Raw genomic sequence first — 57,671 nt, forward strand, 5'->3', positions numbered from 1 at the left:
AACTCAACGCCCGCCCCCGCGAACGCTACAAATGGCGCACCCCGGCCGAAGAACTCGACCGACTACTCTCAAACCCGTCCGCATACGTTGCAGCCACCGCTTGAGTTCAAGGCGAGTGCACTACGCCCTGAGCGCTATGTCAATGAACTAGACGGCGAGCTCGCGGCGCTTTTCGCGGCGCCGGGCACGCACTGCAGCGACGGCCGACTTGAGCCCTCGCCGCTCACTGGCTGGGAGCTCGTCGAACATGCGCTCGCTGCGGGTCTCCGGCGCATCGTCGCGGGTGCCGCTGAGGTACTTGTCCGGCAGCGACAGCTTGGCGATGGTGCGCCACGTCTTTCCGTACTGGATCAGGAAAGAGCCAGTGGTGTAAGGCAAGTCGTACTTGTCGCACACCTCGCGCACCCGCTTGGAGATCTCGTGCAACCGGTTGCTCGGCAGATCCGGGTACAGATGATGCTCGATCTGGTGGCACAGGTTGCCACTCATGAAGCGCAGCCCTGGGCCCGCTTCGAAGTTGGCACTGCCGAGCATCTGGCGCAGATACCACTGGCCCTTGCTCTCGCCGACCATGTCCGTCTTGGTGAACTTGTCTGCGCCATCGGGGAAGTGGCCGCAGAAGATCACGGCGTTCGCCCAGACGTTGCGGATCACGTTGGCGACCGCGTTGGCCTTCAACGTCGACTTGTACGTCGCGCCAGGAGACAGAGCCGTCAGCGCGGGCCACACGACGTAGTCCTTGGCCACCTGGTGGCCGGCCTTGACCCCGAACTCGCGCACGCGGATCAGCGTGGCCTTGCGGTCGTCGCGGCCCTTGGAGATCTTGCCAAGTTCCAAGTGCTGCAAGCCGACTCCCCATTCGAAGCCGATCGCAAGCAGCGTGTTGAACAGCAGGTTGCCGTAGAGATTGAACGGCTTCCAGCGCTGATCGCGGGTGACCCGGATGACGCCGTAGCCCACGTCGTCGTCCATGCCGAGGATGTTGGTGTACTTGTGGTGCATGAAGTTGTGCGTGAACCGCCAGTGCTTGGAGGCGCCGCTCATGTCCCACTCCCACGTCGAGGAGTGAATCTCGGGATCGTTCATCCAATCCCATTGGCCGTGCATGACGTTGTGGCCGATCTCCATGTTCTCGACGATCTTGGAGATGCCCAGCGTCACGGTGCCTGCCCACCACGCCGATCGGCGCGAGCCAGCGGCCAGCATCAGCCGGCCAGCCACCTCGAGCGCTCGTTGAGCGGCGATGGTGCGGTGGATGTAGCGCGCATCGCGCTCACCACGGGAGTCTTCGATGTCCAGTCGGATCGCATCGAGCTCGTTTCCCAGATTCTCGATGTCCGCATCAGTCAGATGCGTGAATTCCGGTACGTCAGTGATTGCCATCGGTCAGCCTCCTTTCCTTACCTACGCTACCGTAACCTACGTTGCCGTAGGTTACCTGGCAGTAAACCCTAGACGTCGAGCACACAATCGCCAGAAGCTGCGGAAATACACGTTTGTACGCGACTGCCTGGTTCGTGTTCGACACCGGTGCGTAGGTCGCGGACGTGGCCGTCGAGCAGTCCGACGACGCACGACTGGCAGATGCCCATGCGGCACCCGAACGGCATCTGCACGCCTACCTGCTCCCCCGCGTCCATCAGCGACGTCGCGGCGTCGGCGTTCGCGGTCTTGCCGCTGCGCTCGAACGTGACGGTGCCGCCGGTGCCCCGCACCTTCCCGCGTGAGGCCGCGAAACGTTCGAGGTGGAGTAGCTCGTCCACACCCGCGGCCGACCACAGTCGATGAGCGTCGTCCAGCATGGCCGCAGGCCCGCACGCCCACGTCTGGCGCGTCTGCCAGTCCGGCACCTCGTCAGCGAGGCGTGACAAGTCGAGCCGACCCTGGGTTTTGGTCGCCCGCACCTGGAGCCGATAGCTGGCGTGCGTCTGCGCCAACTCCGTCAGCTCCTTTGCGAAGATGACGTCGGATTCCGTTGGCGCCGAATGCAAGTGGACGATGTCGCCTACCTGATCACGCTTGGCCAGCGTGCGCAGCATCGACATCACCGGGGTGACTCCCGATCCCGCCGTGAGGAACAACACCGACGCAGGAGCTGGGTTCGGCATGACGAAGTTGCCCTGCGGAGCGGCCAACCGCACGATGGTGCCCGGTGCGACGCCGCCGACCAGGTGCGTGGAAAGAAAGCCCTCCGGCATGGCCTTGACCGTGATGGTGATGGTTCGCGAACCCCGTATCGGGCTGGAGGTCAGCGAATACGACCGCCACCGCCAGCGTCCGTCGACGAGTACGCCGATACCGACGTACTGGCCGGGGTCGTAGTCGAAGGCGAATCCCCAGCCCGGCTTGATGACCAGCGTCGCGGAGTCGACGGTCTCGCGGCGCACCTCAACCACCCGGCCACGCAGTTCGCGGGCCGACCACAGCGGATTGGCGAGCTTGAGGTAGTCGTCGGGCAGCAGCGGCGTGGTCACCCGCTCGGCGATCGAGCGCATTGTCTTCCACACCGGGTGCTGCTTGGCGCCGACCGCAACGGACGGACGGACGGTGTCGACGACCTTTGCCGAAACCTTGATTTCGTTCTTTGCCATGACAGCTTCCTGCTCGCGACTGCGATGTAGTGGAGTTTCGGGGCCGAAGTCTGGGGCCCCAACGCGCTAACCTACGGTACCGTAACTTGCGGCTCCTGGCCCAACGGTCAGAGCAGTTCCAGCAAGAACGGGAGTTCTTGCGTGGCGTACCAAGCCAGGTCGTGGTCCTGGGCGTCACCGACGGTGAGCTCGGCGTCCTCGTCGCCCAGATCCGCCGAGTCGACCACCTCAAGCGCCGCCACCACCGCCGCTTCGGCTGCCGCGTTGTCCACGTAGGCGGCGACGACGTCGGCGAGGCCGATCGGTCCCGCGAGCCGCACGACGGCGTCGTCGAGGTCGGGTCGCGCCGTCGCACCCGACACCTCGGCCTCGAGCACCACCCGGCGCGGAGGCAAGTCGCCTGCCGGCTCGCCCGCCATCAGCCGCAGCGACGCCAGCGCCGCCTCGCGCAACGCCACCTCGGCGAGCTCGTCGTCGGCGCCCTCGGCGTATGACTCGCGCAGCGTCGGCGTCACCGCGAAGGCGGTACCGCTGCGCGCGTGCATCGAGCCGTCGGCGACGAGCCGCTGCAACATGGCCAGCGTGGCCGGAACGTAGACGCGCACCAGCCGAGGGTAGCTGGCCTACTCGGGATCACCCGTCAGCGTCGACACATGGTCGTCGACGTAGGTAGAAAGCGAACGCGGCGGCCGCTCGTAGCTCTTGCTGAGGATCGGCCGCTCCGGCAGCTCCACCTTCGGAAGCTCGACCTCTTGGTAGTCGATCGTGGACAACAGGTGCGACATCATGTTCAGCCGGGCGTGCTTCTTGATGTCAGACTCCACGACGTACCACGGACTCTGGGGGATGTCGGTATGCACCATCATCTGGTCCTTGGCCCGCGAATAGTCCTCCCAGCGATAGACCGACTCCAGGTCCATCGGGCTGAGCTTCCACTGCCGGACCGGGTCGTTCATCCTGGACTTGAACCGGCGCAATTGCTCGTCGTCTGACACCGAGAACCAGTACTTGCGCAACAGGATCCCGTCTTCGAGAAGCATCTGCTCGAACACCGGGGTCTGGCGCAGGAACAACGTATGTTCCTGCGGCGTACAGAATCCCATGACCTGCTCGACGCCGGCCCGGTTGTACCAGGACCGGTCGAAGAGCACGATCTCGCCCTTCGAGGGCAGTTGCGCGATGTAGCGCTGGTAGTACCACTGACCGCGCTCGCGGTCAGTGGGCGCCGGCAGCGCGGCGATTCTGGCTACCCGGGGGCTGAGGTACTCGGTGATGCGCTTGATGGTGCCGCCCTTGCCCGCGGCGTCGCGCCCCTCGAAGATGACCGCGATGCGTGCGCCCGTATGCCGCGCCCACTCCTGCAACTTCACGAATTCCGTTTGGAGACGGAATAACTCGGCCTCGTAGACGTCGTTGGGGAGTTTCGACTTGACCTTCTTGCGCTTCGACTTGGGCTCGCGCTCCGACTTCGTGCTGCTCATCGCACGAATCGTAGTGCCGCGGGCTCGACTTCACCCGTCGAGCGTCGCGGCGCCGACGGCTATCTGGCGGCCTCGAGCAGCTCGTCGAGCGATTCGGCGAGCAGCGTGGGGAACACGTCGACGTCGCTCATCGCGTCACGGTCGGCGTTGATGCCGAAATACAGCATGCCGTTGTAGGACGTCACGCCGATCGCCAGCACCTGGTTGTTCAGCAGCGGTGGCACGGCGTATGTCTCGAGCAGCTTCGTGCCCGCGAGGTACATCTGCTTCTGCGCACCGGGCACGTTGGTGATCAACACGTTGAACTGTCGGGCCGAAAAGCTCGTCGCGACGCGAGTTCCCATGGCGTGCAACGTCGGTGGCGCGAACCCCGATAGCGTGACGATGGTACGCGCGTCGACGAGGCTGGCCGCGGTCGACACCGACTCGGTGGCATGCGCGATCTGCGAGAGCCGCACTACCGCATTGCCCTCCCCGACGGGCAGGTCGACGAGGAACGGGGACACCTCGCTGATCGCCTGCCCCGGCCCGGTCGCGTCGAGCTCGCCGTCGGGATAGACCGACATCGGCGCCATCGCCCGCACCGTCGACGTCGACGTGACCGGCTCGCCGCGCGACATCAGCCAATTGCGCAGCGCCCCAGCCACCACCGCGAGCACGACGTCGTTGACGTCGCAGTCGTAGCGCGCCCGAAGCCCGCGGTAGTCCTCGAGCCGGTGGCATGCGACGGCGAACCGGCGATTGCGCGACACCGTGGTGTTGAGCGGGCTGTTCGGTGCGGTGCCCCGCGCGACCGTCTTGGCGACGTCGGCCAGTCGCCGTCCGACGTCGACCAGCTGACTCGTGTTGGACACCGCAGAGCGGACCGCGGCCAGCTGCACGCCGGGACGCGCGATCCACTCGCCGACGGCGCCCACCACCAGTCGGGTGTCACTGGGTTCCCGCGCCGGGATCCAGATGTCCTCGCCGAACACCGGCGCCTTCTGCGTCCGGTCGGCGATGACGTGTCCAACCTCCAACGCCGTCATGCCGTTGACCAATGCTTGATGCGTCTTCGTGTAGACGGCGATCCGGTTCTTCGCCAGGCCCTCGACGAGGTACATCTCCCACAGTGGCCGGGACTTGTCGAGCTGACGCGATCCGAGCCGTGCCACCAGGTCGTGCAGTTGTGCGTCGCTGCCCGGCGACGGCAGCGCCGACCGCCGGATGTGGTAGGTGATGTCGAAGTCGCGGTCGTCGATCCACACGGGTCGCGCGAGGCCGAACGCGACCTCCCGCACCTTCTGGCGGTAACGCGGAATCTGGGGCAGCCGGCGCTCGACGGTGGCGAGCAGCGTCTCGTAGCTCAGCCCGTTGCGCGGCTTGCGGAGGATCGACAGCGACCCGACGTACATGGGGGTCGCCGTGTTCTCCAGGTGATAGAACGCCGCGTCCGACGCCGACAACCTGGTCACCATGACGCCGCCGCCCCTCCCCTGTGTGCGATGCCGCTCTTACGACCCCGTCACGGTAACGGTCGAATCCTGGCGCCCGCATCACGGGTGCGTCGGAGTGTCCTTCGGGCGTGCGATCATGAAGGAAGTCTGTCCCTCTCCAGCAGATTCGTTCCGTTCGTCCGACCCGCTGGAGCAGCCGTGACCGCATCCCGTTTCGTCTCGCCGATCGTCGACTACGAGCCACCACCGCTTGGCGGTCCCCCGCCTCCGTGCCCTCCCCCGACGCCCGCCGCGCTGCATCGCCGCACGCCGCGCCCGCTGCGTCCGGTGCTCTACGGTCACGCCGTTCGCGAACTGCCGCCACCGAGAGCCGCCGCCGTCTTCGCCGACGCGGCACTACGCCGCGTCCTCGAGGTGTCGGACAGGCGCAGGCCGATCGCCGCGCTGCGCCCGTTGCTGACGGCACCACTCGTCGACGCCGTCGTCGCACTGAGCCGCACGCCGTCCAAGGAGGGTGCAGCCGTCCTGCGCCGGGTGCGGGTACGCACCGCAGAGGTGGTCGACGGGGAGGCGACGGCGGCCGAACTGTTCGGCTCGTTCACCAGGGGCGCACGCGTGCACGCGCTGGCCGGGCGCATCGAGGTGGTCGCAGGCCGCTGGCGCGTGGTGGCGCTGCAGCTCGGATGACGGCGGCGCAGTGACTAACCCCGGCGGGCCCGCGGACCGCCGGTGCGGCTCTGCTTGCGGGCCGCTTCGCGACGCTCCCGACGGCTGGCGGGCGGCACCGTGTGCTTCGCCGCGCCCTCCCGCTGCACCTGCGCCGACCCGTCCTCCGACGGTCCGCTGTAGGTGAGCGGCGGCGCCTGCTCGTCGTCGATTCCCTTGACCCGCAACGCCGCTGGGGCCGCGGCGGCAGCAGGCTCGGGGGCACGCTCATCGGTGACCACCGCGCCACCGCGGCTGGCCTCCTGCGCCTTGGCGGCGGCCTCGGCCGCGAACTGGGCGAGGTTGGGCGGGGCGGCCATGGGTGCCACCGCCGGTGCGGCGGCCTGGACCTGTGCATTGAACAGGAGCCCGACCGACTCCTCCTTCAGTGCGTCGAGCATTCCCATGAACATGTCGTACCCCTCGCGCTGGTACTCGACCAGCGGGTCGCGCTGCGCCATCGCACGCAGCCCGATGCCCTCCTTCAGGTAGTCCATCTCGTAGAGGTGCTCGCGCCACTTGCGGTCGACGGTGGTGAGCAGCACGCTGCGCTCCAACTGGCGCATGGCGTCCTCGCCGCCGATCTCCGCAAGCTGGGCCTCCCGCACCTTGTAGGCCGCCTCGGCGTCCTCGACCAACGCGGTAAGCAACTCGTCGCGCGTCAGCTCACCGGGCTCGCCGACGGCGTCGTTGTCGATGAGGTCGTGGTGGTCGATGCCGACGGGGTAGAGCATCTTGAGCGCGGACCACAGCGCCTCGAGATCCCAGTCCTCGGAGTAGCCCTCCGAGGTGGCACCGTCGACGTACGCCGTGACCACGTCGACGAGCATCTTGTGGGCCTGGTCGGCGACGTCCTCGCCCTCGAGGATCAGACGGCGCTCGTTGTAGATGACCTTGCGCTGCTGGTTCATCACCTCGTCGTACTTGAGCACGTTCTTGCGCACTTCGAAGTTCTGTTGCTCGACCTGCGTCTGTGCGCTCTTGATGGCCCGGGTGACCATGTTGGCCTCGATGGGCACGTCCTCGGGCAGGTTGAGTCGGGTCAGCAGGGACTCGAGGGTGGCGCCGTTGAACCGGCGCATCAGCTCGTCGCCCAGCGACAGGTAGAACCGGGACTCACCCGGGTCGCCCTGGCGGCCGGAGCGGCCGCGCAGCTGGTTGTCGATGCGGCGCGACTCGTGCCGTTCGGTGCCGAGCACGTAGAGCCCACCGACCTCGCGGACCTCCTTGGCCTCTTCCTCGACCTCGGCCTTGATCTGATGGAGCACCTCGTCCCAGGCGGCCTCGTAGTCCTCGGGCGTCTCCACCGGATCGAGCCCTCGATCGCGCAGCCGCACATCGGCGAGGAAGTCCGCGTTGCCGCCCAGCACGATGTCAGTACCGCGGCCCGCCATGTTGGTGGCGACCGTGATCGCACTTCGGCGGCCGGCCTCGGCGATGATGTTCGCTTCCTGCTCGTGGAACTTCGCGTTCAGCACGTTGTGCGGGATGCGCCGCTTGGTGAACTGCTTCGACAGATACTCCGAGCGCTCGACGCTGGTGGTGCCGATCAGGACGGGCTGGCCCTTCTCGTAGCGCTCGCTCACGTCGTCGACGACGGCGATGTACTTGGCTTCCTCGGTCTTGTAGATCAGGTCCGACTGGTCGGTGCGGACCATCTCCCGGTTGGTCGGAATGGAGACCACGCCGAGCTTGTAGATCTCGTGAAGCTCGGCGGCCTCGGTCTGCGCGGTACCCGTCATGCCCGAGAGCTTCTTGTACAAGCGGAAGTAGTTCTGCAGCGTGATCGTGGCGAGCGTCTGGTTCTCGTTCTTGATCTCGACGTGCTCCTTGGCCTCGATGGCCTGGTGCATGCCCTCGTTGTAGCGGCGGCCGATCAGCACTCGGCCGGTGAACTCGTCGACGATCAGCACCTCGCCGTCGCGGACGATGTAGTCCTTGTCGCGGAGGAACAGTTCCTTCACCTTGATGGCGTTGTTGAGGTAGCTGACAAGCGGCGAGTTGGCGGCCTCGTAGAGGTTCTCGATGCCAAGTTGATCTTCGACGAATTCGACGCCGACCTCATGCACGCCGATGGTGCGCTTGCGGATGTCGACCTCGTAGTGGACGTCCTTCTCCATGAGCGGAGCGAGCCGGGCGAACTCGACGTACCAGTTCGACGCGCCGTCGGTGGGGCCGGAGATGATCAGCGGGGTCCGGGCCTCGTCGATCAGGATGGAGTCGACCTCGTCGACGACGGCGAAGGGGTGCCCGCGCTGCACCATGTCGTCCACCGTGTGCGCCATGTTGTCGCGCAGGTAGTCGAAGCCGAACTCGTTGTTGGTGCCATAGGTGATGTCGGCGGCGTAGGCGACGCGACGCTCGTCGGGCGTCATCTGGGCGAGGATCACCCCGACGTCGAGACCGAGGAAGCGGTGCACCCGGCCCATCCACTCACTGTCGCGTTTGGCGAGGTAGTCGTTGACGGTGACGACGTGCACGCCCTTGCCGTTGAGCGCGTTGAGGTAGGCGGGCAGCACGCAGGTCAGGGTCTTGCCCTCACCGGTCTTCATCTCCGCGACGTTGCCGAAGTGCAGCGCCGCGCCACCCATCACCTGGACGTCGAACGGCCGCTGGTCGAGCACCCGCCACGCCGCCTCACGGGCCACCGCGAACGCCTCTGGCAGCAGGTCGTCGAGCTCGGCGCCGTCGGCGACGCGCTTCTTGAACTCGTCGGTCTTGGCGCGGAGCTCGGCGTCGGACAGCTTCTCGATGTCGTCGGCCAAGCTGTTCACATAGTCCGCGACCTTCTTGAGGCGCTTGACCATGCGGCCTTCACCAAGACGGAGCAACTTCGACAGCACGTTGATTTCCCCTGTGTAGTGGAGTGTTCTTCGCGATCCATCGTAGGTGACTAACCGTAGAGCCCGATTTCACCGCACGACCAAACGCAAAAGCCCCTCGTTCTCGCGATAGGAGGGGCTTTGCGTCTGCTCGCACAGATTTAGGCCAAGCGAATCAGGCCGTAGTCGTAGGCGTGCCTTCGGTAGACGACGCAGGGCTTGTCGGACTCCTTGTCGTGGAACAGGAAGAAGTCGTGGCCGACGAGTTCCATCTCGTAGAGCGCGTCGTCGACCGTCATCGGGTTGGCGGGGTGTTCCTTGGTCCGCACGATGTGGCCCGGTTCGTGTTCGCCGGCCAGGCCGTTGGTGCTTGCGGAGAGTTCGTCGGTCGTAGCCGGGGGCAGGAAGGCTTCGGGCGCGATCACCTTGGTGGCCTCGGCGACCGAGACCGGCGTCTTGTCGCCATAGTGGATCTTGCGGCGATCCTTGCTGCGACGCAGCCGGCTCTCGAGTTTGCAGACCGCCCCTTCCAGGGCCGCGTAGAAACTGTCCGCACAGGCCTCCCCGCGCACCACCGGGCCCCGACCTCGCGCCGTGATCTCCACGTGTTGGCAGTTCTTCCGCTGGCGTCTGTTGCGTTCGTGGTCGAGTTCGACGTCGAACAGGTAGATGGTGCGGTCGAAGCGCTCGAGGCGCGTCAGCTTCTCGGAGACGTAGATGCGGAAGTGGTCGGGAATCTCGACGTTGCGGCCCTTGACGACGACCTCGGCGCGTGGCGCGGCTACGGGTGCTTCGTCCTCGACGACCATGGTCGATTGGCTTGTTTGCACGGAATTACTTGACATACTTGGCAACTCGTTTCTCTTCGCGGCGCACGCCTAGAGGCATGCCGACTGGTCGGGAAACGCGCCGACGGGATTTCTGCAATTCGCCGCCCACCGGCGCAAGGTGTCGAGAACTCACCTCCTACCGCGGTCAGGCGATGTGGCTCCGAGTTGACTCAGTGCCGCCGTGAGGCACTCACGGGTGGTTGGCACCGACGGTAGTCCGTGTTCACCCGCCTGTGCCACCAATTTCGCAGACCAGTCGCGAGTTCTTCATTTCAGTTTGATCTCGCGGTGACATGTTTTGTGCGCTGCAGCCGGGTCAAGCGTGTGCGATCGCAAGGACCGCGACCACCCGCGCCCCGGATGTTTGCAGGACACGGACAGATTCGTCGGCGGTAGCCCCCGTCGTGACGACGTCGTCGACGAGCACGACCTCGCCCGAGACGGGTCTTCGCACGCGCACCCGCCCGGCGATATTGGCCTGCCGCTGCCCGGCCGTCAGCCCGACGGAGTCGCGCGTGAAGGCCCGCAACGCGAGGGCCTGCACGACGGCGGTGCCGGGCACCTGCGCGGCGCGCGCCAACCTCGTCACCGGATCTCCGCCACGACGGCGAGCCGCGGAACGCCTGGTGGGTCCGGGGACGACGGTGACCGGGGTGACGACGATGCCCCACGCGACGAGCTGGCGCAGTCCCCCGCCGAGCGCCAGCCCGAGCGGGTGGGCGAGCTCGCTGCGCCCCCGCTCCTTGACCGCGATGATCGCCGCCCGTCGCACGCCGACGTGACGTCCTAGGGAGAAGACGGGCACGCCGGGATCGATGCGCGGCGTGATGAGCATGGGTTGGTCCGAGTGGACGGTCAGCGTGCGGGCGCACGCATCGCACCACCGGACCGACGGTGCCCCGCAGCCGCCACACTCCAGGGGCAGGACAAGGTCGAGCAGCACGGGCTCAGTGTGTTCGCGCGCACCGACACCGCGCCGTGCCGAATCCCTTACAGTTGGCATGTCAGTTGACGGCGGACTCATCGTGGAGGCTCTAGTGGTGGACAACGGAGGCGGGGCAACGGCGCTCGTCATCGGCGGCGCATCGGGAATCGGTTGGGCGACGGCCAAGGCGCTCGCCGGCGACGGCAACCGCGTCATCGTGGCCGACCTGAATGCCGACGGCGCGGCGGCGCGGGCGGCGGAGCTCGGCACCCCACACGTCGGCGATGAGGTGAACGTCACCGACGAGGAGTCCGTGGCCGCACTGTTCGAGCGGACCGGACCGCTGGACGTCGTGGTCTGCACCGCAGGGTTTTCCAACATCAGCCTCATCGTCGACATGCCGGTCGACCAGTTCCGGTCCGTCGTCGACGTGTGCCTGACCGGGTCGCTGATCGTCGCCAAGTACGCGGGCAGGGCGTTGCGCGACAACGGCTCGCTGGTGTGGATCTCGTCGCTCAACGCCCGCCAGCCCGCGGCGGGCATGAGCGCCTACTGTGCCGCGAAGGCCGGGCTGTCGATGTTGACTCAGGTGGCGGCCATGGAGTTCGCCACGCGCGGCATCCGGGTCAACGCCGTCGCACCGGGCTTCGTGCTGACCCCGCTCACGGAGGGCGCCGCGATGGTGCCCGGCACGATCGAGGGGTACACCGAGAACACCGTGTTGGGTCGCACCGGGACGCCCGAGGACATCGCTGAGGCGATCCTCTACATCACGAAGGCGCCGTGGCTCACCGGCGAGGTACTCGACATCAACGGTGGCGCCCACATGTTGCGCTACCCCGACGTGATGGGTGCGCTGCAGAAGCTGATGGGTACGGCGTGACGACGTTCATCGGCAAGCAGGCCATCGTCACGGGCGCGGGGTCGGGCATCGGCGCGGCACTGTGCCGCACACTGGCCGCAGCCGGGGCCGACGTGGTGTGCACCGACGTCGACGGCGACGCCGCGGCCCGTACGGCTGAGCCGCTCGGTGCCCGGTCGGCGCGCCTGGACGTCACCGATGCGGCCGCCGTGCAGGCGTGCGTCGACGAGGTGGCGGACCGAAGCGGGCGCCTGGACCTGATGTTCAACAACGCGGGCATCACCTGGGGCGGGGACACCGAACTGCTGACGCTCGACCAGTGGAACGCGATCATCGACGTCAACATCCGCGGTGTCGTGCACGGGGTGGCCGCGGCCTACCCCCTAATGGTGAAACAGGGCCACGGCCACATCGTCAACACCGCGTCGATGGCCGGGCTCGCCGCCGCGGGTCAGATCACCAGCTACGTGATGAGCAAGCACGCCGTCGTCGGGCTCTCCCTGGCGTTGCGCTCGGAGGCCGCCGGGCGCGGCGTCGGCGTGCTGGCCATCTGCCCGACCGCCGTCGAGACGCCGATCCTCGACAAGGGTGAGCTCGGCGGGTTCGTCGGCCGCGACTACTACAAGATGGGTCAACGCAGCGAGACGTTCTCGTCCGCCGACGACCTGGCGCGCGACACCTTGACCGCCATCGAACGGAACAAGGCCCTGCTGGTGTGGCCGCGTCAGGCCCGGACCGCGTGGCGGTTCGCCCGGTTCGCACCCGGTCTGCTGCAACGCATGTCGATCAAGTTCATCGATCGGCAGCGGGCCGCGCAAGCCACCCATTCCTGACCGCCGAACGACGATTAGCCCGACAGCACCGGCATCGCACCGGCCACCATCAGCGGCCGGACCTCCACCCACATCAGGTCGTCCTCGGCGGCCGACCCCGAAAGCTGAAGCACCCCACGCTGATCGCCGACGTAGACCGTCGACGGGTTCGCCGCCACCGTCGCCACCGGGGCTAGCAGGTTGCGGCTGGGACCGTCGGAGTTCACCCCGTCGAGGTTGACGTACGACACCGGGTGCTGGGCGTCGGTGCGCGTGACGACGATGTCGTCGCCGGTACGCCACGACAGCGACACCGCGGTGTTCCCGAGCCCGAAGCCGAGCCGGCGCGGGTAGGTCAGCGCGTACTGGCCACCCGCCGTCTGCTCGACGCTGGCGATGATGACCTGACCCTCGATGACCATCGCGGCGCGCGTCCCGTCCCGCGACAGCGCCAATTCGTTGATGGCTCCTGGGAATCGGGTCTGCACGGCGATGGAGTCGATGGGGATGCGCGCCGGCTGACCGGAGGCGGCCTCCTGGATGACGCGCACCACGTTGTTGCCGTCGACGACGATCCAGATCGCGTCGTCGACCGACCAACTCGGCCGCGACAGCGTGCGCCCATCGAGCGCCTGGGCCGCGTCACCTCCGATCGGGCCGACCCACAGCGACGCCGCCATGTCGGGCGCGCCGGGACGCAGCGTCACCACCGACGCCACCTCCTGCCCGCTGCGCGACAGGGTGGCCGACGTCTGATCGGGCAGCTGACCGAACGCCCCCGCCACGCGCGGCGCCTTCTGCCCGTCCAACGACACGAGCGACCCGCCGATCAACGCGTGCAGTCCCGCGGCAGCACCGGGGTCCGCGCCCGGATCGGTGGCGGCCACGTCGGAGGAATTCCAGCCCTCGGCGAACCGGTCGTCGAGCGCGGCGCCGTCGGCGTTGATGACGTAGGGGCCGTTGACGCCCGCCCGGTTCAGCGTCCAAATGAGCTGGGCCGCAAGCAGTTGCCGGCTGTGCGGGTCCGTGGTCGACAGGCCCTCGAGGTCGATGCGCGCCCCGCCGTACCCGCGGCCAACGCCGGTCTTGCCGCCGTCGCCGCGCGTCACCGGCCCGCGCAGCCGCAACGGCGGGCCGAGCAGGTTCCGCACGGTGTTGTCCATCTCGGGCCGCGGGCCGGAGACGAGCTTGGTCACCAGTTCGGTGGCCAATTGGTCCGGGTCCGACACCGCCACGTAGCGCGGGTCGGGCACGACGGTCTTGCCCGTGGGGTCGACGAAGTACAGCGTGTAGCGCTTGTAGGTGGACTGGAACTGCTGCCAGTCCAGGAACACGCCGTTGGGGAGGCGGTCGATGCGCCACCCGCCCGGCGTCTTGACGAGCTCGATGGGCCCGGGGTCGGGCAGCGCACCCTCCCCCGTCTCGAACACCCCCATGTCGGACAGCGAGCCGAGGATGTCGGCCTTCATGGTGACCGAAACGCGATCGGGCCCACGGGTTTCGACGAACACGACGCGGTCGATCAGCAGAGCGCTACCCGCGTCGTCCCACGACCGCGACGCCGACTCGGTGAGGAACTGCCGGGCGGCGAGGTGGCGGTTGGCGGGGTCTGCGGTCGCCTTGAGGAACTCGCGCAGCAGCACGTCGGGGTCCATGCCAGGGGTTGGCGTCGGCAGGCTCGGCGGCGCGGGCCGGTCGACGGTGCCGATCGCTTGGGGCGCAGACGAACTGGGCACGCCGGCGCATCCGACGAGTGCGACCACGAGCGCCAGCAGCCACGCCAGCGCAAGCGCGCGTGTCACGCGCGGTCTCCCGCGGGTTCGCGCTCGCGGGCCGGCCGGTGCGGCGGCCGGTCGGGCCCAATCGGTTTCAGCGGCAGCGGGCTGGTGGTCACCTTGTGTCCGCGAATCAGCGGGAGGGTGAGGCGGAACGCTGCCCCTTTGCCGGGTTCACCCCACGCCTCGAGGCGGCCCTGGTGCAGCCGGGCGTCCTCGATGCTGATGGCCAGCCCGAGCCCCGTCCCGCCCGACCGCCGCACCCGCGACGGATCGGAGCGCCAGAACCGGCTGAAGACGAGCTTCTCCTCGCCAGGCCGCAACCCAACGCCGTAGTCGCGCACCGTCACTGCGACGGTGTCTTCGTCGGCGGCCATACGGATACGCACCGGCTTGTGCTCGGCATGGTCGATGGCGTTGGCGATGAGGTTGCGCAGGATGCGCTCGACGCGGCGCGCGTCCACCTCGGCGATGACGGCGTCCTCGGGCATCTCGACGATCATCTCGACACCGGCGTCCTTGGCCAGATGGCCGACGTTGTCGAGCGCACTCTCCACCGTCAAGCGCAGATCCTCCGGTTCGACGGACAACTCCGCGACGCCCGCATCGTGGCGGGAGATCTCCAACAGATCGGCAAGCAGCGTCTCGAACCGGTCCAACTCGTTGATCATCAACTCGGTCGACCTGCGCAGCGCAGGATCGAGTTCCTCGCTGTGGTCGTAGATGAGGTCGGCGGCCATGCGCACGGTGGTCAGCGGGGTGCGCAACTCGTGGCTGACGTCAGAGGTGAAGCGCCGCTGCAGGTTTCCGAACTCCTCGAGCTGGGTGATCTGGCGCGACAGGCTCTCCGCCATGTCGTTGAACGACACGGCCAGCCGGGCCATGTCGTCCTCGCCGCGCACCGGCATGCGCTCGGTGAGGTGTCCCTCGGCGAACCGTTCGGCGATCCGCGACGCCGACCGCACCGGCAGCACGATTTGCCGGGCCACCAGCAGTGCGATGGCCGCCAGCAGACCGAGCAGCACGACGCCGGCGGTGAACATGGTGCCGCGGACCAACGAGATGGTGCTCTCCTCGTTGTTCAGCGGGAAGATGAGGTAGAGCTCGAGATTGGTCACGGGCGAGGACGTCGGGCTGCCGACGATCAGCGCCGGCCCGGAGAAGGCGTCGGTGCGCACGGTCGCGTACTGGTAACTGACCTGGCCGGCCTTCACGAAGTCGCGCAGCGTGTTGGGCACCTGATCCGACGGGCCTGCGGCGGTCGCGGCGCGCGGCCCGTCGCCGGGCACGATGAGCACGGCGTCGAAGGCACCGGCCAGGCCGGCACCCGAGTCGGCCTTGCGATCGATGAGTGTGTTGCGCGCCAACTGCAGGCTGCTGTCGAGTGAGCGCGTCTCCTCACCGCCGACGATGCCGCTGACGGTGTTGCGCGCCCTGTCGATCTCCTCGGTGGCCGCGCGCACCTTGACCTCGAGGATGCGGTCGGTGATCTGACTGGTCAGGACGAAGCCGAGCACCATGATGACCGCGAGCGACAACCCGAGCGTGAGGGTCACCACCCGAAGCTGCAGGGAGCGGCGCCACGCGAAACCGAGTGCTCGACCCAAGGCGCCGAGGCCTCGCAGCATCGGCGCCGAGCGACTTCGGATGCGTCGCCGTGAGCCGAAGATCACAGCCACCGCCGAGCGGCGAAGATCACGGCGGTCCGGCCTTGTACCCCACTCCTCGAACGGTCAAGACCACCTGCGGGTTCTCCGGATCCTTCTCGACCTTGGCCCGCAGGCGTTGGACGTGCACGTTCACCAACCGAGTGTCGGCGGGATGCCGGTAGCCCCAGACCTGTTCGAGCAGCACATCCCGAGTAAACACCTGCCGCGGTTTGCGCGCCAACGCCACCAACAGGTCGAACTCCAGCGGTGTCAGCGAAATCTGTTCGCCCATCCGGGTGACCTTGTGAGCAGGCACGTCGATCTCGATGTCGTGAATCGAGATCAGCTCGGCGGGACCGTCGTCGTTGCGACGCAGCCGGGCCCGGACCCGGGCGACGAGCTCCTTCTGCTTGAAGGGCTTCATCACGTAGTCGTCGGCGCCGGATTCCAGCCCGAGCACCACGTCGACGGTGTCGGTCTTGGCCGTCAGCATGACGATGGGCACCCCCGAGTCGGCGCGCAGCACGCGGCACACGTCGATGCCGTTCATGCCGGGCAGCATGAGATCGAGCAGCACGAGATCGGGCCGCAGCTCGCGGACCGCCGTCAGTGCCTGGCTCCCGTCACCGATGACCGCGGTGTCGAATCCCTCGCCCCGCAGCACGATGGTGAGCATCTCGGCCAACGATGGATCGTCGTCGACAACCAGAATTCTTTGCCTCATGGTGTCCATGGTGTCACCAGAACGCGATAAAGCTCGGTTACCACACCGGGCGTTTTCCAGGTAGAACGGCCAATCAGGGCATCAAGGTGCGGGCCAGCTCGGCGGCGGCGACGTCTGGGCCCACGCTGATCCACCGCCCGCACCAGTCACGGGCGGCCAGCGCCGCGTAGGCGGCGCCGGTCCGCCGTTGCAGTCCATCGTCGCGTTCGTAGGCGTCGCGGGCGCGGTCGGCTTCGGTCGCGGCGCGGTGTTGGGCACGTTCGGCGGCCAACTCGGTCGGCACCGCCAGGAGCACCTGCCAGTCCGGCGCGGGCATCGCGAACCTGTCGAACTCGAGGGCGCGCACCCATTGGACGACGTCGCCGTCGACGTCCTGGTGCAGTCGCGCCGCGCTGTAGGCGGCGTTGGACGCGACGTAGCGGTCGAGGATGACGACGTCGTGGGCGCCCCTCAGCCGCGCGAGCTCGTCCTTGGCTCCGGCGCGGTCGAGGGCGAACAGCATGGCCATCGCGTAGACCGACTGGGCGAGATCTCCATGCTCGCCGTGCAGTGCCTCGGCGGCGAGGTCGGCGTGCACCGACTGCTTGTAGCGCGGGAAGGCCAACTGCGCGACGGAGCGGCCGGACGCTTCGAACGATGCGCGTAGCCCTTCGGTCAGCGTGCGCTTGCCCGCGCCGTCGACGCCCTCGATCGCGATGAGCACCCGCCGAGCGTAGCGAGGAAGCGCGGGTCGGCTCAGAACGTCCCGCAGTTGGGCGCGGTCGGTAGCCCGTTGAACCGGTCCGCGATCCACTGCATCGCGGGTTCACCGTCGACCAGCATCGGCAACGCGTGGTTCACCACCAACTTGTTGAGGAACGGCGGCTGCTCGTTGGTGCGGAACTCGACGTCGGCGCCCTGCGCACACCAGTCCCGGCCCAACTGATTCGCGCCGGTCCACGGGACCAGCGGGTCGTACCGGTTGCTGTTGATCAGCACCGGCGAATCCGGTTTGAGCTTGCCGATGCGCTGCATGTCGAACAGCGTCTTGAACGGCTCCCGCTCGACCAGCGCGAAGACGTCCTCGTTGAAGTAGGGCTGCAGGTGACGGAACATGAACTTGGCGATCGTCTCGGCGATGCACTGATCTTGAACCTTGTCGAGCATGTCGGCACCGCGTGGCGTGAGCGTCGCGCGAATGGCGTCCGCAAACTCCGGATACGTGGTGATGACGGAATTGAGTGCGTACCCCACGACCCCCACCAGCGCGCTGCCGTCCGCGTACGGGAAGAGCTCCTTCAGGTCGGCGGGCGGCGCCCCGGCGTACGTGCCGACGACGTGCAGCTCCGGGGCGTACGACGGCGCAAGTTCGGCCGCGCTGGCGGCCGCCCCGCCGCCCTGCGAGTAGCCCCAGAAGGCAAGCGGGCCATGCGGATCCAGCGATGTATCGGGCAGGAGCATCGCCGCTCGGCCCGCGTCGAGCATGGCATTGCCCTCGGCGACTCGGTTGACGTACGTGTGCAGCCCCGGCGTGCCAAGCCCCTGGTAGTCGGTCATGACGATGGCGAAGCCGCGGGCGACCATCGTCGCGACGAACAGTTCCTCGTAGTTGAAGGCGAAGTCCAGGTAGGGCGAGAAGTGGATGCCCTGGTTGAACTGCCGCGACGGGGCACACTGGTCACCCTGGCCCTGCGTGCCGGGACCGTAGACGATGAGCGGGCGCGGCCCCTGACCCGGCCAGTCGTTGTACGGCTCGAAGTAGGTGCCGGTGACCGCCATGGGGTTGCCGCGAGCATCGATGCTGCGGTACATGATTCGCGTTCCGGTGGCCATGATCGCGCCCAACTGGCCGGACGGTTCGAGCACCAGTCGCGACGGCTCGGTGCGGATCAGCTCGCCGGGCTTACCGGGCGGCAGCGGCTCGGGCGGGGTGTAGAACTCGGCGTACTCGTCCTCGTTGTACTTCGGGTCGCGGACGTCGTGGGTGGGGTCAGCGGACGCGCGCGGCGCGATTCCGACTGTCAAAGCAAGGATCACGACGAAAACAAGCCCCACCACTCCCCGAGTCACGCGGGGACCGTAACAGATCCGGTATGACCAACGGGAGCGGTTCCCTACTTTTAGGTAAGTTTACTTTGGGGTAAGTTTGGTGAGGCGGCGTCCGTCGATCACGTCGGGCACACGGCCGACGCGAGCAGTACGAGCGGCCACAGCAGCGTATGGACTCCGAACGCCGCCAACTCCGCGCCCGCGGGCAGGAGGGTCTGCAATTGCGTGCCCAACCGCGTCACCGAGTCGTAGTGCAGAAACGTCAAGACCAATCCGATGACCACGTGCAGCAGTCCGCACCACAACCCGAACTCCAACATGGCGCCGATACTCACCTTGCGGCTCAACAACCTTCGCACCGCGGTCATCAGATCAGCCGCTGATTCGTGCGAACGCGTCGCCGCACGTCGGCCAGGAGCACGTAGCTGCCACCCTGTCTGATGAAGATCGGCAGGAAGCGGTTGACGAAGGCGACGACGAGGAAGAGCGACTCGAACAACCACTGCCGCTTCGGACCCCACCCGACTTCGAGCGCATCCCGAAACACGGGCGCGAGGAAGCCGGTCGTCAGAAACTTCAGCAACGGCCGAAACGGCAGCCCCAGAACGGGATTGATCATCTTCAGGTCGACGAGGTCGCGCAGGTAGGCGTGCACGGTGTCGTCGATGGCGACGAGCCGACAGGCCTCGGTCCAGTAGTCGTCGAACTCGGTGCGGGTGGCCGGCCATTGATCCTCGGTGACCTGCAAGGTCGTGCCGAGCGGCCAGGCCGACCGGTAGAACTGCTCCGCCTGCGCGGCGGTCAGCTCGCCGCGTAGGAGTTGGTAGGTGTCCTCGAGTCCGACGAACAGACAGGCTGCGACCCACATCTGCAGCTCTTGGTCGAATGCGTTGTAGCGCACCGGACTACCGACGGGCGACTTCACGTGCCGATGCGCGCCGTCGACCGCCTCCCGGAACGCCGTGCGGTCCTCGGGCGAGCCGATGATCGCCACCGCGAGGTATTGGAACGTCGTGCGGGCCCGCTTCCACGGATGCTTCAGCAGGTTGCCCGAGTCGACCTTGCTCTCGACTACGCCGTAGCCGACCTGCGGCCGCGACAGTTGCATGATGACGTTGGCGGCCCCGGCCGCGAATGCCCAGAAGTCCATCGCATCGGCTGCGGTCACGTCGTCGTCGCTCCAGCGCGCCGTTCGTCTGCGCACCGAGATTCGGCAGTCGTGCAACGACATTGGTGCGACGGCCGATTCGTCGCCGGACGGGTTCACGCCGCGCACACCGACGGCAACAACAGCACGGGCCAGGACAGCACCGCCCCCACCAGTGTCAGGATCAACTCCAGCCCGTGCACGCCGTCGAACCGTTCGGCGTTGGCGGCCGCCCAGGCGACGCCCAACGCCAGGTAGGGGATGGCCAGGATAAACCCGGTTCCCAGCCACTCCGCGATCGTCATCTCGACGTCCAGCAGCTTCTGCAGCGTGGCGAGCATGTGCGGTCGCGCTCCTCCCCCTCCGCGTGCCGCGGCACGCCGGTGACCCAGAGCGATATGTTAATGGCCATTCCGGACCGTGCGACGCGTTTGGCCCAATCGGACCAGACCATCGACAGCCGCCACGGCGACAGCAAACGGCCCCCGACACTCGCGTGTCGGGGGCCGTCCGTCGTGAAAACTCAGTAGCGGTAGTGCTCGGGCTTGTACGGGCCGTCGACGTCGACGCCGATGTACTCGGCCTGCTCCTTGGTGAGCCTGGTCAGCGTGCCACCGAGCGCCTCGACGTGGATCTTGGCGACCTTCTCGTCGAGGTGCTTGGCCAGCCGGTAGACCTCGTTGTCGTACTCGTCGTTCTTGGTCCACAGCTCGATCTGCGCGATGACCTGGTTGGAGAAGCTGTTGCTCATCACGAACGACGGGTGGCCCGTCGCGTTGCCCAGGTTCAGCAGCCGGCCCTCGGACAGCACGATGATCGAGTGGCCGTCCTCGAACACGAACTCGTCGACCTGCGGCTTGATGTTGATCCGGCGGATCTTCGGATCGCGCTCCAGGCGCGCCATCTCGATCTCGTCATCGAAGTGCCCGATGTTGCCCAGGATCGCCTGGTGCTTCATCGCCTTCATGTGCTCGAGGGTGATGATGCCCTGGTTGCCGGTGGCGGTGATGACGATGTCCGCCCAGCCGATGGCCTCTTCGACCGACTTGACCTCGAAGCCGTCCATGAGCGCCTGCAGCGCGTTGATCGGGTCGATCTCGGTGACCGCGACGCGGGCGCCTTGGGCCTTGAGCGCCTCGGCGCAGCCCTTGCCGACGTCGCCGTAGCCGCAGACCAGCGCGGCCTTGCCGCCGATCAGTACGTCGGTGCCGCGGTTGATGCCGTCGATGAGCGAGTGCCGGGTGCCGTACTTGTTGTCGAACTTGCTCTTGGTCACCGAGTCGTTGACGTTGATGGCCGGGAACGCCAATTCGCCTGCGGCGGCGAACTGGTAGAGCCGCAGCACACCGGTGGTGGTCTCCTCGGTGACGCCCTTGACGGCCTCCGCGATCTTGGTCCACTTGGTCTTGTCGGTCTCGAAGCGCGCCCGCACCAGCGCCAGGAACACCTTCCACTCGTCGGAGTCGTCGTCCTCGCCGGGAGGCACGACGCCGGCCTTCTCGTACTGCGCGCCGCGCAGCACCAGCATGGTGGCGTCACCGCCGTCGTCGAGGATCATGTTGGCCGGCTCGCCCTCCCAGGTGAGCATCTGCTCGGCGGCCCACCAGTACTCCTCAAGCGTCTCGCCCTTCCACGCGAACACCGGGGTGCCCTTGGGCTCCTCGACGGTGCCGTGCGGGCCGACGACGACGGCCGCGGCAGCGTGGTCCTGGGTGGAGAAGATGTTGCAGGACGCCCATCGAACTTCGGCGCCGAGCGCGACAAGCGTCTCGATGAGCACCGCGGTCTGGATCGTCATGTGCAGCGAACCGGAGATGCGCGCACCCTTGAGCGGCAGCACCTCGGCGTACTCGCGGCGCAGCGTCATCAGGCCCGGCATCTCGTGCTCGGCCAGCCGGATCTCCTTGCGGCCGAACTCGGCCAGGTCCAGATCGGCGACCTTGTAATCGATACCGTTGCGGACGTCAGCGGTCAGCGTCGGTGCAGTCATGTAGAGCCCCTTTTTCGTTCGGCATTGCCTGTGAGCGCACAGACGTGCGCTGGCGACACCCATAGCCTGCGGGCTCGCGGGACAGGCGGTTGAAGCGCTCTGCCGGCTACGGAGTATCTATGACACCGTAGCGTTCGGCGAACGGCGTCATCAAACGGGCCAGGTCACGGGCCACATCGTGATCCGCCTCCGGAGGCATCGACACGTAGCTCATCGCAAGGCGGACGATGGCTCTGGCCAGCACACCCGCGTCCTCTTCGCTGGCCCGCACCCAGCTCTCCATGAAGGTCGTCGTCAGCCGCTGCGAGGCACGGGTGATGATCGGCCCACTGTCGGTCGTGATGATCTGCAGCAGGTCCGGCTTCGCCGCGCCGGTGAGCAACGAAATGACTAGCGGATCCGAGGCCGACTCGGCGAAGAAGTCGCGGAACCCCTGCAGGAACGCGGCATAAACATCGCCGACGTTGCCGACGATCGCGTCCTCGATCTGGTCCACCAGCCGATCGGCGAGCCGCAACGCATAGCCCTGCGCCAGGCCCTGGCGCGACCCGAATTCGTTGTAGATGGTCTGGCGGCTGATACCTGCGGCGCGGGCGACGTCCGACAGGGTGATCGACGACCAGTCGCGGGCGAGCAGCATGTCCCGCATGCCGTCGAGGATCGAGTCGCGCAGCAGCACCCGCGACGCCTCGGCGTACGACACGCGTGGAGTGCTCACATGCGCGAGGGTAACGCTCACGACCGGGCGACTTCGACCATCTCGAAGTCCGACTTGGCCGCGCCGCAGTCGGGGCAACTCCAGTCCTCGGGGATGTCGTCCCACCGGGTGCCCGGGGCGATGCCGTCCTCCGGCCAGCCCTTGGCCTCGTCGTACTCGAATCCGCACTGCACGCAGAGAAACAACTTGTAGGCATTCATGAACTCACTCCAATCGCTTCGAAATCGACCTTCTCGCGCACCGCGCAGTCCGGGCAGCACCAGTCATCGGGGACGTCGTCCCACGACGTGCCTGCCGGAAACCCTTCCCGCGGAGCACCTTTGGCTTCGTCGTAGACGTAGTCACAGCCGGGGCAACGGTAGGCGCTCATCGGGTTACCCCGGTTCCGTACTTGGCGAGCACCTTGTCGCGCATCCGCGGATGGATGTTCACCCTTGCGAGGTCGCCGTCGTAGTGCTCAATGACGCGGTGGTCCATCACCTTGCGCCACAGCGGCGGGAAGTAGGTGAGCCCGATCATCGACGCGTACCCACTGGGCAGGCACGGCGCGGTTTCCATGCTCCGCAGCGTCTGGTAGCGACGCGTCGGGTTGGCGTGGTGATCGCTGTGGCGCTGCAGGTGGTAGAGGAACAGGTTGGTCACGATGTGATCGGAGTTCCAGCTGTGTTCGGGCGCGCACCGCTCGTAGCGTCCGCTGGCGGTCTTCTGCCGCAGGAGTCCGTAGTGCTCGAGGTAGTTGACGGTCTCCAGCAGCGTGAAGCCGAAGACGGCCGAAATCACCACGTACGGGATCAGAGCGACGCCGAAGATCGCGATGAGCGCGCCGTAGAACACCACCGACATCGCCCACGCGTTGAGCACGTCGTTGGACCAGTGCCACGGACTCTTGTCGAGCCTGCGCAGCCGCTGCGCCTCGAGCTCCCACGACGACTTCAGGCTGCCCCAGACGCTGCGGGGCAGGAATTCCCAGAACGTCTCGCCGAAGCGGGCCGACGCGGGATCCTCCGGGGTGGCAACCCGGACGTGGTGGCCGCGGTTGTGCTCGATGTAGAAGTGGCCATACAGGGTCTGGGCCAGGGTGATCTTGGCCAGCCAGCGTTCCAGCTCGTCCTTCTTGTGGCCCATCTCGTGCGCGGTGTTGATGCCGACCCCGCCGAGCATGCCGACCGACAGCGCCAGCCCGATCTTGGCCACCCAGCTCAGGCCCCCGTCGAAGCCCAGCCAACTCAGCTCCGACGCCGTGAACAGGTAGGCGCCGAAGATCACGCTCGCGTACTGGAACGGGATGTAGATGTAGGTGCAGTAGCGGTAGTACTTGTCGTTCTCCAGCCGCTCCATCACCTCATCGGGCGGGTTCTGGCCGTCGGGACCGAAGCGCAGGTCCAGGGCGGGCAGCAGGATGTAGAGCAGGATCGGGCCGATCCAGAACGGCACCTGCGCCGCGGCGTGCCAGCCCCACTGGTTGAGCGCCCACACCAGCGGCAGCACCACGAACAGTGCCGTCGGCGCGATGAGGCCCATCAGCCACAGGTAGCGCTTCCTGTCGCGCCACTGTTCGACCGGGGTCGTGGAATCCGTTTGAGTCGCCACCGCGAGTTCACCTCCATGTGAGAGCCATCACCTTCTGGAGTTGACTATAGAGCCACTTTTGTCCGGTGTCTAGACAAATCACTATGTTTTGTAAACCGCGCAGGTCCGACGTTACCGCCGAGACTGCTCAGAGATCGCGAATCTGGCCGGAATGACGATCTGGCCGCAGTTTCGGCGAGTGACCCGACCTGCCGAGTACCGTCCGGCCATGGGGAATCACGCGATCGTCATCGGAGCGAGCCTCGCGGGGCTGTGCGCCGCTCGGGTGTTGTCCGACCACTACGACCGGGTGACCATCTATGAGCGCGACGAGCTTCCCGACGGCCCGGCGAACCGCGACGCCGTCCCACAGGGTCGCCACGTGCACCTGCTGATGGCGCGCGGCGCCGCCGAGTTCGAGGGACTGTTCCCCGGACTGCTCGACGACATGGTCGCCGCCGGCGTGCCGATGTTGGAGAACCGCCCCGACTGCATCCACTTCGGCGCCGCGGGCCACGTCCTCGGAACGGCGACCACGTTGCACGACGAGTTCACCGCGTACGTGCCGAGCCGACCGCACCTCGAGTGGCAAATCCGCAAGCGCGCGCTCGCCATCGGCAACGTCGAACTCGTCAGGCAGGCCGTCGCCGAACCCTGGTTCGACGCGACACACGAACGCGTCACGGGCGTGCTGCTCGAAGCGGGCGACGAATCCAGCGCGGTGCCTGCGGACCTCGTCGTCGACGCGGCGGGTCGCGGCACCCGGCTTCCCGTGTGGCTTGAGCAGTGGGGCTACGGCCGACCCCGAGAGGACACCGTCGACGTCGGGATCGCGTACGCCACGCATCAGGTGCACATCCCCGAAGGGCTGCTCAAGGAGAAGGTCGTCGTCGCGGGCGCAACGCGCGCCGAACCCGTTGGGCTGGGCATGCTCTTCTACGAGGACGGCAACTGGGGGCTGACCACGTTCGGTACCGGGAAGGTGGAGCCGCCGCAGAACTTCGCCGAGATGTGCGACCTGGCGGACCGGATTCTGCCGGAGCACTTCGCGAGCGCCATCCGGGCGGGCACGCCCATCGGAGACGTGGCGTTCCACAAGTACCCGCAGAGCCGCTGGCGTCGCTACGACGCGATGAGCCGCTTCCCCGTCGGCATCATCCCGTTCGGCGACGCGGTGGTCAGCTTCAACCCGACGTTCGGCCAGGGCATGACGATGACGGCGATCCAGGCGGGCAACTTGCGCACCGTACTCTCCTCGGGTGCGACCGACCTCGCCGGTCGGCTCGCCAAGGCGACGGCCAAGACGACCTATCCGGTGTGGCTGATGACCGTCATCGGCGACCTGGCGTTGCACAACGCCACCGGCGACGCGAAGTGGTGGTACAAGCCCGTCGGAAGCCTCTTCGACCAGTTCCTCGGCGCGGCCGAGACGGATACCGTTCTCGCAGAATGGTTCCTACGCCGCTTCAGCCTGCTGGACAGCCTCTACATGGTGCCGTCGGCGCGTCTGGTGGGCCGCACCATCCGGCACAACATGCGGCTGCTCCTTGCGGAGAAGCGCAACGCTAGTCGGCGCGGCCGCGATCGAGATCGGGTTCCAAGTAGATGACCGTGGCCGCGGGCACCGCGGCCCTAATGGCGACCTCGGCGGCGTCGATGGTCGCAGCCACCGTCGCCAGGTCGGTCGTCGACGCCAGCGCAATCTTGGCGCCCACCAGAAGCTCGTCGGGGCTCAGGTACTGCGTGCGGATGTGAATGAGCCGCTCCACGTTGGCGGTCTCCTCGAGCGCGGCACGGATCGCGACGTCTTCGTCCTTGGTGGCGCTCTCGCCGATCAGCAGGCTTTTCATCTCGACCATCAGGATGACGGCGATGGCGCCGAGCAGGACGCCGATCGCGACGGTGCCGACGCCGTCCCAGACCGGGTTTCCGGTGAACATCGTCAACCCGACGCCGGATAGGGCGAGTACCAGCCCCACCAGAGCTCCGGAGTCCTCCAGCAGCACCACCGGAAGCTCCGGATTGCGCGAGGTCCGGATGAACCGCCACCAGCTTCCCGACCCCTTCAGCGGCCGCGACTCCACGGCGGCGGTGCGAAAGCTGTAGCCCTCCAACGCTACTGCGACGCCCAGGATGGCAATCGCCACCAGCGGTGACTCAAGGGGCTCGGGGTGGGTGATCTTGTGATAGCCCTCGTAGAGCGCGAAGACGGCGCCAAGGCTGAACAACACCAGGGCGACCACGAAGGAGTAGAAGTATCGGCTGCGGCCGTAGCCGAACTGGTGCAGCGCGTCGGCCTCCTTGCGCGCGGCCCGTTGCCCCCAGAGCAGCAGCCCCTGGTTGGAGGTGTCGGCGACGGAGTGCACCGACTCGGCCAGCATCGAGGAACTGCCAGTGATGAGGTACCCGACGAACTTGGCCACCGCGATGCCCGCGTTGGCGACCAGTGCCGCGAGAATGGCCCTGGTACTGCCGCCACTCGACACGAGGTGCCCTCCCGCTAGCTGCCGACGGTGGCGCGGAACAACTTGCTGGGTTGCTCGGACACCAGCCGGATCGGTCCGTCGTCGGCGGCCACCCAGGCCGCCGAGCCGCGCTCAAGCGTCAGCACGCTCGTCTTGGCATGCACCTGCGTCGAACCCTGTGTGCACAGCAGGACTTGCGGACCGTCGTGGCGGGCGGGCGCGTCGACCTCGTGACCCAGCAGCTCGCCGTCGAGATTCAGCATCGACACCGCGAATTCGGGTGCTGGCGTGGCGTAGACAAGTTCGAAGCCGTCGGCGCCGACCTCGGGCCGAATCACCAGGTCGTCGGTGGGGGTGAAGTCGAGCACCCGCAGCAGTTCGGGCACGTCGACGTGCTTGGGGGTCAGCCCGCCGCGCAACACGTTGTCGGAGTTCGCCATTACCTCGAACCCCACGCCGTGCAGGTACGCGTGCAGGTTTCCGGCGGGTAGGTAGATGCCCTCGCCGGGCGCCAGGCTGATCCGGTTGAGCAACATCGCAGCCAGCACCCCCGCGTCATTGGGATAGCGTTCACCCAACTCCAGCGCCGACTTGGCCTCCGCTGCGAATTCCGTTGCACCCGAACGGAGGTACGCGACCGCGCCGTCGAGCACCGCGGGGACCAGCACGTCGAGGTCGGATTGCGGTGCGGTGATCCAGGTGGTGAACAGAGCGCGCAGCCCGTCGGCGTCGGCCTGCCCAGACAGCAAGTTGATGAACGAGTCGAGGTCGGAGACGGTGAGCGCCTGCAGGTAGCCGATGGTGCGGTCGACGGGCCGGAATCCCGCTAGCGCCTCGAACGGCGCTATCGCGACGATCAGCTCCGGCTTGTGGCTGCGGTCGCGGTAGTTGCGGTTCGGCGCCGACACCGGCAGGCCCATGCGCTCCTCGCGAGCGAAACCCTCGGCGGCCTGCTCGGCACTCGGATGCGCCTGCAGCGACAGCGGCTCGTCGGCGGCGAGGACCTTCGCAAGAAACGGCAGTGCATCGCCGAACCGCTCCCGCGTGGCGGTGCCGAGCTGGCCCTCCGGATCGGCCTTGATGGCGTCGAGCAGTGACCGCTCCCCGTCCTCCGACTCGAGGAACGCAGGATCGCCCGGGTGCGCACCCAGCCATAGCTCAGCCTCGGGATGCGCTGTAGGACTTGGCCTTCCAGTGAAGTCCGCGATGGCAGTGTGCGAACCCCAGGCATACGTCCGCACCGCGCCGCGTAGCAGATCCACTCGTCTAACCCCGTACCAGTCTCAGATACACCGCAGTCATCTCCAACCGCACCCCCAGCAATGCCAGCTGTTGTTCCGGACGGCCACCGGGCGTTGGCGTCGCGACGTCGGGGACGTCCTCCGCACTAATCACGTCGATGTCGTCGAAACCGCTCAGCCTCGCCGCCAGCGCAGGACGCTCGTCGCCGATGGTCAACACGATAGTACGCACGCGACTGGGCAACGGGCCGTCGAGCTCCTCGTCGTGAAACAGAGATGTCTCGTAATCGGTTGTCCTGCGCGCCATTCCACCTTGAATCGCGACGAGCGCATCGGACAGTCCCGCCGCCGCCGTCGGCACGAGGCCGACACGCAGCAAGACCGCCGCGCAGTGGCGGGCCAGCGTCAGCGTCGCCGTATTGTCGCCGGCCAACACCACCTGACGTCCCGTCATGCGGTCGGCGAGCGTCTTGGCGGGGTTGGTGAACGACTCGCGGCCCGCGCTGTTGCGCAGTGCCTCGGCGTCGAGGTCGTCGGCGAGTGCGGCGAGGTCGACCTGCATTCCGGGGTCGACGACGCGCAACGTGGCCAGCCCGGCCGCGAGGTATCGCGTCAGTCCGAAGTCGGCGGGCACCGCCACCCGGGGGCTCAGCACGACCGCCCTGGCTGCGGCGACCTCCCGCAGCGGACCCTCCTCAGGAGCGACGACCACGACACGCGCACCGCGCCGAGTGCCCGAAGCGGCGGCCGCCACCAACGCGGGGTCGGCGGGATCGTCGCCCGCCACGATGAGCACGTCCAACGCGCCGATCCAGGGCGGCACCTCGGAGGCGACGACGAACGGCGCCGCCATCGACCCCCCGAGCGCCGCCGCAAGCAGCGACCCGGCCACCTCGGCCGTGCCCCGGTTGGCCACCCAAATCACCGTGCGCGGCGGGTAGTCCGACTTCAGCGAGTCGAGCACACCCTCGTCGAGCGCCGTCGCGGTGGCCCGCATCTGCGCGCCCGCCATCGACGCCGCCCGCAGCAGCCCGTCGCGGTCGGCGTCGAGCAAACCGTCGACGTCATCGAGGTCGATGGCACCGACTTGGGAGCGTGAATCGGCACTCACGTCGCGGACCCGCTGCGCGAGGCAATCTGAGCGGCGACGTGCCCGACGATCTCGTCGACCTCGTCGGTGCTGCGCGCCTCGACGTTCAGCCGTAGCAAAGGCTCGGTGTTGGACGTGCGGAGGTTGAACCAGCTACCGTCGCCCAGGTCGACGGTGACTCCGTCGAGGTGGTCGATGGAGTGGATGCGGCCGCCGTACGACTTCAGCACGGCGTCCACGCACGCGGCCGCGTCCGACACGGTGAAGTTCAGCTCGCCCGACGCTTCGTAGCGCTGGTAGTCGGCCATCATCGCCGACAGCGGCCGGTCTTGTTCGCCGAGTGCGGCCAGCACGTGCAACGCCGCGAGCATGCCGGAGTCGGCACCCCAGAAGTCGCGGAAGTAGTAGTGCGCCGAGTGCTCGCCGCCGAAGATCGCGCCGGTGTCGGCCATCAGCCCCTTGATGTAGGAGTGCCCGACGCGGGACCGCACCGCCGTTCCGCCGCGCTCGACGATCAGTTCGGGTACCGCGCGCGACGTGATGAGGTTGTGGATGACGGTGGCGCCGATCTCGCGGCCGAGTTCGCGCCCGGCGACCAGGGCCGTCACCGCCGACGGAGACACCGGACGACCGAGTTCGTCGACGACGAAGCAGCGGTCGGCGTCGCCATCGAACGCGAGGCCGATGTCGGCTCCGGTCGCGAGGACGTGGGCTTGCAGATCGACCAGATTGGCCGGGTCGAGCGGATTGGCCTCGTGGTTGGGGAACGTGCCGTCGAGCTCGAAGAAGAGCGGCAACAACGTGATCGACGGGATGCCGCCCAGCACGGCGGGCGACGTGTGGCCGCCCATCCCGTTGCCCGCGTCCACCGCCACGCGCAGCGGCCGGATCTCGGAGATGTCGACCAACGACCGCAAGAACTCGCCGTAGTCGGCGAGCACGTCGCGGTCGGTGATCGACCCCGGCGTCCCGTCGAAGGCGGGCACGCCCGCGATGACCTCGTCGCTGATGGTCACCAGCCCGGTGTCCTTGCCAACGGGCTTGGCACCCGCGCGACACAGCTTGATGCCGTTGTATGCGGCCGGGTTGTGGCTCGCGGTGAACATGGCGCCCGGGCAGTCGAGCAGGCCCGAGGCGAAGTACAGCTGGTCCGTGGACGCGAGCCCGATCCTGGTCACGTCGAGGCCCTGCGCGGTCACACCGTCGGCGAACGCCGCGGCCAACGACGGCGAGCTGGCACGCATGTCGTAGCCGATCACGGCACGCGCGGCGCCCTCGGCGCGCGACAACCGCGCGAAGGCACCGCCGACGTCGAAGACGAACTGCTCGTCGATCTCCTCGCCGACCAAACCCCGGACGTCATACGCCTTGATGACGCGGTTGACAGCCGCAGCGGGCCGAGACATAAATTCTTCTCCTGGGGGTCACCTCGATGGGCGGACTCTTGGCGCCAGCCTATCGGCTCGCGAATCGCCACGCCGACGGTCACACCGGCTTGGCGTGAATCGGTGTCGGCGGCTAGTCGATTGGGTCGGGCAAAACGCGCAGATGCCCACGCCGCCGCCCGTTGTGCTCGGAACGCGTGGCAGGCGGGGCCGTCAACACGCCGCCCGCGGGGTCCGAGAACCCTGCGATCACGCCGCCCATCGGGACGACGCCGTCGCGTCCTTCGCGCACCGCATCGGCGAGCGCCACGAGGTCGTCGTCGTCACTGTGCGACGGCAGCGGTCCGGCATGACGGACGAGCTCCCACCCGCGGGGCGCAGTGATGCGGCCGGCGTGAAGCACGCACAAGTCCCACGAGTGGGGATCCGACACGGTGGCCAGCGGGCCGACGACGGCCGTCGAGTCGGTATAGACGAAGGTCAGCGTCGCCACGGCATAATGCGGGCACCCGGGCCGGCAGCAGCGACGGGGAACGTTCACGGACCCGAGGCTATCGCGCCGATACCCCTCGAGCGGCCGGACACGCGCAGCCATGGGGGCGCCGATCTCCAACCGTTACGATCGCTCGCCTCGGCGGGCCGATACGATCACCCGCATGTCCGATCCGCGCTCTCGCCGCGGCCGGGAGATGCGAGGCCCGCTGCTCCCCCCAACCGTGCCGGGCTGGCGAAGCAGGGCCGAGCAGTTCGACATGGCGGTGCTCGAGGCCTACGAACCGATCGAACGCCGGTGGGCCGAACGCGTCTCCACCCTCGACGTGGCCGTCGACGAGATTCCCCGGATCGCTCCGAAGGACCCCGACAACGTGCAATGGCCCCCGGAGGTGATCGCCGACGGGCCGATCGCTTTGGCACGGCTGATACCTGCAGGTGTGGACGTGCGGGGAAATGCCACTCGAGCGCGAATAGTCTTGTTCCGCAAGCCAATCGAGCGGCGAGCCAAGGACACCACCGATTTGGGCGACCTGCTGCACGAGATTCTGGTGGCCCAGGTGGCCACCTACTTGGGCGTGGAGCCCTCAGTCATCGACCCGACGATCGACGACGAATGACCTTCTTGGTCAGATGATGCCGCGCTTGAGCCGGCGACGCTCCCGTTCGGAGAGTCCACCCCAGATCCCGAACCGCTCGTCGTTGGCCAGGGCGTACTCGAGGCACTTGTCGCGCACCTCGCACCCCAAGCAGATTCGCTTGGCCTCGCGAGTGGAGCCGCCCTTCTCAGGGAAGAACGCCTCGGGATCGGTTTGTGCGCACAACCCCCTTTCCTGCCACTGATCGTCCTCGTCCGTAGCCGGGGCTGCGTCGAGGGGATCCGGCACCAGACTCAGCTGGGGCCGGGCGGCCGGAGCGAACTGCGCCGGTCCGGTATTGGTGTGCGGGGTACTGCCTACGGAGCCGAGCATCCGACTATCGAATCGGACGACACTGTCGAAATCGACACGCTCATAAGACATCTTCCGCCTCCTCACCTGTTTTCGTTGTTCCCTATGTCGAGCCACACCAGCCACAGTGCGCTACTACCATTCGAACAAGTGATCGAATCTCGGTCTGCGACACCGGAACCGGCAGGCCAACCGGGAAATGACACTGATGTGATTAGACACGGGTTAGCTGCAGCGGTCAAGCGCTAGAAGGGATTTTCATATCATCTCGTGACCAAATCACGGCGCGTCGGTTACCTGGCGTGTCGCTCACAGACCCCCCACGGTGGGCTCATACGCAGGCGAAGGGCCTAGTCTCGGTGGATGTGAAGGTCACCGTTCTGGTCGGCGGCGTCGGCGGCGCCCGGTTTCTCCTCGGCGTCCAGCAGTACCTCGGCCTCGGTCAGTTTGCCGAAACGGCCTCCGGCAGCCCTGGCGACCACGAACTGACGGCCGTCGTCAACGTCGGCGACGACGCCTGGATGCACGGCGTGCGCATCTGTCCCGATCTCGACACCTGTATGTACACGTTAGGTGGAGGTATAGACCCCGAACGGGGCTGGGGTCACAAGGACGAAACCTGGCACGCGAAGGAGGAACTCGCCGCCTACGGCGTGCAACCGGACTGGTTCGGGCTCGGAGACCGCGACCTGGCCACCCATCTGGTTCGCAGCCAGATGCTGCGGGCGGGTTATCCGCTGTCGCAGGTGACCGAGGCACTGTGCGCCCGCTGGGCACCTGGCGCGCGCCTGCTGCCCGCGAGTGACGACCGGTGTGAAACACACGTCGTCGTCACCGATCCAGACCGAGAGGGACTTGAAGACGAGCGCAGGGCAATCCACTTTCAGGAGTGGTGGGTGCGCTACCGCGCCCAAATTCCCACCCACAGCTTCGCTTTCGTCGGATCGGAGCAGGCAACCGCGGGCCCCGGCGTGGCGGCGGCCATCGCCGAGGCCGACGTGGTGTTCCTCGCTCCGTCCAACCCGGTGGTCAGCGTCGGCGCGATACTGGCCGTGCCCGGCATCCGCGGCGCGCTGCGCTCGACGGCGGCACCCGTCATCGGATACTCACCCATCGTCGCCGGAAAGGCGTTGCGCGGGATGGCCGATGAGTGCCTCGAGGTGATCGGGGTGGAGACCTCCTCGGCCGCCGTCGGCGCCCACTTCGGCGCGCGCGCGGGCATCGGCATCCTCGACGGCTGGCTCATCGACGAGACGGACGACGCGACGATCGACGACGTCGAGGTACGCGCGATCCCGCTGCTGATGACCGACCCCAAGGCCACCGCCGAAATGGTGCGGGCCGGTGTCGAACTCGCGGGGCTACCGGAGTTGACGCGATGACCACCGAACACGGCGCGGCGGCCGCCATCGAAATCCTGCCGGTGCCAGGCCTTCCCGAGTTCCGCCCCGGCGACGACGTCGCTGCGGCGATCGCCGGCGCCGCTCCGTGGTTGAAGAACGACGACGTCGTGGTGGTCACCAGCAAGGTGTTCTCGAAGTCCGAAGGCCGCATCGTCTCAGCGCCAACGGATCCCGAGCAGCGAGACACCCTGCGGCGCAAGCTGATCGACGACGAAGCGGTGCGCGTGCTGGCACGCAAGGGACGAACGTTGATCACCGAGAACGCGCTCGGGCTGGTGCAGGCGGCGGCCGGAGTGGACGGCTCGAACATCGACGCAGGCGAACTCGCCCTGCTCCCAATCGATCCCGACGGCAGCGCAGCCGCACTGCGCGACCGGCTGCGCGAACTGCTCGACGTCACGGTCGGGGTGGTGATCACCGACACGATGGGCCGGGCCTGGCGCAACGGCCAGACCGACGCCGCAATCGGCGCCGCCGGGCTCGCGGTACTGCACTCCTATGAGGGCGCCGAGGATCCGCACGGCAACGAACTACTCGTGACCGAGGTCGCCGTCGCCGACGAGATCGCCGCGGCCGCAGACCTGGTGAAGGGCAAGTTGACCGGCATCCCGGTCGCCGTGGTGCGCGGACTTCGGCCGCGCGACGACGGAACGACAGGCCGCAACCTCGTCCGCGCGGGCGAGGAGGACCTCTTCTGGCTGGGCACCGAGGAGGCCATCGCACTGGGCAGAAGCCAGGCGCAGTTGCTGCGGCGGTCGGTCCGCCAATTCTCCTCCGAGCCGGTCGATCCCGCCGTGGTCGAGGCGGCCGTCGGCGAGGCGCTGACGGCGCCCGCCCCACACCACACCAGGCCGGTGCGGTTCGTCTGGATACGCGACGGCGCCGTCCGGCGGGCGTTGTTGGACCGGATGAGGGACCAATGGCGTGCCGACCTGACGAGCGACGGACGAGCGGCCGATTCCGTCGAACGGCGGGTCGGGCGCGGCCAGCTCCTCTACGACGCCCCCGAATTCGTCATCCCGTTCATGGTGCCCGACGGCGCGCACCCCTATCCGGACGCACTGCGCACCGAGGCCGAACACACCATGTTCACCGTCGCGGTCGGCGCCGCGGTGCAGGGGCTGCTGGTGGCGCTGGCGGTGCGCGGGGTGGGCAGCTGCTGGATCGGTTCGACGATCTTCGCCGCCGAGCTGGTGCGCGACGAATTGGACCTTCCCGCGGACTGGGAACCGCTGGGCGCCATCGCGATCGGTCACCCCGTCGAGCCCTCTGCACCCAAGGATCCGGTTCCCACGGACGGGCTGCTGGTGGTGAAGTGAGCCTGCACCAGTCGGTGGTCGACACGCTGACCTCTTGGCAGCCCGCCGATCCCGCCCACGATGCGGTGCGCCACGCCGTGCTGGCCTTCGTGCTCGCCCGGCCCGACGCGTGTCACCGCGCATGCGTGCCCGGACACATCACCGCCTCGGCGCTGGTGCTCGACCACAGCGGACACAACGCGCTGCTGACCCTGCACCCGCGGCTCGGCCGATGGGTTCAGCTGGGCGGTCACTGCGAGGACACCGACGCCGACATCGTCGCCGCGGCATTGCGGGAGGCCACCGAGGAGTCCGGAATCGACGGGCTGCGCATCGACCCGGGCCTGGCCGCGCTGCACGTACACGCGCTGACGTGTTCACTCGGCGTCCCGACACGCCACCTCGACATGCAGTTCATCGCCCACGCCCCGGCCGATGCGGAGATCACCTGCAGCGACGAATCCCTCGACTTGCGCTGGTGGCCGCTCGACGACATACCGGGCGGTGACTACGGCCTGGCGCAGCTCGCGAAAACTGCTCAGACGTCCGTCGAATAGCGGATGCCGCCATCGGGGATGGTCACCCCTGGCCACACCCTGGCGCCGCGCAGCAGCTCGCAGCGCGCGCCGATGTTCGCACCGTCGCCGATGACACCGTCGCGGATGAGCGCACGCGGACCGATCCGGGCACCGAAACCGATGATCGACCGCTCGATCACGGCCCCGGCCTCGATATGGGCCCCGTCGAAGATCACCGCGCCGTCGAGCCGGGCGCCCGGCCCGATCACCGCGCCGCGACCGACGACCGTGCCGCCGATCAGCAGCGCCCCCGGCGCGACCGCAGCTCCCTCGTGGACGAGTTCCTCACCGCGATGGCCCTTGAGTGCGGGCGAGGGGGCGATGCCACGCACCAGGTCGGCCGAGCCGCGCACGAAGTCGTCGGGGGTGCCCATGTCGCGCCAGTAGGTCGCGTCGACGTACCCGCACACCTTCAGTCCGTCGGCCAGCAGGCCTGGGAAGACCTCGCGCTCCACCGATACCTCGCGACCCTTCGGGATCCGCTCGATGACCTCGCGCTCGAACACGTAGCAGCCCGCGTTGATCTGGTCGGTCGGCGGATCCTGCGTCTTCTCCAGGAACGCCGTCACGGCACCGTCGGAATCCGTTGGGACACAGCCGAATGCGCGCGGGTCACCCACTCTTACCAAGTGCAGTGTGACGTCGGCGTCGCGTTCGACATGGCTGGCCAGCAGGGCGCCGAGGTCGCAGCCGGACAGCACGTCGCCGTTGAACACCAGCGCCCTGTCATGACGCAGCCTGGGCGCCACATTCGCGATGCCGCCGCCGGTGCCCCGCGGCTCCGCCTCGAACACGTACTCGATCTGCAGTCCGAGCTTCGACCCGTCGCCGAACTCCGCCTCGAACACCTCGGCCTTGTACGACGTGCCCAGCACGACGTGCTGAATGCCCGCCGCGGCGATGCGCGACAGCAGATGGGTCAGGAACGGCAAGCCTGCGGTCGGAAGCATGGGCTTGGGCGCGGACAGCGTCAGCGGTCGCAGGCGGGTGCCCTGTCCGCCGACGAGGATGACGGCGTCGACCTCCGCCGGATTCACCGGACTACCCACGTTCGCCCACCCTCACTTCCGTCCCTTCGCGAGCTTCCTCCGGGAATTGCCGACGACGAGCCCGGCCCGCACGGCGAGCGCCGAGCGGATCGTCCACCGCAACGGTGCCTGCCACCAGCCCGAATGCCGATCTGCCAGGAAAGTGTAGGTGCTGGTGTGATGGGCCGCCAAGTTGCGGGCGGGGTCCCGCCCGGTGGCGTGTCCCTTGTCGTGGAGGATCTCGGCGGTCGGTACGTAGACGTTCTGCCACCCCGCGTGATCGAGCCGGTCGCCCAGGTCGACGTCCTCCATGTACATGAAGTAGCGCTCGTCGAACCCGCGGATCTCGTCGAACGCGGCCTTGCGCAACAGCAGACAAGAGCCCGACAGCCACCCGACGGGACGTTCGCTGGGCTCGAGCCGCTCCTGGCGATAGGCCGCCGTCCAGGGATTGGACTTCCACACCGGACCGACCACGGCGTGCATTCCGCCGCGGACGATGCTGGGCTGGTGCCGGGCGGACGGATAGATGGAACCGTCGGGGTCGCGGATGAGCGGGCCAAGCGCGCCCGCCAGCGGCCACCGTTCGGCGGCCTCGAGCAGCGCATCGATACTGCCCGGCCCCCACTGCACGTCGGGGTTCGCGACGACGAAGAACTCGGTGTCCGCGTCGAGGAGGTACTCGGCGACCGCACGGTTGACCGCGGTGCCGTAGCCGAGGTTGGCACCGGTTCGAAGGAGACGGGCGTTCGGGTAGCGCTCCACCGCCTCCTCGGGCGCGCCGTCGGTGGACCCGTTGTCCGCCATGACGACCCGCACCGGCCGATCGGTGGCGTGAGACAGCGATGCGAGGAAGCGGTCGAGGTGCGGGCCCGGTGAGTACGTCACCGTCACCACGACGAGTTCGTCGGTCACGGCGTCGAGGGTAGCGGGCTGTCGACTCCCGATTCCGGACCGCCGGACGCGAGCGCAACGGCCAACGCGTCGCGCCAGGGCCGCAGCGGGGCGACCCCCGCCTCCGTCGACCTGTGTGCCGACAGCACGGAGTACGCGGGCCGGGGCGCGGGACGCGGGTGCCGGTCGGTGCCGACGGGCCGGACGCGCTCCGGATCGGCACCGAGCAGTTCGAACACCGCCCTGGCCTGTTCGTACCGACTCGCCGCGCCTGCGTTGGCGACGTGCAGGACGGGTTCCGAGATCGCTCTGGAGGCCACGTCGAGCAGGGCCTGCGCCAGGTCACCGACGTACGTCGGGCCGCCGACCTGGTCCGCCACGACGTCCACGTCGTCGGCTCCCGCCGCCTTCTTGCCGATTGCCGCGACGAAATCGGCCTCGCCTCCGAAGATCCACGACGTCCGCACCACGTTCGCGTCCGGCAAGGCGGCCAGCACCTTGACCTCCCCTGCCAGCTTGGTGCGCCCGTACGCGCTGAGCGGGTTCGTCTCGTCGTCGATCTCGTAGGGTCGCTGCTCGCCTTCGAACCGTCCGCTGAACACGTAGTCGGTGGAGACGTGGATCAAGCGAGCACCCACCCTGGCGCAGGCCTGCGCGACGTTCTCGGCGCCCGTCGCGTTCACGGCGTACGCCCTTGCTTCGTCGCGTTCGGCCTCGTCGACCTTCGTGTAGGCGGCACAGTTGATCACGACGTCGCCGGCGCTGACCCGGCGCTGGACCGCAACGGGATCGGTGATGTCGCAGTCCGCAGAGGTCAGCGCAAGTACCTCGCGGCCGCCCGCCGCAAAAACGAGCGTGCGACCGAGCAGCCCGCCTGCACCAGTGATGACGATTCGGTCAGACATGTTCTGAAGAGTCTGGCACGCCGCCAGTCGCTACCCGGTCTGCGACCGACTCGCAAGTAGCCTGGGCTGATGCACGGTCGTCTAACCCGCATCGTCGCCGTGATGGCGGCGTCGATCGTCGTCATCGGCACGGGGGTGGCGTGGGGCAAGATCCGGTCGTTCGAATCGGGCATCAACCACGTCAGTTCCCTTGCGCTCGGCGAGGGCGGCGAGGACGGGGCCATCGACATCCTGCTGGTCGGCATGGACAGCCGGACCGACGCCCACGGCAATCCGCTGTCCGCCGAGGAACTGGCGACGCTGCGCGCAGGCGATGACGTGTCCACCAACACCGACACGATCATCCTGGTGCGCATCCCCAACAACGGGAAGTCGGCCACCGCGATCTCCATCCCCCGCGACTCCTACGTCACCGCGCCCGGGTGGGGAAAGATGAAGATCAACGGCGTGTTCGGCGACGTCAAGCTCGACAAGATGAAGCAGCTCGTCGAGGTCGATGGCGAAGATCCGGCGACCGCCGAGCCGAAGGCCACCGAAGCCGGCCGCGAAGAGCTCATCAAGACGGTCGCCAGCCTCACCGGAGTGACGGTCGATCACTACGCCGAGATCGGTCTGCTCGGGTTCGCGTTGATCACCGACGCCCTCGGCGGCGTCGACGTCTGTCTGAAAGATGCCGTCTACGAACCCCTTTCGGGTGCCGACTTCCCGGCAGGCTGGCAGAAGCTGGACGGGCCGCAGGCGTTGAGCTTCGTCCGGCAACGGCACGACCTGCCGCGCGGCGATCTCGACCGCGTCACCCGGCAGCAGGCGGTGATGGCCGCACTGGCTCATCAGGTGATCTCGGGAAAGACCTTGTCCAGCCCGGCCACGCTCAACCGTCTGCAAGACGCGGTTCAGCGCTCGGTGGTGCTGTCCGACGGGTGGAATATCATGGACTTCGCCACCCAGCTGGAGAAGCTGGCGGCAGGCAACGTCGCGTTCGCCACCATTCCCGTGCTGCAGGAGGACGGCTGGAGCGACGACGGCATGCAGAGCGTCGTGCGCGTCGACGAGTCTGCGGTGAAGGACTGGGTGGGTGGCCTGCTGAAGGACCAGGACGAGGGCAAGACCGAAGCCATCGCGTACTCCCCTGACAAGACCACCGCGTCGGTGGTGAACGACACCGACGTCGGCGGGTTGGCCGCCGCGGTGTCGGAGGTCTTGACCGGCCAGGGGTTCGTCCCCGGCGAGGTCGGCAACCACGAGGGTGGCCACGTCTCGGGCAGCCAGGTCAGGGCGCCCAAGATCGACGACCTGGGCGCCGTGGCGGTGGCCAAGGCGTTGGGCAACCTGCCGATCGTCGAGGATCCGACGATGGCCTCCGGATCCGTGCAGGTGGTGCTGGCCGGCGACTACACCGGTCCGGGTTCGGGTCTCGGTACCGAGGATCCTTCGGTGCAGACCGCCGACCCGGCAGCCGTCGAGTCCACCGAGGCTCCGCCGCCGCCGTCGCCGATTCTCACCGCGGGATCGGACGACCCGGCCTGCGTCAGCTGAACCGCGTCACCGCGGAGCCGAAGCGCCCGCGGAGACCGAATTCACCTGCCTGACGGGAGTGCCGTGGTTCGCGATGTGTGAGGTGAACACCTGCAGGGCCGGTTTGGCCGTCCCGTCCGAGCGGTACAGCCCGAGGGTGTCGTCACCGTGTGAGCTCGCCGAGTCGCGGTCGCGCATGGTGTAGACGTACACGGGGCCGGCATAGGGCAGCAGCCGCCACTTGCCGAGCATGTCGTCGAGGTACTCGGCCTGGTTCAGCTCACCCGCCACCGAAGACGGTTCCCCGTACTCGGTGGCCCAGATCTTCTTGTCCCCATCGCCGTTGGCGAGCATCAGCGCGCGGATTCCCGCGAGTTGATTGATGGGTGAGTCCGGGTGATAGCCGCCCTCGGAGAACTTCATCGTGTACTGGTACGGGTGATAACCGATGGCGTCGAAGTAGTCCTTGGCGCCGGCCTCGTACATCGCGCCGACGAACTTCACCGCGTCCATGGCGATCGGCGCAAAGTCCACGATCGGACCCAATCCGCCGGTGACCACGACGGCCGACGGATCGGCCCGCTTGATCGCGGGGTACGCGGCCTTCAGCAGGTCGACGAACTGTGCCGGATTGGGTGTCGGGGCGTAGAAGACCGCGGCGTTGGGCTCGTTCCAGATCTCGTACGCCGAGACCTTGCCCTTGAAGTGCTGGGCGACGGCGGCGGCGAAGGTCCCAAAGGCCTCGGCGGACGCCGGACGGCCGTGGACGGCCGGCTCGCCGGGCGGCACCGCCCACTCCGGGGTCGAGTTCAGCGTGGCCAACACCGACATGCGTTGTGCCACAGCCGATTCGACCAACCGGTCCACCAAGGCCCAGTCGTAGGTGCCCCGGGTGTGCTGCACGGCGACCCACGGGATCATGATGCGGACGTCGGTCACCCCGTCCGCGCTCATGCGGGCAACGGTCTCGCCAACCTCGTCGGGGGACAGCCCCAGCAAATCGGAATCCGCGAGCCCGACCGTCGTGGCGGCGGGGTCGATGCGTGCCAACGCGGACTGGGCGCTCGCATCGTAGGAGCCAAGGTCTGCGACGGGCTGCTGCCCCGGGGCGTTCGACCCACAGCCCGCGGCGAGGGTCGTAACGGCGAGCACGGCCAGGACCAGGACGCACCGAAGCGTGTGCCGTGGCGCGCGCGTCATACCCGTCTCCAGTGCTTCGTGACTGAGCTCACCCTACTGCACGCGTATCTGTGCCTCCGCCGCGTCGCGGGCCTGTGCCAACCTGCGCAACGCGAACTCGAGTCGGTCGACGTAGGCGTCGACGTCCGGGACTGCGGACTCGGCGGCGTGGACGCTGATCGCCACCGTGTCGCCGATCCCGTGCACGCCGTGCGTGAGGCCGCAGATCGGAAGATGCGCTGGGTATCCGGAGGTGAAGAGCACCGGGCAGCCGGCGAGCACGAGGTCGGCGCGACCGCGGTTGACGCTCGACACCATCGTGTGACCCATCACCGAGTCCGGCCTGCGATGCGTATCGAGCAACGAGACGCCGAGGCGCCGCAGTGGTGCGGGTACCGCATCGAACAGGCGCTCGGTGGCTGCGAACGCCGGGTGCAACCGCGCCCGCCTACGGCCGTTCAACTCCGCGTCGATGAGTGCGAGGCGTTCGCCGGCAGCAGCGGATGGGTACAGCCCGACCGCCACGTAGTCGAAGAAGTTGTTCGCGCAACGTTCGCCGGCCTTGGCTACCGGCGTTGCGGCCGCGAGTTCGGACACGTCCTCGCCGCGGTCGGCCAGGTGACCCGCCAACGCCTCGGAGATCGCCGCGAGTGCGCCGACCGTCACCGTGACGGTCTGGGGCAACTCCGAGCGCCGCGTCAGCACCGTCCGAAGCAGCCGACGTCCGGCGGGCTGGTCGTTGGTGCTCAACGGGCGCACCAACGCCTTCGGCGCGCAGACCACGCCCGCGGCGACGTCCCGGTCCAGCTCGCGGTGCATCCGGTGCGCCGTCAGCATCGCGGGTAGGACGGGTTCTCGCGGCCGCGGCACCGGTCGGATCGGCGTGCCGTCGCGGCCGAATAGGTAGGCGGCCAGGGCGGAGGACCGGATGCCGTCGGCCAGGGTGTGGCTGATCTGCAGGACCGCCACGGTGGCTGGACGGGTACTACCCGGCACCCCCGTCACGCCAAGGAACAGGTGGACGCGCCAGGTGGCGCGACGCACGTCGAGCTGCTCGTCCATGAGCGTGCCGACCGCGGCGAGGCACTGATCCCACCCCGGTTCTTCCAGCGCGTGGACCACGACCGCGTCGGCACCGACCTCGGTCTCGACCCAGTACGGGAAGCCGACCCGCAGCAGTCCGTCCCGAGCACGCAGGCACAGGTCGGGGCACCGCCGGGCCCGGCCCAGCAGTTCCGCGGTAGCGGCTCCACCATCCGCCACGCCGTCGAACGCGTAGACCTGGAACTGGTCGTTCGGCAGCTTCGTCGACATCCAGAACCACATCGCGTCGACGGGAGCCATCCGCGAGCCGTCGCGCAATGGCATCACGGTGACCATCGCCACATGATGCCAGGTTTTCTACACGTGCGTCAGTTTCATCGGTCGTTCGTTGCTGGACCACCGGGACAACACAGAAGGCTGGGGTCCGACCATCAAGCAAGGAAGCAGCTACATTTACGGGGACTGGCAGCAAGCTGCGTCGTGATCAGGAGAAGAGTGTGTCTTGGCGCAGGTAAGCCTCGACCAAGTCGTCGGGCCAATGCTGCCCGCCGACGCGATGTGGCTGTGGTTCTCGACCAAGTTCCCCACCGATCAGTTCATCGTCTTTGCGTTCGACGGCGAGCCGGCGTCCATTGCCGACGCCGTAGCCGACACGCTCGACCGGGCGCGCGACATTCCATACCTCAACGTTCGGGTCCGCGAGGACAAGTACCAGTTGCGCTACCCGCGCTGGGAGCACGTCGAGGCAAGCCCCGAGCAATACACGGTGCACGACCTGTCGTCGCCGACCTGGACCGAGTGCCTCGACGCAGTGAGCGCGCTCACCCTCGACCAACTGGATCCGCGGGTGGTGGCCTGGCGGCTACACGTCTTCACCGCCGTCCGCGAGGTCCCAATTACGAGTGGGCCCTCCACCGTCGTCGCGCTGCAGATCAACCACGTGCTCGGGGACGGCACCCGGACCGCGGCACTGGCGGGTGCGCTGTTCGGTCGTGACACCATGCCGGCTCCCATCGAGCGCCGGCCGAACGATCCGACGATCCGCAGTGTCGCCTCCGTCGTCCGCGCACGCCGTGCACTGGTCCGGGACACCGAGGCGGGCAAGGTGCCAGCCGTGAAGGCTCCGGTTCCCGCGCTGAGTGTCAATGACCGACCGTCGGGCACGCGGGTGTTGCGGACGTTGGTACGCAGGAAGACTCAGCTACCCGGACCGACGTTGACGACCGGGGCACTTCTCGCGATCTCCGACGCCCTTTCCGGCTACCTCCGCGATCGCGGCGAGCCCACGTCAGCGTTGACCGCCGCCGTACCGGTCGCCAAACCCGTTGCGGGACAGGCCTACAACAACCACGACGTGACATTCGTTGGGCTTTACCCCGATGCGCCGAGCCGGGACCAACAGCTGCAGCACATCGTGGCGGACATGATGGCGTGGCGTCGACGCAGCCTGCATCCATCGTTCGCGGCGAAGGAGGCGGCCTCCGTGTTCGTTCCAGCACCGTTGCGCCGCATTGCCATTCGGATGGTGAGCACCGACGACCAGCCCGAGCTGGTGCCTGCCAACACCATCGTGTCGAGCGTCGATCGGGGCAACGCCGACCTGAGTTTCGGGGGCTGCCCCGTCACGTTCACCACGTCGTTTCCCGCGCTGGTGCACATCTCGAGCCTTGGCCACGGTGTGCACACCATCGGAGACACCCTGGCGGTCAGCGTGATTGCGTCCACGCCGCAAGTCGACCTGGACGACTACCTCGCCAGACTCGACGCAGCACTGCCTACTTGAGTAGGGCGCGCGACATCACGACGCGCTGAATCTGGTTGGTGCCCTCGTAGATCTGAGTGATCTTGGCGTCGCGCATGAACCGCTCGACGGGGAAGTCCACGGTGTATCCGTATCCCCCGAACAGCTGCACCGCGTCGGTGGTGACCTGCATGGCCACGTCCGAGGCGAAGCACTTGGCCGCCGACGAGATAAAGCCGAGGTTCGGCTCGCCGCGCTCGGCGCGGGCCGCCGCGCTGTAGACCATCAGCCGCGCCGCCTCGATCTTCATCGCCATGTCGGCGAGCATGAACTGCACGGCCTGAAAGTCGCTGATCGCCTTGCGGAACTGCTTGCGCTCCTTGGTGTAGGCGATCGCCGCCTCGAGCGCACCCTGCGCGATGCCGACGGCCTGCGCGCCGATGGTCGGGCGGGTGTGATCCAGCGTCGCCAGCGCGGTCTTGAAGCCGGTGCCCGGTTCGCCGATGATGCGGTCCCCGGGAATGCGGCAGTCCTCGAAGTACAACTCCGTGGTGGGTGAGCCCTTGATGCCGAGCTTGCGTTCCTTGGGCCCGACGCTGAACCCGGGATCGTCGGCGTGCACGACGAACGCCGAGATGCCGTTGGCGCCCTTGTCCGGATCCGTCACCGCCATCACCGTGTACCAGGTGGAGTGGCCGCCGTTGGAGATCCAGCACTTCGACCCGTTGAGCACCCAGTCGTCGCCGTCGCGCTTGGCCCGGGTGCGCATGGCGGCGGCGTCACTGCCCGCTTCGCGTTCGGACAGGGCGTAGGACGCGCTCGCCTCGCCCGCGCCGATCGACGGCAGCACCTGCTTCTTGAGCTCTTCGGAGCCGTTCATCAACAGGCCCATCGTGCCCAGCTTGTTGCAGATCGGGATCAGCGACGACGACGCGCAGACCCGGGCGACCTCTTCGATGACGATGCAGGCCGTGACCGAGTCACCGCCCTGTCCCCCGTACTCCTCGGGGATGTGGATCGCCGAGAACCCCGAAGAGTTCAGCGCTGCGAGCGCTTCGTCGGTGTAGCGCGCCTTCTCGTCGACGTCCGCCGCGTACGGCGCGATCTCCTTGTCGCACAGCTCGCGCAGTACCGCGCGCAGCTCGTCGTGCTCTTCCGACAGCTGAAAGACGTTGAATGATGGGTTACCGATCGACATGGTGGCTCCTTGCTACTCGCCGGTAACTTTACCTCCGAGCGCGCGGGCCACCACTACGGGGGCTGGCGCCTCATTGCTGCTCGCGGCAAGGGCAAACTCAGTCCTCGGTGAAGTTCCGGGCCTTCACTGGCGGAACTCAGACCAGCGGCGGAAGCGTGCCGACCGCTCGAACGGCGCCCGCGCCGGACAGATGCTGATCGTCGAAGTAATAGAGCGCCGACCCGTCGCGATAATGGCAACCATTGGCGTCACACAATTGGGCCCACGGATCAACCAAGACGACGTTGGGGTGTTTGGCGGCCACGCGCTTGAGAATGTCACGACTGGTGTCCTCGTGAATGCGCGCGAAAGGCGCCGGGCCGCTCAGGGGCTGCACTCCAAGGAGGTGTTGCAGACCCACTCGCACCGGTAAAGACTCACCGATCACCGCCGCGTACGGACTGAAGGTGAGTTCTGGAACCTCCATCACCAGAACAACCTTCTTGCCGAGCTTCTGCAGGCGCGTCAGCGTCGAATCCAACGCAGTCTCCAAGCCGACCGCAGCTCCGCCCGATGCGGACAGCAGATCCTGCTCCGCACTCCAACGAGATGCCAACACGACGACTTTGATCTTCGGATCGTCCTCGACTTGCTGAAACGCGAGCCGCTGATAGTCGGAGCACTCGTCTGGGAAATCGGGCAGACCGGGAGTCACGTTCGCGTACCCCCACTGGGCCGTACACAGAGTTTTCGTCAGCTGCCGGAAGGCAAGACCTTGCGCCGCTGCGGCCTGCTCGAAACCGGGCGAGATCGACGCTGCGTGGCTGTCGCCGATGAGCGCGAGCGTCGGCCCACTGGTCGCCGCGTATTGGCATCCTGCCGGTGCCACGTCGACGCTGCCACGACGAATCAGGCACGGATCGTCCTGCGATCGTCGCGCATCCTCCGCGGAGATGCGAGCGTCGGTAGGCAACCGACCGATGAACCCGTTCTGCAGGAAGATCAACGCCCCGAGTGCCGCCACGCAGGCGATCGCAATCACGTATCGGAGCACAACAGGTCCGTCCGCCAAGCGCCGGCGACGAAAGGGCTGTTCGACGAAGCGCCACGATAGGACAGCGAGACCGAAGGACAGCGCTGCCAAGATCCACGGCGCCGCCCGCCCTTCGATGCCGATGACGTGGGACAAATAGAAGAGCGGCCAGTGCCACAGGTACCACGAATAGGAAATCTTGCCCATGAACACCGCCACCGGGTTGGACAAGATCTTGCCGTTCAGCCAGCTCGATCGCGAAGCGATGATCATCGCCGCGCCGATGGTCGGGAGCAACACGAAGGCCCCTGGAAAAGGGATCTCTGGTCGGTAGGCGATCATTGCGACGACTATGAGCGTGGCGCCACCGAGCCCGACCATCTGCCCGAGTGTTCCGCGGAGCTTCGGCGAGGTGGCGATACCCGACGTGGCCAGGATAGCTCCAAGACTCAACTCCCAGAAGCGGGTGGGGAGCAGGTAGAAGGCCGCCTGCGGATTGCTGTGCGTCAGTACGATCGACCCGGCCATGCTGAGGACCGTGACCATCAGAAGCGGCTTCGTTGCAGACGATTTGAACACTCGGATGAACACGGCGGCGAGGATCGGTAGCACGATGTAGAACTGCTCCTCGACGCCAAGCGACCACGTGTGCAGCAGCGGTGTGAGGTCGGCTGCAGGGGCGAAGTAGTCGGCTTGCAAGAAGAACACCAAGTTGGAGGCACCGAACACCGCAGCGACGGACTCCTTGCCCAGCTCTCGGAATTCGTCGGGCGTAAGCAGCAGGCAGCCGATGGCGAGGAAGATCAAGAGCATGGCGATCAACGCGGGAACGATCCGTCGCAGCCGACGAGCGTAGAAGGCAAGGTATCGGAACGTGCCCGACGTCGACTGCCGGAAGACTTGGGCACCGATCAAGTACCCGGAGATCACGAAGAAGACGTCGACGCCCACGAATCCGCCTGGGAGCCAGCTCAATCCTGCATGGAAGGCGACCACCGGCAGGATCGCGACGGCGCGCAGACCGTCAACGTCGGCACGATACGGAATTACCTCCTGATCGCCTGCGACCTTGACAGCAGTACTCAACTTGGCACCCGACGCAGCGGAACCCTCACAGACCAGTCCTCCATTCCACCGACACGCGTGAACGCTTGTCCCTCACATTGGTACCGCGGCGGCACAAAGTAGGACGACGCGTAAACACCCGCGCACACCGACCGCTCCGTTTGCTTAGCTTACGGACTGCTTTTGCGAGTTGCCGCCCACGCGCGGCCGCGCGTGGGCTCGACGACTGTTACTTCGACTTGAAAAAGTCCGACGTGGCTCGGCGGCGGTAAGGCGTTGGACTGGAACGATGGTCTCGAACCCCTGGTGAGAGGGATTCGAGGCCATCGTGTTTCGTACTGTAAGCGATCAGGTGTCGCTCCTGGGAGGCGGTGCACACCATTGATATTCACATCGAAGAAACCGTCGACCACGCTCGCCTGCTGCCAAAGGCGGCCTGAAAACTCAAGCCAACTCTTAACGTCCTAGCGATCAGCTAGCGACCAAGGTTGGGTAATTTAACCGCCCATCAAGCGCGCTCGCAGCGCCGCGTCCTTTTGTAGGACGATCGTTTCCAGTTCGGCTTGAAACCGTTCCATGCGGGCGCGCAGGTCGGGATCGGAGGCCCCGAGGATGCGCACGGCCAACAGGCCAGCATTGCGGGCACCCCCGATCGACACCGTCGCCACCGGAACGCCCGCGGGCATCTGCACGATCGACAGCAGCGAGTCGAGGCCGTCGAGGCGCGCCAGCGGCACCGGAACGCCGATCACCGGCAGCGGCGTCGCGCTGGCCACCATGCCCGGCAGGTGCGCCGCCCCGCCGGCACCGGCGATGATGACCTCAAGCCCCCGGCCCGCCGCGCTCTTCGCGTAGTCGAGCATGCGGCCAGGGGTCCGATGCGCAGAGACCACGCCGAGCTCGAACGGGACATCGAACTCGGCCAGCGCCGTCGCCGTCTCCTCCATGACGGTCCAGTCGCTGTCGCTGCCCATGATGACCCCGACCCGGGGCGTACTACTAGGCATGCTCACTCCATCCGTCCGTCCACTTCGCATGTGACAACCAATGCGCGGCCCGTGCCGCGCGTTCTCGCACTTCGGCGACGTACGCCTCGTCGTCCAACGAACCACGCAGCGCACCAAGCACATTCACGTGCCCGACCTTGCGGCCGGGCCGTTCGGACTTGCCGTACAGATGGACCTTCGCCTCGGGTATCCGGCCGAAAAGGTGGTGCAGTCGTTCGTCCATGCCCATCGCGGGAAGCTGCGGTGCACCAATCACATTCGCCATCACCGTGACCGGCGCAATCGGATCGGTCGCTCCAAGCGGGTAGTCGAGTACGGCTCGCAGGTGCTGCTCGAACTGGCTGGTCCGCGCCCCGTCCATGGTCCAGTGCCCCGAGTTGTGCGGGCGCATCGCCAGTTCGTTGACCAGCAGCGTGCCCTCGACGGTCTCGAACAGTTCGACTGCAAGCACCCCGACCACGCCGAGCTCGCTGGCCAACCGCAGCCCGAGCGCTTCTGCGGCGACGCCGAGTTCGGGGTCGAGGCCGGCAGCAGGGGCGATGACCTCCACGCAGATGCCGTCGCGCTGCACCGTGTGCACGATCGGCCAGGACGCACCCTGGCCGAACGGCGACCGGGCCACCAGCGCCGCCAGTTCGCGGCGCAGGTTCACCCGCTCCTCGACCAGCACCGCCGCGCCGTCGGCCAGATAGCGCTCGGCGGCCGCCCTGGCCTCGGCGAGGTCACCGGCGAGGGTGACGCCGCGGCCGTCGTAGCCCCCGCGCGCGGTCTTGACGACGATCGGCCCATCGACGCGCGCGGCGAACGCTTCGACGTCGGCGAGCGTGGTCACCTCGGCGAACCGCGGCACCGGCGCGCCGAGCTCGGAGAGCCTTCGGCGCATCACGAGTTTGTCCTGGGCGTGGATGAGGGCCTGCGGCGGCGGCGCCACGTTCACGCCGTCCGCCACCAAGGCCTCCAGCAGCGCGCCGGGCACGTGCTCGTGGTCGAACGTCATCACAGCCGCACCCGCCGCCGCCCGTCGCAACGCGTCCAGGTCAGTGTGCGCGCCGATCACCACGTCGGGAGTGACCTGAGCGGCCGGTTCGTCGGGCCCGGTGGCCAATACGCGCAGCGTCTGGCCGAGCGCAATCGCGGCCTGATGCGTCATCCTGGCCAGCTGCCCGCCGCCGATCATGGCGACGACTGGGGGTGCACTCACGCTGCTATGGTGTCACGCGCGTGCGACGCCCCTACCTGCACGGGTACGCGTCGCGTGTCTTGTTTCCGTACACTCGCGTCTTGTGTCTTTCACCGATGCCACCATCGCGCGGCTGCCGCGCGCGATCCGGCCCTTCGCCGAGCGGCATCACGAGCTCATCAAGTTCGCGATCGTCGGTGGAACGACGTTCATCATCGACTCCGCGATCTTCTTCACCCTGAAGCTGACCATTCTCGAGCCCAAACCGGTCACGGCGAAGATCATCGCGGGCGTCGTCGCCGTCATCGCGTCCTACATCCTGAACCGGGAATGGAGCTTCCGCGACCGCGGCGGCCGTGAGCGCCACCACGAGGCGCTGCTGTTCTTCGGCGTCAGTGGTGTCGGGGTGGTGCTGGCCATGGCCCCGCTGTACTTCTCCAGCTACGTCCTCGGGCTGCGGGTGCCCGAGGTGTCGCTGACCATCGAGAACCTCGCCGACTTCGTCTCCGCCTACATCATCGGCAACCTGCTGCAAATGGGGTTCCGGTTCTGGGCGTTCCGGCGCTGGGTGTTCCCCGACGAGTACGGACGCAGCCCCGACAAGGCGCTCGAAGCCACCCTGACTGCGGGCGGGATCGCCGAAGCCATCGAAGACGAGCTCGAGGAAGGCCACGGCCGCGGCTCGGTCACGCGGCTGCGATCGAGGCGGGCACGCCGCGTCGGGGCGAGCGAAGCGACGGGAAATAGTACGGATCAGCTCGGCGATTCCTCGGAACCGAGGGTGTCGAAGACTTCGTGATACAGCAGTGAGTGAACCTGTTCCACGCGGGGGATGTCGTGGAACTCAAGGGGATCTTGGCTCGCGGACTCGATGATGAGCGTGCCGGTGCGCACCATGCGGTCGAGCAGCCCATGCCGGAATTCGACACTGTTGATGCGCGCCAACGGAATGTCGATGCCCGCTCGCGTGAGCACCCCGTGCCGAAACATCACCCGCCGGTCGGTGATGACGAAATGCGTTGAGCGCCAGTTCAGGAACGGCCACACGGTGAGCCACCCGATCACCACCAACCACACCACGCCGATGACGGCCATGACGACGTTGGTGGCCACCGCCGAACTCCAGTTGGCGGCGTTGACCACTGCGGCCCCGAATGCCGCCAGTGCAGTCACGAGCACGAGCACGAGCACGGGCCAGATCAGCCGCTTCCAGTGTGGATGACGATGTAGCACCACCCGCTCGTCGGCGGCGAGCACGTTCTCCGGATACCCCACGGATCAGACAATAGCCTCAGGCCGACGCGGCGGGCCGCAGATGGATCACGTCTCCGGCTGCCAGCACGATCTCTTCGCCACCGCTGTCAATGCACAGCCGACCCTGCTCGTCGACGTCGCGAGCCACTCCGACGAGCTCGTTGCCACCCGGAAGTTCGACGCGAACGAGGGCGCCGAGCGTCGAACACACGTCGCGGTACTTGGCCGCCAAACCCGGGTCGGCGCCGCCGGATTCGCGCCAGCCGCGTACCCGGTCGCCCAGCGCGCGGAGCAGTTCGGTGACGACGTCGATCCGAGGAGGCACGTCGATGCCGAGTTCGGCCAACGAAATCGCCTGGGGCGCCGCGACTTCGTCTCTGGCAAGTGTGACGTTGAGGCCGATTCCCACGACGATGGCCCGCTGGGCAGCGGCCACTTCGGCCAGGATTCCGGCCAGCTTGCCGTCGCGGCCCAGTACGTCGTTGGGCCACTTCAGCGACACCTCACCGCCGAGCCGGCCGACGGTCTCCACGATGGACACGCCCGTGGCGAGCGGCAACCAGCCCCATCGCTGCGTCGGCACGTCCGCGACGCCGATGCCCACCGACAAGGCGAGCTGGGCGCCCTGACCGTCGGACCAGTTTCGGCCCTGCCGGCCCCGCCCGGCCGTCTGACGCTCGGCGATGAGGACCGCGCCGTCGATGTCCTCCCCTGCATGTGCCCGCGCGATCAGGTCGGCGTTCGTCGACCCGGTCTCGGCCACCACGTCGAGGCGCCGCCAGCCCGACGACGGTCCGAGCACGGCTGCGCGCAGCACCGCCGCGTCGAGCGCGTCAGCAGTCATTCTGGACGGGCTTTCCGTCGAATCGGTCGGTCATCCAGCGGATCACTTCCAGTCCGTCCGACGGGTTGTGCCCGCCGTCGGGTTCGTACCGAATGGTGATGGTTCCGCCCAGGGCACAGGCCCGTTCGATGGCCGCCTTCGTCCAGGCCGCATCGATGTACGGGTCCTTGCCGCCGTAGTAGACGTAGAGCGGCGCGGACAGCGGCTTCTGCGGTAGCGCCCACTTCTGTATCAGCTCGCGAAGCTGGTTGGCCGCGTCGGGTGTGCGCGGCGCGAAGTCGCGCGGTCCCACCCCGTCGGCGGCCTGAGCGCGCTTGTATGCCCCGGCGGGTGTGCAGTCGGTGAGCACGTTCCAGTAGTGCTTGGCCCCGGCGGTGCGGAAGTCGTCGCGGTTCAGGTCGGGATGCAGCCGGGCGAGCGATTCGATGATCGCCTGGATGACGCTACGCTGCTCGGGGGTCAACGTGCCGTCCGCGGCCTTGTCGACGAGTCCGGTGAGGTCGGCACCCGGCGATGCTGCCAGCGCGCCGAGCAGGTCGAGTTCGGGCGCGTAGCCCTTCGCCTGCTCGTCGGCCGCCCACGCCGCTCCCGCGCCCTGCGAGTCTCCGACGGCCACCCATCTGTTGGAGATGTTGGGGAACGTCTTCTGCAGCGCGCGCACGGCGTCGATCATGTTCAGCCCCGCGGTGCGGGAGTCGGTATACGGATGGATGCCCTCAGTGCCAAGGCCCTGAAAGTCGGCCATCGCAACGGCGTAGCCCATATCGACGAAAACCGCCACGTACCGCAGGAATCCGAGCAGGCTCGAGTACAGCGACGGGGCGCAGGGCGGGTCAATCCCGAGCGTCGCGTGTCCGAGCGACACCACCGGCCATCCCCCTTTGGGGGCGTCGCCGGTGGGGATGAAGACGGAACCGGACACGACGGTCGGCAATTGGGTGTCGCCCGACGTCGAGCGGTAGACGATGCGCGCGGCCGTCATGTTTCGTCCGTCCCACTTGCGCATCACCCCCGGCAAGGTGGTGGCCCGAATCAGGGATCCGGGTCCCGAACCGTTCAGTTGAGCCGACGCGACGGGCTCGGGCGGGCCTGCCGACGGGGCGACTTGGTCGTAGACCCACGCCCCGATGAAGGGGGCGAAGGGCTTCACCCCGTACGCCACCCCGGACACCAGGGCCACACAGACGATCGCCACGAGGAGTCTCTTCACCATGGGCGTCACGGTATCCCACCACCTTCCGGTGGGCAGTCGTTGCCTGCCGGTTGGCCTGCGAATCTATCTGCGAGCCAATCGAATCGAGTCGACACGTCGACGTCGCCGTGGCCCTTGTCCGGTTGGAGCTGCCAGACCACCGTGCCGCCGAGCGCGCACGCCCGTGCGATGGCGTCCGTGGTCCATTGCGGGTCGATGAAGGAGTCGCGTCCGGAGTACGTGACCGACAACGGCGCCGAGAGTGGCTGTTGGGGCAACGCCCACGCCGAGAGCAGGCCGCGCAGGCGGTCGGCCGCCGCGGGGTTGGCCGGCGTGAAGTCGTCGGCCTTCACCGCCGCCGCGGCGGCGGCCCGGTCGGACGCCTTCGGGCCCGAACACGCGGACAGTAGCTCCCAGTACTTCGCCGCGGCGCCACGGCGGTAGTCGTCCCGGTTCACGTCGGGGTGCAGCCGCGCCAGTGATTCCACGATGGCCTGGAAGGCCAGCGCCTGATCGGTGCTCATCGTGTTCGCAACCGCATGGTCGACGATGCCCGTGACGTTCGACGCGGGCACGTACGCCACGGCACCAACCAACTCCAATTCTGGGGCGTAGGAGGCGGCTTGTTCGTCGGCAGCCCATGCGGCCCCGCCCCCCTGGGAACCGCCGACCGCCGCCCATCGGGTGGACGCGTCGCCGTAGGTGTGCCGCAGCGCGCGCACGGCGTCGATCATGTTGAGCCCGGCGGTGCGGGCGTCGGTGTAGGGGTGGACGCCGGGCGCACCGAGGCCCTGGTAGTCGGGCAGCGCCACCGCGTACCCCAAGCTGACGTACCCGACGACGATGCTCGAGAATCCCAGCAGCGCGTCGGAAAGTGACGGCGCACAAGGCTCGTCGATTCCCGTGGTGCCGTGACCGAAGGCGATCACCGGCCAGCCGCCGTCCGGTGCCGTGCCCTTGGGCGTGAACACCGAGCCCGAGACCTCGGTCTGCTGCCCGGTGTCACCCGACGTCGAGCGGTAGACCACGCGAGCGGCGTCGACGAGCTGGCCTTCCCGGGATCGGCTGAATCCAGGCATCGTCATCGCACTGACCAACGTTCCTGGACCTGAGCCGGACAGGTCGGCGCCGGCAACCGGCACCGGGTCGTCGCCGTCGCCGGCCGAGAGGAGCCCGCTCAGCTTCCACGCCAACGGGATTGCCAATGCGACCACGACCGCGACGATCATCCAAGGCAGCCAGCGACGGATCAACCTTCGACCGCGCCGTCGACCACACGTCCGACTTGTCGTCGTGCGAGCAGCCGGTCCTCCAACAATCCCAACGCCAGCACCAGGACCAGCGCCACGATGAAGCCCAGCACGGTGGCCCTAATGATCGACTGCCACATCGATCCGTCCCGCTTCGCGGGGCCCGCTTCGTCGACGACCACCAACTCGGTGCCTGCGGTGTCGACCTTCGCCAGTTCCTGCGAGACGGTGACCATGGTGGAGGTGACGGCGTCGGCGACCTTGCGGGTCTCCTCGGCATCGGTGCCCTTGACGTTCACGTCGAGCACCGCCGTCAGGGTCAGCGGAATGCTGATGCGTCCGGCGAGCTCGTCGGTGGTCTCTGACAGTCCGAGCTCGTCGATGACCCTTTCGGTGACCCGTGCGCTGCGGGCCAGGTACTGATAGGTGATCACTCGGGACTCCGCATTGACCTGCCCGTAGAGCGCGTCGAGCGGAGTCGCGCTGCCCGGCGACGTGATGAGCACCTTGGCGCTGCTGGTGTAGATCGGTGTCTCGGTCTGCCACGACACCCAGCCCAGACCGGCGGCCAGTGCGGTGGCGCACACCAGGATCCACCAGCGGCGACCCAGGATGCGAAGGTAGTCAGCGGCTTTCGGCGCGTCGGGCGGTGGGATCATGCTGACCCGACGCAGACGTTTCCAAGTCGCTCTCCCGCGAACCGGGCGTAGAGCCAGCCGAGGGCGGCGTCGACCATCTGGTCGTCCGACGCGTTGCTGCCTCCGACGCGGGTGAGCACCTCGATCCGTTCGCCCTTCGCGCAGGCCCTGTCGATCGCCCGCTGAATCCCGTCGGGCGGACTGCTGTTGTCCAAGGTTCCGAACGCCACCAGCACCGGTGCGGACCCCGGAGTCGGATAAGTCGCGGGCACGCCCAAGGCGGCCAGGCGCCGCCGTAGGTCGGCTGCGGCGCCCGGATCGCGGGGTTTGAGGTCGTTCGGGTTGAGGTCGACGAGCAGCTGTTTGGTCTCCTCGGGATCGGGCGGAGCGCAGTCGGCCAAGGAGTCCCACCGTTCGCGCGCTACGCCGGAGCGATAGAGATCGAGGTCGAACTCGGGGTCCATGTTGGACAGGCTCTGCAAGATCCAGATGTAGTCCCGCGCCTGCACGGGCCCGCCCAGTGTGCCTTGCTCGGCCGCGGTGACCAGCGGTGACAGGTCCGCATACGGCGAGAACGCCACCGCGCCGACGAGATCCATTCCGGCGCCGTAGGTTCCGGCCCGCTCCGCTGCCGCCCACGCACCAAGCCCGCCCTCTCCGAGGCCGTAGGCCGCCCACTGTGGGCTGGCGGCAGGCAGCACCCGATGCGCAGCTCGGGCGGCATCGATCATGTTGTTGCCCAGAGTCGTTGCGTCAACCGCCGAATGGAGTGAGCCCTCGACTCCGAGCCCCTCGAAGTCTGGGAAGGCAACGACGAACCCGCGGCTCAGCATTGACACGATGGCCGACGAGTAACCCCAATAGTTCTCGGCCAGCGTGGGGGCACACTTCGGCTGGACGCCCGTCATGGCGTGTCCGAAGGCCACGACCGGCCAGCCTCCCTTTGGCGGCTGGCCGGGAGGGACCACCACGACGCCGGTGACCAGGCTGGGGGTGCCGTCACGTCCCGACGTCGACTTGAAGGTCACCCGGACCGCGGTCGCGTTGGCGTCGTCGAACGCCCCGATCCCGGTCACCGGTTTGACGTCGAGGAGCGAACCCGGGCCGGTGTCGCTCATGTCCGGGGGCGGAAGCTCCGGCGCTCCGTCGAAGTTGGGCGACACCTCGGAACGCGGCGGGCGCTCGTACGCAACCGGCGGCGCCGCCGGCTCCGACGTGCAGCCGGCGAGGAGCGCCGCCAGCGCGACGGTCGCGGCCAGAACTCGAGCCCGCACCGCTATGCGGACCCGTGCCTGGACCGCGCGATCCGCTGCGTCGCGCCCGCCGAACCGACGAGCCCTTCGCCACCGTTGTCGGCCGCAGGCGCAGCCTTGCGCGGGCTTGGCGGTTTGGCCGCGGGCGGTGCGGTGGTGCTTGGCGCGTCGCGGGTGAGGTCACGACGATGGCCGGGCTCGAACGTGGCCACGGTGCCGATGAGTGCCGCGTGCGCACCCTGCAGCGTCTGCACCGACCGGCGCAGCCCCGACTGGGTCGTGTGGCGAATACGCGCCAGCAGTAGCGCGCCGTCCGAGAGCGCGCCAACCAACGCGCCGTCGTTGTACTTCGACAGCGGCGGCGTGTCGATGATGACGTAGTCGTAGGCGTCCGCGAGCTCGTCCAGCAGCTCGGTCGCACGGTCGGCCGCCCACAGCTCGCCCGGGCGAGGTGGGATCGGGCCCGTCGGCAGGAACGCAACCCGATGGTGGCCGAGCGGCACGTCGGGAACGATGGCTTCGACGACGGTGTTCTCCCCAGCGATCGTGGTGCTGAGCCCGCGGGTTGCGGCGGCGTCCTTGGCGGGCCCGCTCAGCGGGAGCCGTTCGGCGAGCGCCGAGCCCCGGAAGTCGCCGTCGACGAGCACGACGTTGCGGCCCGATTCGGCCAGCGCGGCCGCGAGATCGATCGCGAGCGTGGTGCGCCCCTCCGACGCCGACGGACTGGTCACAGCTATCACCGTGGGCGGTTCGTTGTCGTTTGCCAGTCTGGCGAAGCGCAAATTGGTGCGCAGCTCCCGGAGCCGCTCGGCGTAGAGGCCGTCCTTGTCGAGCTCGACCACGGGGACCTTCGCGCGTGACGGGTCGGCCGGCAAACCGCCGATCAGCGACGAACTGGTGGCGTCGGCAACGGGTTCGCGACCGCGAACGCGCCGGTCGAGCACGCCGACCAGGAGCGCGACGAGCACGCCGACCAGGAGCCCGCCTGCGGCTCCGATACCGATCCGCATCGGCATCGCCATGCCGAGCGGCTTGGTGGGATAGTCGGCTTCGTCGACCACTACCGCGCCGGCAGCGGGGGTGCCGCCGCGGCGCGAGGTTTCGAGCTCGCTGACCAGGCCGACGAGTTGGTCGGTCACCGCGTTGGCGTACGTCTGCGCGAGGGCCGGGTCGGGGTCGGTGACGCTGACGTTGAAGAGCACCGTCTTGGGCGCGGCGACGGCGGAGATCCGTCCGCGCAGTTCCTCGGGGGTGATCGTGCCCTTCAGCTGGTCGACCGCCCGCGCTGCCACCTGTTCGCTAGTGGCGAGGCTGGCGTACGAGTTCGCCCGGTCGGTGGAGAAGAGGTTGTTCTGGTAGGCCTCGGTGACCGTGGTGCCGTTCTGGGTGGCCACGAACAAGGTTGCCGTCGACTGATATTCGCGGGTACTGAACTGCCACCACGCCCACCCGGCCGCAGCGCCGACCAGGGTGAGGATCACGATCGCCCACCAGTACCTGCCGAATATTCGCAGGTATTCCTTGATCTCCAACGTCGGACTCCTCAGTAATTGCATTGCAAGGTGTCAACAGGCTAGCCGTCGCGAACGCGCGAGCCTATAGGACACGGCCGGGCCCGCATGTTGAGCTTAGCTGGTCGACCTGCGACCATGAGTGACGTGAACGCCAGCCGGGAACTTCTCCGCAACGTCGTGGCATCCATCTTGATTGTTGCTATGAGCCTGGCGGCGACGTGGATGGCAATTTCCTTTGGCAAGCTTTCGCTGCTGGGCGTCGCGGCCGTAGTCGCACTGGTCGTCGCCGCATATGTCGGGGTAAGGCATCCGATCTGGTTCTTCTACGCCTTGGCCGCCATAATGGCCGGCCTGCAATTCGGGCGCATTCCAGGCATCAACCTGCCCATTTACCTTCCACTCGCCTTTGGCGCGGTAGTTGCTTCGTTCTTTCATCCTCGGTTGGCGCGGTCCATGCACCCGCTCGAGTTCGCGTGGATCGCGCTGATCATCACCAGTGGCTTCACGATGATCATCAACGCACACGGATTCGTCGATTACTCGCTGTACATCCGCTGGTTGATCCCATCGATGGTATTGCTCGCCTTGATTCAGCTGCCACGGGAGAATCTGAAGCGCTTCGGTCAGATATTCGCCGTCGTCGCCGCTGTGAACGGCCTCTTCGGCATGTACTTGATCGCGTTCGATCAGAACAACAATGCACTGCGAATCTTCGAGCCGCTTGGGTACCGTCTCGAGGCCATCGCACTGCAGTTCGCTCAGGGCGCCGACGGCACGACGGGGACGATCCGGCTGGGCGGAACGTGGGTCAACGCCAATGGTGCAGCCGTCAACCTGGTTTTGGCGCTGGCACTCAGCGTCCTGCTATTCGCGGGTTGGCGGCGCACCGTACTGATCCTCGTGACTGCAGCGGCACTGATACTGACGCTCAGCCGGGCCTCGATCTTCAGCGTGGCGTTCGGCGTCCTACTCGTGCTCGTCTTTCATTCCAT

At 67.5% G+C, this 57,671-nt stretch carries 55 protein-coding genes (1 of these 55 running past the window's edge); 12 read left to right on the forward strand and 43 right to left on the reverse strand.

All coding sequences use genetic code 11. The annotated features are described in order from the left end of the window. Positions 1-147 precede the first annotated feature (147 nt). From SLQ33_RS23290 to SLQ33_RS23310, 5 genes are all read right to left on the reverse strand, one after another. Positions 148-1,383: a fatty acid desaturase gene (locus tag SLQ33_RS23290; RefSeq protein ID WP_319456259.1), complete on the reverse strand. Its 1,236-nt coding sequence runs from the start codon at positions 1,381-1,383 to the stop codon at positions 148-150. A 68-nt stretch (positions 1,384-1,451) separates the two neighbouring features. Next, the gene (locus SLQ33_RS23295; RefSeq protein WP_319456260.1) at positions 1,452-2,591 is read right to left on the reverse strand and encodes a ferredoxin reductase; all 1,140 of its coding nucleotides are present in this window, start codon (positions 2,589-2,591) and stop codon (positions 1,452-1,454) included. Positions 2,592-2,698: 107 nt separating this feature from the next. Continuing rightward, entirely contained in the window at positions 2,699-3,199 is a 501-nt protein-coding gene (locus SLQ33_RS23300; protein ID WP_319456559.1) for a DUF6912 family protein, read from the reverse strand. A 15-nt stretch (positions 3,200-3,214) separates the two neighbouring features. Next, positions 3,215-4,072 carry a polyphosphate kinase 2 gene (gene ppk2 / locus SLQ33_RS23305; RefSeq protein ID WP_319456261.1) on the reverse strand — a complete coding sequence of 286 codons (858 nt, stop codon included), beginning with the start codon at positions 4,070-4,072 and terminating at the stop codon, positions 3,215-3,217. A 59-nt stretch (positions 4,073-4,131) separates the two neighbouring features. After that, positions 4,132-5,529: a wax ester/triacylglycerol synthase family O-acyltransferase gene (locus SLQ33_RS23310; protein ID WP_319456262.1), complete on the reverse strand. Its 1,398-nt coding sequence runs from the start codon at positions 5,527-5,529 to the stop codon at positions 4,132-4,134. A 177-nt stretch (positions 5,530-5,706) separates the two neighbouring features. On the opposite strand from SLQ33_RS23310, the gene SLQ33_RS23315 reads away from it, so the two are divergent. After that, on the forward strand, positions 5,707-6,195 hold the full coding sequence (locus tag SLQ33_RS23315) for an Rv3235 family protein (protein ID WP_319456263.1): 489 nt from the start codon (positions 5,707-5,709) through the stop codon (positions 6,193-6,195). 14 nt (positions 6,196-6,209) lie between these two features. Here SLQ33_RS23315 and secA read toward each other — a convergent pair whose 3' ends face one another. The 3 genes from secA to SLQ33_RS23330 form a co-directional block, all read right to left on the reverse strand. Then, positions 6,210-9,056, reverse strand: a complete 2,847-nt coding sequence (gene secA / locus SLQ33_RS23320; protein WP_319456264.1) for a preprotein translocase subunit SecA — start codon at positions 9,054-9,056, stop codon at positions 6,210-6,212. Positions 9,057-9,196: 140 nt separating this feature from the next. Then, positions 9,197-9,844 carry a ribosome hibernation-promoting factor, HPF/YfiA family gene (gene hpf, locus SLQ33_RS23325; RefSeq protein ID WP_319456560.1) on the reverse strand — a complete coding sequence of 216 codons (648 nt, stop codon included), beginning with the start codon at positions 9,842-9,844 and terminating at the stop codon, positions 9,197-9,199. 337 nt (positions 9,845-10,181) lie between these two features. Further along, positions 10,182-10,805, reverse strand: coding sequence for a ComF family protein (locus SLQ33_RS23330; protein ID WP_319456561.1), 624 nt, complete (start codon positions 10,803-10,805; stop codon positions 10,182-10,184). 61 nt (positions 10,806-10,866) lie between these two features. Here SLQ33_RS23330 and SLQ33_RS23335 point away from each other — a divergent pair, with 61 nt between their 5' ends. Both SLQ33_RS23335 and SLQ33_RS23340 read left to right on the forward strand, forming a co-directional pair. Continuing rightward, positions 10,867-11,673, forward strand: a complete 807-nt coding sequence (locus SLQ33_RS23335; protein WP_319456265.1) for an SDR family NAD(P)-dependent oxidoreductase — start codon at positions 10,867-10,869, stop codon at positions 11,671-11,673. Next, positions 11,670-12,485: an SDR family oxidoreductase gene (locus tag SLQ33_RS23340; RefSeq protein WP_319456266.1), complete on the forward strand. Its 816-nt coding sequence runs from the start codon at positions 11,670-11,672 to the stop codon at positions 12,483-12,485. Before SLQ33_RS23335 ends, SLQ33_RS23340 begins: the two co-directional genes overlap by 4 nt. A gap of 14 nt (positions 12,486-12,499) precedes the next feature. On the opposite strand, the gene lpqB is transcribed toward SLQ33_RS23340, so the two are convergent. The 13 genes from lpqB to SLQ33_RS23405 all read right to left on the reverse strand — a co-directional run bounded on the left by lpqB (position 12,500) and on the right by SLQ33_RS23405 (position 24,016). Next, on the reverse strand, positions 12,500-14,266 hold the full coding sequence (gene lpqB / locus SLQ33_RS23345) for an MtrAB system accessory lipoprotein LpqB (RefSeq protein ID WP_413467755.1): 1,767 nt from the start codon (positions 14,264-14,266) through the stop codon (positions 12,500-12,502). Continuing rightward, entirely contained in the window at positions 14,263-15,912 is a 1,650-nt protein-coding gene (gene mtrB, locus SLQ33_RS23350) for an MtrAB system histidine kinase MtrB (RefSeq protein ID WP_319456267.1), read from the reverse strand. Before mtrB ends, lpqB begins: the two co-directional genes overlap by 4 nt. Before the next feature lie 22 nt (positions 15,913-15,934). Continuing rightward, on the reverse strand, positions 15,935-16,621 hold the full coding sequence (mtrA, locus tag SLQ33_RS23355) for a two-component system response regulator MtrA (RefSeq protein WP_319456268.1): 687 nt from the start codon (positions 16,619-16,621) through the stop codon (positions 15,935-15,937). Positions 16,622-16,685: 64 nt separating this feature from the next. Further along, positions 16,686-17,315 carry a dTMP kinase gene (locus SLQ33_RS23360; protein WP_319456269.1) on the reverse strand — a complete coding sequence of 210 codons (630 nt, stop codon included), beginning with the start codon at positions 17,313-17,315 and terminating at the stop codon, positions 16,686-16,688. Between the two features lie 32 nt (positions 17,316-17,347). After that, positions 17,348-18,661, reverse strand: a complete 1,314-nt coding sequence (locus SLQ33_RS23365; RefSeq protein ID WP_413467754.1) for a lipase family protein — start codon at positions 18,659-18,661, stop codon at positions 17,348-17,350. A 98-nt stretch (positions 18,662-18,759) separates the two neighbouring features. Next, positions 18,760-19,008, reverse strand: a complete 249-nt coding sequence (locus SLQ33_RS23370; RefSeq protein WP_319456270.1) for a hypothetical protein — start codon at positions 19,006-19,008, stop codon at positions 18,760-18,762. Further along, positions 19,008-19,871, reverse strand: a complete 864-nt coding sequence (locus SLQ33_RS23375; RefSeq protein ID WP_319456564.1) for an oxygenase MpaB family protein — start codon at positions 19,869-19,871, stop codon at positions 19,008-19,010. Before SLQ33_RS23375 ends, SLQ33_RS23370 begins: the two co-directional genes overlap by 1 nt. Positions 19,872-19,903: 32 nt before the next feature. Next, a complete protein-coding gene (locus tag SLQ33_RS23380) occupies positions 19,904-20,128 on the reverse strand; it encodes a hypothetical protein (protein WP_319456271.1) in 225 nt (74 codons plus the stop codon). A 182-nt stretch (positions 20,129-20,310) separates the two neighbouring features. After that, positions 20,311-21,777, reverse strand: a complete 1,467-nt coding sequence (gene ahcY, locus SLQ33_RS23385) for an adenosylhomocysteinase (protein ID WP_319456272.1) — start codon at positions 21,775-21,777, stop codon at positions 20,311-20,313. A 106-nt stretch (positions 21,778-21,883) separates the two neighbouring features. Next, a complete protein-coding gene (locus SLQ33_RS23390; protein WP_319456273.1) occupies positions 21,884-22,516 on the reverse strand; it encodes a TetR family transcriptional regulator in 633 nt (210 codons plus the stop codon). Beyond that, the gene (locus SLQ33_RS23395) at positions 22,513-22,695 is read right to left on the reverse strand and encodes a rubredoxin (protein WP_319456274.1); all 183 of its coding nucleotides are present in this window, start codon (positions 22,693-22,695) and stop codon (positions 22,513-22,515) included. The genes SLQ33_RS23390 and SLQ33_RS23395 overlap by 4 nt, the downstream gene beginning before the upstream one ends. Then, positions 22,692-22,865, reverse strand: coding sequence for a rubredoxin (locus SLQ33_RS23400; protein WP_319456275.1), 174 nt, complete (start codon positions 22,863-22,865; stop codon positions 22,692-22,694). Before SLQ33_RS23400 ends, SLQ33_RS23395 begins: the two co-directional genes overlap by 4 nt. After that, the gene (locus tag SLQ33_RS23405; protein WP_319456565.1) at positions 22,862-24,016 is read right to left on the reverse strand and encodes an alkane 1-monooxygenase; all 1,155 of its coding nucleotides are present in this window, start codon (positions 24,014-24,016) and stop codon (positions 22,862-22,864) included. Before SLQ33_RS23405 ends, SLQ33_RS23400 begins: the two co-directional genes overlap by 4 nt. A 277-nt stretch (positions 24,017-24,293) precedes the next feature. On the opposite strand from SLQ33_RS23405, the gene SLQ33_RS23410 reads away from it, so the two are divergent. Beyond that, positions 24,294-25,673 carry an oxidoreductase gene (locus tag SLQ33_RS23410; protein ID WP_319456276.1) on the forward strand — a complete coding sequence of 460 codons (1,380 nt, stop codon included), beginning with the start codon at positions 24,294-24,296 and terminating at the stop codon, positions 25,671-25,673. Here the strand turns inward: SLQ33_RS23410 and SLQ33_RS23415 are convergent. From SLQ33_RS23415 to SLQ33_RS23435, 5 genes are all read right to left on the reverse strand, one after another. Then, positions 25,630-26,550: a cation diffusion facilitator family transporter gene (locus tag SLQ33_RS23415; RefSeq protein WP_319456277.1), complete on the reverse strand. Its 921-nt coding sequence runs from the start codon at positions 26,548-26,550 to the stop codon at positions 25,630-25,632. The genes SLQ33_RS23410 and SLQ33_RS23415 overlap by 44 nt on opposite strands. 14 nt (positions 26,551-26,564) lie before the next feature. Next, a complete protein-coding gene (gene manA / locus SLQ33_RS23420) occupies positions 26,565-27,791 on the reverse strand; it encodes a mannose-6-phosphate isomerase, class I (RefSeq protein WP_319456278.1) in 1,227 nt (408 codons plus the stop codon). A gap of 4 nt (positions 27,792-27,795) precedes the next feature. Continuing rightward, positions 27,796-28,881, reverse strand: a complete 1,086-nt coding sequence (locus SLQ33_RS23425; protein WP_319456279.1) for a TobH protein — start codon at positions 28,879-28,881, stop codon at positions 27,796-27,798. Then, a complete protein-coding gene (locus tag SLQ33_RS23430) occupies positions 28,878-30,266 on the reverse strand; it encodes a phosphomannomutase/phosphoglucomutase (RefSeq protein ID WP_319456280.1) in 1,389 nt (462 codons plus the stop codon). Before SLQ33_RS23430 ends, SLQ33_RS23425 begins: the two co-directional genes overlap by 4 nt. A gap of 112 nt (positions 30,267-30,378) precedes the next feature. Continuing rightward, a complete protein-coding gene (locus tag SLQ33_RS23435) occupies positions 30,379-30,786 on the reverse strand; it encodes a DUF3499 domain-containing protein (RefSeq protein WP_319456281.1) in 408 nt (135 codons plus the stop codon). A gap of 148 nt (positions 30,787-30,934) precedes the next feature. Between SLQ33_RS23435 and SLQ33_RS23440 the strand changes: the two genes are divergently transcribed. Continuing rightward, positions 30,935-31,357, forward strand: a complete 423-nt coding sequence (locus SLQ33_RS23440) for a metallopeptidase family protein (protein WP_319456566.1) — start codon at positions 30,935-30,937, stop codon at positions 31,355-31,357. Between the two features lie 9 nt (positions 31,358-31,366). Here SLQ33_RS23440 and SLQ33_RS23445 read toward each other — a convergent pair whose 3' ends face one another. Beyond that, on the reverse strand, positions 31,367-31,708 hold the full coding sequence (locus SLQ33_RS23445) for a WhiB family transcriptional regulator (RefSeq protein ID WP_319456282.1): 342 nt from the start codon (positions 31,706-31,708) through the stop codon (positions 31,367-31,369). 344 nt (positions 31,709-32,052) lie between these two features. Here SLQ33_RS23445 and cofD point away from each other — a divergent pair, with 344 nt between their 5' ends. The 3 genes from cofD to SLQ33_RS23460 are packed head-to-tail and all read left to right on the forward strand — an operon-like array spanning position 32,053 to position 34,945. After that, positions 32,053-33,069, forward strand: coding sequence for a 2-phospho-L-lactate transferase (cofD, locus tag SLQ33_RS23450; RefSeq protein ID WP_319456283.1), 1,017 nt, complete (start codon positions 32,053-32,055; stop codon positions 33,067-33,069). After that, a complete protein-coding gene (locus SLQ33_RS23455) occupies positions 33,066-34,409 on the forward strand; it encodes a coenzyme F420-0:L-glutamate ligase (RefSeq protein ID WP_319456284.1) in 1,344 nt (447 codons plus the stop codon). The genes cofD and SLQ33_RS23455 overlap by 4 nt, the downstream gene beginning before the upstream one ends. Further along, positions 34,406-34,945 carry an NUDIX hydrolase gene (locus tag SLQ33_RS23460; RefSeq protein ID WP_319456285.1) on the forward strand — a complete coding sequence of 180 codons (540 nt, stop codon included), beginning with the start codon at positions 34,406-34,408 and terminating at the stop codon, positions 34,943-34,945. The genes SLQ33_RS23455 and SLQ33_RS23460 overlap by 4 nt, the downstream gene beginning before the upstream one ends. On the opposite strand, the gene SLQ33_RS23465 is transcribed toward SLQ33_RS23460, so the two are convergent. From SLQ33_RS23465 to rfbD, 3 genes are read right to left on the reverse strand one after another with little or no spacing between them, the layout of a single operon-like run. Then, positions 34,927-36,003 carry an NDP-sugar synthase gene (locus SLQ33_RS23465; protein WP_319456567.1) on the reverse strand — a complete coding sequence of 359 codons (1,077 nt, stop codon included), beginning with the start codon at positions 36,001-36,003 and terminating at the stop codon, positions 34,927-34,929. The genes SLQ33_RS23460 and SLQ33_RS23465 overlap by 19 nt on opposite strands. 24 nt (positions 36,004-36,027) lie before the next feature. Continuing rightward, positions 36,028-36,891, reverse strand: a complete 864-nt coding sequence (locus SLQ33_RS23470; protein ID WP_413467758.1) for a glycosyltransferase family 2 protein — start codon at positions 36,889-36,891, stop codon at positions 36,028-36,030. A gap of 14 nt (positions 36,892-36,905) precedes the next feature. Continuing rightward, positions 36,906-37,793 (reverse strand): dTDP-4-dehydrorhamnose reductase, encoded by an 888-nt coding sequence (gene rfbD, locus SLQ33_RS23475; protein ID WP_319456287.1) that lies wholly within the window; start codon positions 37,791-37,793, stop codon positions 36,906-36,908. A gap of 69 nt (positions 37,794-37,862) precedes the next feature. Between rfbD and SLQ33_RS23480 the strand changes: the two genes are divergently transcribed. Further along, complete coding sequence (locus tag SLQ33_RS23480) at positions 37,863-39,329, forward strand: LCP family protein (protein WP_319456288.1); 1,467 nt, start codon at positions 37,863-37,865, stop codon at positions 39,327-39,329. Between the two features lie 6 nt (positions 39,330-39,335). On the opposite strand, the gene SLQ33_RS23485 is transcribed toward SLQ33_RS23480, so the two are convergent. After that, positions 39,336-40,508 (reverse strand): cellulase family glycosylhydrolase, encoded by a 1,173-nt coding sequence (locus tag SLQ33_RS23485; RefSeq protein WP_319456289.1) that lies wholly within the window; start codon positions 40,506-40,508, stop codon positions 39,336-39,338. 33 nt (positions 40,509-40,541) lie between these two features. Next, the gene (locus SLQ33_RS23490; RefSeq protein ID WP_319456290.1) at positions 40,542-41,867 is read right to left on the reverse strand and encodes a wax ester/triacylglycerol synthase domain-containing protein; all 1,326 of its coding nucleotides are present in this window, start codon (positions 41,865-41,867) and stop codon (positions 40,542-40,544) included. Between the two features lie 166 nt (positions 41,868-42,033). On the opposite strand from SLQ33_RS23490, the gene SLQ33_RS23495 reads away from it, so the two are divergent. Then, positions 42,034-43,314: a DUF1298 domain-containing protein gene (locus tag SLQ33_RS23495; RefSeq protein WP_319456291.1), complete on the forward strand. Its 1,281-nt coding sequence runs from the start codon at positions 42,034-42,036 to the stop codon at positions 43,312-43,314. Here SLQ33_RS23495 and SLQ33_RS23500 read toward each other — a convergent pair. The 4 genes from SLQ33_RS23500 to SLQ33_RS23515 form a co-directional block, all read right to left on the reverse strand. After that, positions 43,307-44,470, reverse strand: a complete 1,164-nt coding sequence (locus SLQ33_RS23500; RefSeq protein WP_319456292.1) for an acyl-CoA dehydrogenase — start codon at positions 44,468-44,470, stop codon at positions 43,307-43,309. The two genes, SLQ33_RS23495 and SLQ33_RS23500, sit on opposite strands and share 8 nt — an antisense overlap. 136 nt (positions 44,471-44,606) lie before the next feature. Continuing rightward, positions 44,607-46,568 carry an acyltransferase family protein gene (locus SLQ33_RS23505; RefSeq protein ID WP_319456293.1) on the reverse strand — a complete coding sequence of 654 codons (1,962 nt, stop codon included), beginning with the start codon at positions 46,566-46,568 and terminating at the stop codon, positions 44,607-44,609. A 476-nt stretch (positions 46,569-47,044) separates the two neighbouring features. Further along, positions 47,045-47,560 (reverse strand): 5-(carboxyamino)imidazole ribonucleotide mutase, encoded by a 516-nt coding sequence (gene purE / locus SLQ33_RS23510; RefSeq protein WP_413467753.1) that lies wholly within the window; start codon positions 47,558-47,560, stop codon positions 47,045-47,047. Continuing rightward, positions 47,547-48,755, reverse strand: a complete 1,209-nt coding sequence (locus SLQ33_RS23515) for a 5-(carboxyamino)imidazole ribonucleotide synthase (RefSeq protein ID WP_319456295.1) — start codon at positions 48,753-48,755, stop codon at positions 47,547-47,549. Before SLQ33_RS23515 ends, purE begins: the two co-directional genes overlap by 14 nt. Positions 48,756-48,837: 82 nt before the next feature. Here SLQ33_RS23515 and SLQ33_RS23520 point away from each other — a divergent pair, with 82 nt between their 5' ends. Beyond that, positions 48,838-49,533, forward strand: a complete 696-nt coding sequence (locus SLQ33_RS23520) for a GtrA family protein (RefSeq protein ID WP_319456296.1) — start codon at positions 48,838-48,840, stop codon at positions 49,531-49,533. On the opposite strand, the gene SLQ33_RS23525 is transcribed toward SLQ33_RS23520, so the two are convergent. From SLQ33_RS23525 to SLQ33_RS23555, 7 genes are read right to left on the reverse strand one after another with little or no spacing between them, the layout of a single operon-like run. Then, positions 49,488-50,009: a PH domain-containing protein gene (locus tag SLQ33_RS23525; protein WP_319456297.1), complete on the reverse strand. Its 522-nt coding sequence runs from the start codon at positions 50,007-50,009 to the stop codon at positions 49,488-49,490. The two genes, SLQ33_RS23520 and SLQ33_RS23525, sit on opposite strands and share 46 nt — an antisense overlap. A 16-nt stretch (positions 50,010-50,025) precedes the next feature. Then, entirely contained in the window at positions 50,026-50,832 is an 807-nt protein-coding gene (locus tag SLQ33_RS23530; protein ID WP_319456298.1) for a biotin--[acetyl-CoA-carboxylase] ligase, read from the reverse strand. Continuing rightward, positions 50,822-52,045 (reverse strand): lipase family protein, encoded by a 1,224-nt coding sequence (locus SLQ33_RS23535; RefSeq protein ID WP_319456299.1) that lies wholly within the window; start codon positions 52,043-52,045, stop codon positions 50,822-50,824. Before SLQ33_RS23535 ends, SLQ33_RS23530 begins: the two co-directional genes overlap by 11 nt. 5 nt (positions 52,046-52,050) lie before the next feature. After that, positions 52,051-53,238 (reverse strand): lipase family protein, encoded by a 1,188-nt coding sequence (locus SLQ33_RS23540; RefSeq protein ID WP_319456300.1) that lies wholly within the window; start codon positions 53,236-53,238, stop codon positions 52,051-52,053. 35 nt (positions 53,239-53,273) lie between these two features. Beyond that, a complete protein-coding gene (locus SLQ33_RS23545; protein WP_319456301.1) occupies positions 53,274-53,933 on the reverse strand; it encodes a YveK family protein in 660 nt (219 codons plus the stop codon). Then, a complete protein-coding gene (locus SLQ33_RS23550; RefSeq protein WP_319456302.1) occupies positions 53,930-55,186 on the reverse strand; it encodes a lipase family protein in 1,257 nt (418 codons plus the stop codon). Before SLQ33_RS23550 ends, SLQ33_RS23545 begins: the two co-directional genes overlap by 4 nt. A 2-nt stretch (positions 55,187-55,188) precedes the next feature. Next, entirely contained in the window at positions 55,189-56,697 is a 1,509-nt protein-coding gene (locus tag SLQ33_RS23555) for an AAA family ATPase (protein WP_319456303.1), read from the reverse strand. A gap of 117 nt (positions 56,698-56,814) precedes the next feature. On the opposite strand from SLQ33_RS23555, the gene SLQ33_RS23560 reads away from it, so the two are divergent. Beyond that, a protein-coding gene (locus SLQ33_RS23560) for an O-antigen ligase family protein (RefSeq protein ID WP_319456304.1) crosses the window boundary here: on the forward strand, positions 56,815-57,671 show its 5' portion. It continues 580 nt past the right edge of the window; 857 of the gene's 1,437 nt are visible here — the first part of the coding sequence; the start codon lies at positions 56,815-56,817; its stop codon lies off the right edge, out of view.

This window comes from Mycobacterium sp. RTGN6 (genome assembly GCF_033804605.1).
In the GTDB taxonomy this organism is placed as follows: domain Bacteria; phylum Actinomycetota; class Actinomycetes; order Mycobacteriales; family Mycobacteriaceae; genus Mycobacterium.

Bases quoted from the DNA above. Each gene is read 5' to 3' on its own strand.
- SLQ33_RS23290 (WP_319456259.1), bottom strand. From the start codon at position 1,383: ATGGCAATCACTGACGTACCGGAATTCACGCATCTGACTGATGCGGAC.
- SLQ33_RS23295 (WP_319456260.1), bottom strand. From the start codon at position 2,591: ATGGCAAAGAACGAAATCAAGGTTTCGGCAAAGGTCGTCGACACCGTC.
- ppk2 (WP_319456261.1), bottom strand. From the start codon at position 4,072: ATGAGCAGCACGAAGTCGGAGCGCGAGCCCAAGTCGAAGCGCAAGAAG.
- SLQ33_RS23310 (WP_319456262.1), bottom strand. From the start codon at position 5,529: ATGGTGACCAGGTTGTCGGCGTCGGACGCGGCGTTCTATCACCTGGAG.
- hpf (WP_319456560.1), bottom strand. From the start codon at position 9,844: ATGGTCGTCGAGGACGAAGCACCCGTAGCCGCGCCACGCGCCGAGGTC.
- SLQ33_RS23335 (WP_319456265.1), top strand. From the start codon at position 10,867: ATGTCAGTTGACGGCGGACTCATCGTGGAGGCTCTAGTGGTGGACAAC.
- mtrA (WP_319456268.1), bottom strand. From the start codon at position 16,621: ATGGACACCATGAGGCAAAGAATTCTGGTTGTCGACGACGATCCATCG.
- SLQ33_RS23370 (WP_319456270.1), bottom strand. From the start codon at position 19,008: ATGACCGCGGTGCGAAGGTTGTTGAGCCGCAAGGTGAGTATCGGCGCC.
- SLQ33_RS23375 (WP_319456564.1), bottom strand. From the start codon at position 19,871: ATGTCGTTGCACGACTGCCGAATCTCGGTGCGCAGACGAACGGCGCGC.
- SLQ33_RS23380 (WP_319456271.1), bottom strand. From the start codon at position 20,128: ATGCTCGCCACGCTGCAGAAGCTGCTGGACGTCGAGATGACGATCGCG.
- ahcY (WP_319456272.1), bottom strand. From the start codon at position 21,777: ATGACTGCACCGACGCTGACCGCTGACGTCCGCAACGGTATCGATTAC.
- SLQ33_RS23395 (WP_319456274.1), bottom strand. From the start codon at position 22,695: ATGAATGCCTACAAGTTGTTTCTCTGCGTGCAGTGCGGATTCGAGTAC.
- SLQ33_RS23400 (WP_319456275.1), bottom strand. From the start codon at position 22,865: ATGAGCGCCTACCGTTGCCCCGGCTGTGACTACGTCTACGACGAAGCC.
- SLQ33_RS23405 (WP_319456565.1), bottom strand. From the start codon at position 24,016: ATGGGCCTCATCGCGCCGACGGCACTGTTCGTGGTGCTGCCGCTGGTG.
- SLQ33_RS23410 (WP_319456276.1), top strand. From the start codon at position 24,294: ATGGGGAATCACGCGATCGTCATCGGAGCGAGCCTCGCGGGGCTGTGC.
- SLQ33_RS23430 (WP_319456280.1), bottom strand. From the start codon at position 30,266: ATGTCTCGGCCCGCTGCGGCTGTCAACCGCGTCATCAAGGCGTATGAC.
- SLQ33_RS23440 (WP_319456566.1), top strand. From the start codon at position 30,935: ATGCGAGGCCCGCTGCTCCCCCCAACCGTGCCGGGCTGGCGAAGCAGG.
- SLQ33_RS23445 (WP_319456282.1), bottom strand. From the start codon at position 31,708: ATGCTCGGCTCCGTAGGCAGTACCCCGCACACCAATACCGGACCGGCG.
- SLQ33_RS23455 (WP_319456284.1), top strand. From the start codon at position 33,066: ATGACCACCGAACACGGCGCGGCGGCCGCCATCGAAATCCTGCCGGTG.
- rfbD (WP_319456287.1), bottom strand. From the start codon at position 37,793: ATGTCTGACCGAATCGTCATCACTGGTGCAGGCGGGCTGCTCGGTCGC.
- SLQ33_RS23480 (WP_319456288.1), top strand. From the start codon at position 37,863: ATGCACGGTCGTCTAACCCGCATCGTCGCCGTGATGGCGGCGTCGATC.
- SLQ33_RS23485 (WP_319456289.1), bottom strand. From the start codon at position 40,508: ATGACGCGCGCGCCACGGCACACGCTTCGGTGCGTCCTGGTCCTGGCC.
- SLQ33_RS23490 (WP_319456290.1), bottom strand. From the start codon at position 41,867: ATGGTCACCGTGATGCCATTGCGCGACGGCTCGCGGATGGCTCCCGTC.
- SLQ33_RS23500 (WP_319456292.1), bottom strand. From the start codon at position 44,470: ATGTCGATCGGTAACCCATCATTCAACGTCTTTCAGCTGTCGGAAGAG.
- SLQ33_RS23530 (WP_319456298.1), bottom strand. From the start codon at position 50,832: ATGACTGCTGACGCGCTCGACGCGGCGGTGCTGCGCGCAGCCGTGCTC.
- SLQ33_RS23535 (WP_319456299.1), bottom strand. From the start codon at position 52,045: ATGGTGAAGAGACTCCTCGTGGCGATCGTCTGTGTGGCCCTGGTGTCC.
- SLQ33_RS23545 (WP_319456301.1), bottom strand. From the start codon at position 53,933: ATGATCCCACCGCCCGACGCGCCGAAAGCCGCTGACTACCTTCGCATC.